The sequence below is a fragment of the Vreelandella arcis genome (assembly GCF_900103865.1).
Taxonomy (GTDB): Bacteria; Pseudomonadota; Gammaproteobacteria; order Pseudomonadales; family Halomonadaceae; genus Vreelandella; species Vreelandella arcis.
In genome coordinates this window covers 57,672-114,476 of record NZ_FNII01000003.1, presented here as the reverse complement: position 1 = coordinate 114,476, position 56,805 = coordinate 57,672, and the positions used below count along the sequence as shown (strand labels likewise).

Annotated in this window: 56 protein-coding genes (2 of these 56 running past the window's edge); 22 read left to right on the top strand and 34 right to left on the bottom strand. The window is 55.7% G+C overall.

Going from position 1 to position 56,805, the window contains the following annotated elements; all coding sequences use genetic code 11:
• On the top strand, positions 1-631 hold the 3' portion of the coding sequence (queG, locus tag BLR97_RS04240) for a tRNA epoxyqueuosine(34) reductase QueG (RefSeq protein WP_089702838.1). 461 nt of this gene lie to the left of the window's left edge; the window shows 631 of its 1,092 coding nt (coding positions 462-1,092); its start codon lies beyond the left edge, outside the window; its stop codon occupies positions 629-631.
• Positions 632-636: 5 nt separating this feature from the next.
• Here queG and orn read toward each other — a convergent pair whose 3' ends face one another.
• Positions 637-1,218 carry an oligoribonuclease gene (gene orn, locus BLR97_RS04235; RefSeq protein ID WP_089702836.1) on the bottom strand — a complete coding sequence of 194 codons (582 nt, stop codon included), beginning with the start codon at positions 1,216-1,218 and terminating at the stop codon, positions 637-639.
• 87 nt (positions 1,219-1,305) lie between these two features.
• Between orn and rsgA the strand changes: the two genes are divergently transcribed.
• Genes rsgA through asd form a run of 3 tightly spaced genes read left to right on the top strand, consistent with a single transcriptional unit; the run spans position 1,306 to position 4,029 of the window.
• Positions 1,306-2,325, top strand: coding sequence for a small ribosomal subunit biogenesis GTPase RsgA (rsgA, locus tag BLR97_RS04230; protein ID WP_089702834.1), 1,020 nt, complete (start codon positions 1,306-1,308; stop codon positions 2,323-2,325).
• A 17-nt stretch (positions 2,326-2,342) separates the two neighbouring features.
• Positions 2,343-3,185, top strand: coding sequence for a sulfurtransferase (locus BLR97_RS04225; RefSeq protein ID WP_089702833.1), 843 nt, complete (start codon positions 2,343-2,345; stop codon positions 3,183-3,185).
• 10 nt (positions 3,186-3,195) lie between these two features.
• A complete protein-coding gene (asd, locus tag BLR97_RS04220; protein WP_089702831.1) occupies positions 3,196-4,029 on the top strand; it encodes an archaetidylserine decarboxylase in 834 nt (277 codons plus the stop codon).
• A gap of 3 nt (positions 4,030-4,032) precedes the next feature.
• Here the strand turns inward: asd and epmA are convergent, their stop codons facing one another.
• Both epmA and efp read right to left on the bottom strand, forming a co-directional pair.
• Entirely contained in the window at positions 4,033-5,013 is a 981-nt protein-coding gene (gene epmA / locus BLR97_RS04215) for an EF-P lysine aminoacylase EpmA (protein WP_089702829.1), read from the bottom strand.
• Between the two features lie 99 nt (positions 5,014-5,112).
• Positions 5,113-5,679, bottom strand: a complete 567-nt coding sequence (efp, locus tag BLR97_RS04210; RefSeq protein ID WP_089702826.1) for an elongation factor P — start codon at positions 5,677-5,679, stop codon at positions 5,113-5,115.
• A 107-nt stretch (positions 5,680-5,786) separates the two neighbouring features.
• On the opposite strand from efp, the gene epmB reads away from it, so the two are divergent.
• The gene (epmB, locus tag BLR97_RS04205) at positions 5,787-6,794 is read left to right on the top strand and encodes an EF-P beta-lysylation protein EpmB (protein ID WP_089702824.1); all 1,008 of its coding nucleotides are present in this window, start codon (positions 5,787-5,789) and stop codon (positions 6,792-6,794) included.
• Between the two features lie 138 nt (positions 6,795-6,932).
• On the opposite strand, the gene BLR97_RS04200 is transcribed toward epmB, so the two are convergent.
• Positions 6,933-7,331 carry a type II toxin-antitoxin system VapC family toxin gene (locus BLR97_RS04200; protein WP_244511204.1) on the bottom strand — a complete coding sequence of 133 codons (399 nt, stop codon included), beginning with the start codon at positions 7,329-7,331 and terminating at the stop codon, positions 6,933-6,935.
• Complete coding sequence (locus BLR97_RS04195) at positions 7,321-7,560, bottom strand: type II toxin-antitoxin system Phd/YefM family antitoxin (protein WP_089702820.1); 240 nt, start codon at positions 7,558-7,560, stop codon at positions 7,321-7,323. Before BLR97_RS04195 ends, BLR97_RS04200 begins: the two co-directional genes overlap by 11 nt.
• A gap of 296 nt (positions 7,561-7,856) precedes the next feature.
• Here BLR97_RS04195 and BLR97_RS04190 point away from each other — a divergent pair, with 296 nt between their 5' ends.
• Positions 7,857-8,222, top strand: coding sequence for a hypothetical protein (locus tag BLR97_RS04190; protein WP_089702818.1), 366 nt, complete (start codon positions 7,857-7,859; stop codon positions 8,220-8,222).
• Between the two features lie 10 nt (positions 8,223-8,232).
• Complete coding sequence (locus tag BLR97_RS04185) at positions 8,233-10,236, top strand: pyrroloquinoline quinone-dependent dehydrogenase (RefSeq protein WP_089702816.1); 2,004 nt, start codon at positions 8,233-8,235, stop codon at positions 10,234-10,236.
• Between the two features lie 86 nt (positions 10,237-10,322).
• Here BLR97_RS04185 and BLR97_RS04180 read toward each other — a convergent pair whose 3' ends face one another.
• The 4 genes from BLR97_RS04180 to BLR97_RS04170 form a co-directional block, all read right to left on the bottom strand.
• Positions 10,323-11,441, bottom strand: a complete 1,119-nt coding sequence (locus BLR97_RS04180) for a hypothetical protein (RefSeq protein WP_089702814.1) — start codon at positions 11,439-11,441, stop codon at positions 10,323-10,325.
• A 33-nt stretch (positions 11,442-11,474) separates the two neighbouring features.
• Complete coding sequence (gene leuA / locus BLR97_RS04175; protein WP_089702811.1) at positions 11,475-13,181, bottom strand: 2-isopropylmalate synthase; 1,707 nt, start codon at positions 13,179-13,181, stop codon at positions 11,475-11,477.
• Complete coding sequence (locus BLR97_RS19540; protein WP_139172895.1) at positions 13,178-13,369, bottom strand: hypothetical protein; 192 nt, start codon at positions 13,367-13,369, stop codon at positions 13,178-13,180. Before BLR97_RS19540 ends, leuA begins: the two co-directional genes overlap by 4 nt.
• 135 nt (positions 13,370-13,504) lie before the next feature.
• Positions 13,505-14,374: an ion transporter gene (locus tag BLR97_RS04170; RefSeq protein WP_089702809.1), complete on the bottom strand. Its 870-nt coding sequence runs from the start codon at positions 14,372-14,374 to the stop codon at positions 13,505-13,507.
• Positions 14,375-14,536: 162 nt separating this feature from the next.
• Here BLR97_RS04170 and BLR97_RS04165 point away from each other — a divergent pair, with 162 nt between their 5' ends.
• Genes BLR97_RS04165 through BLR97_RS04135 form a run of 7 tightly spaced genes read left to right on the top strand, consistent with a single transcriptional unit; the run spans position 14,537 to position 21,247 of the window.
• On the top strand, positions 14,537-17,374 hold the full coding sequence (locus BLR97_RS04165) for a monovalent cation/H+ antiporter subunit A (RefSeq protein ID WP_089702807.1): 2,838 nt from the start codon (positions 14,537-14,539) through the stop codon (positions 17,372-17,374).
• Positions 17,374-17,706 (top strand): Na+/H+ antiporter subunit C, encoded by a 333-nt coding sequence (locus BLR97_RS04160; protein ID WP_089702805.1) that lies wholly within the window; start codon positions 17,374-17,376, stop codon positions 17,704-17,706. Before BLR97_RS04165 ends, BLR97_RS04160 begins: the two co-directional genes overlap by 1 nt.
• Complete coding sequence (locus tag BLR97_RS04155) at positions 17,703-19,214, top strand: monovalent cation/H+ antiporter subunit D (RefSeq protein WP_089702803.1); 1,512 nt, start codon at positions 17,703-17,705, stop codon at positions 19,212-19,214. The genes BLR97_RS04160 and BLR97_RS04155 overlap by 4 nt, the downstream gene beginning before the upstream one ends.
• A complete protein-coding gene (locus BLR97_RS04150) occupies positions 19,211-19,708 on the top strand; it encodes a Na+/H+ antiporter subunit E (protein ID WP_089702801.1) in 498 nt (165 codons plus the stop codon). Before BLR97_RS04155 ends, BLR97_RS04150 begins: the two co-directional genes overlap by 4 nt.
• Positions 19,702-19,971, top strand: a complete 270-nt coding sequence (locus tag BLR97_RS04145) for a K+/H+ antiporter subunit F (RefSeq protein ID WP_089702799.1) — start codon at positions 19,702-19,704, stop codon at positions 19,969-19,971. Before BLR97_RS04150 ends, BLR97_RS04145 begins: the two co-directional genes overlap by 7 nt.
• A gap of 37 nt (positions 19,972-20,008) precedes the next feature.
• On the top strand, positions 20,009-20,395 hold the full coding sequence (locus BLR97_RS04140) for a Na+/H+ antiporter subunit G (RefSeq protein ID WP_089702797.1): 387 nt from the start codon (positions 20,009-20,011) through the stop codon (positions 20,393-20,395).
• A gap of 21 nt (positions 20,396-20,416) precedes the next feature.
• Entirely contained in the window at positions 20,417-21,247 is an 831-nt protein-coding gene (locus BLR97_RS04135) for a DUF6694 family lipoprotein (protein WP_340147934.1), read from the top strand.
• 23 nt (positions 21,248-21,270) lie between these two features.
• On the opposite strand, the gene serB is transcribed toward BLR97_RS04135, so the two are convergent.
• From serB to pgi, 4 genes are all read right to left on the bottom strand, one after another.
• On the bottom strand, positions 21,271-22,476 hold the full coding sequence (gene serB / locus BLR97_RS04130; protein WP_089702795.1) for a phosphoserine phosphatase SerB: 1,206 nt from the start codon (positions 22,474-22,476) through the stop codon (positions 21,271-21,273).
• A 3-nt stretch (positions 22,477-22,479) separates the two neighbouring features.
• Positions 22,480-24,732 (bottom strand): DNA topoisomerase IV subunit A, encoded by a 2,253-nt coding sequence (parC, locus tag BLR97_RS04125; protein ID WP_089702793.1) that lies wholly within the window; start codon positions 24,730-24,732, stop codon positions 22,480-22,482.
• A 6-nt stretch (positions 24,733-24,738) separates the two neighbouring features.
• The gene (gene parE, locus BLR97_RS04120; protein WP_089702792.1) at positions 24,739-26,634 is read right to left on the bottom strand and encodes a DNA topoisomerase IV subunit B; all 1,896 of its coding nucleotides are present in this window, start codon (positions 26,632-26,634) and stop codon (positions 24,739-24,741) included.
• A gap of 187 nt (positions 26,635-26,821) precedes the next feature.
• Positions 26,822-28,516 (bottom strand): glucose-6-phosphate isomerase, encoded by a 1,695-nt coding sequence (gene pgi, locus BLR97_RS04115; RefSeq protein WP_089702789.1) that lies wholly within the window; start codon positions 28,514-28,516, stop codon positions 26,822-26,824.
• Between the two features lie 129 nt (positions 28,517-28,645).
• Here pgi and cmoA point away from each other — a divergent pair, with 129 nt between their 5' ends.
• On the top strand, positions 28,646-29,389 hold the full coding sequence (cmoA, locus tag BLR97_RS04110; protein ID WP_089702787.1) for a carboxy-S-adenosyl-L-methionine synthase CmoA: 744 nt from the start codon (positions 28,646-28,648) through the stop codon (positions 29,387-29,389).
• A 2-nt stretch (positions 29,390-29,391) separates the two neighbouring features.
• Complete coding sequence (cmoB, locus tag BLR97_RS04105) at positions 29,392-30,402, top strand: tRNA 5-methoxyuridine(34)/uridine 5-oxyacetic acid(34) synthase CmoB (protein WP_089702785.1); 1,011 nt, start codon at positions 29,392-29,394, stop codon at positions 30,400-30,402.
• 1 nt (position 30,403) lies between these two features.
• Here the strand turns inward: cmoB and BLR97_RS04100 are convergent, their stop codons facing one another.
• The 4 genes from BLR97_RS04100 to BLR97_RS04085 form a co-directional block, all read right to left on the bottom strand.
• Positions 30,404-31,078: a zinc metallopeptidase gene (locus BLR97_RS04100; protein WP_089702783.1), complete on the bottom strand. Its 675-nt coding sequence runs from the start codon at positions 31,076-31,078 to the stop codon at positions 30,404-30,406.
• 81 nt (positions 31,079-31,159) lie between these two features.
• Positions 31,160-32,230: an App1 family protein gene (locus tag BLR97_RS04095; RefSeq protein WP_244511202.1), complete on the bottom strand. Its 1,071-nt coding sequence runs from the start codon at positions 32,228-32,230 to the stop codon at positions 31,160-31,162.
• Between the two features lie 62 nt (positions 32,231-32,292).
• Complete coding sequence (locus tag BLR97_RS04090) at positions 32,293-32,856, bottom strand: type 1 glutamine amidotransferase domain-containing protein (RefSeq protein ID WP_089702779.1); 564 nt, start codon at positions 32,854-32,856, stop codon at positions 32,293-32,295.
• 98 nt (positions 32,857-32,954) lie between these two features.
• Positions 32,955-33,842 (bottom strand): helix-turn-helix transcriptional regulator, encoded by an 888-nt coding sequence (locus BLR97_RS04085; protein ID WP_089702777.1) that lies wholly within the window; start codon positions 33,840-33,842, stop codon positions 32,955-32,957.
• A gap of 130 nt (positions 33,843-33,972) precedes the next feature.
• On the opposite strand from BLR97_RS04085, the gene BLR97_RS04080 reads away from it, so the two are divergent.
• The 3 genes from BLR97_RS04080 to BLR97_RS04070 are packed head-to-tail and all read left to right on the top strand — an operon-like array spanning position 33,973 to position 36,241.
• Positions 33,973-34,677, top strand: a complete 705-nt coding sequence (locus tag BLR97_RS04080; RefSeq protein WP_089702775.1) for an ABC transporter permease — start codon at positions 33,973-33,975, stop codon at positions 34,675-34,677.
• Complete coding sequence (locus BLR97_RS04075) at positions 34,674-35,396, top strand: ATP-binding cassette domain-containing protein (protein WP_089702772.1); 723 nt, start codon at positions 34,674-34,676, stop codon at positions 35,394-35,396. Before BLR97_RS04080 ends, BLR97_RS04075 begins: the two co-directional genes overlap by 4 nt.
• Positions 35,397-35,431: 35 nt before the next feature.
• Positions 35,432-36,241, top strand: a complete 810-nt coding sequence (locus tag BLR97_RS04070; protein ID WP_089702770.1) for an ABC transporter substrate-binding protein — start codon at positions 35,432-35,434, stop codon at positions 36,239-36,241.
• A 117-nt stretch (positions 36,242-36,358) separates the two neighbouring features.
• On the opposite strand, the gene cysN is transcribed toward BLR97_RS04070, so the two are convergent.
• The 6 genes from cysN to BLR97_RS04040 all read right to left on the bottom strand — a co-directional run bounded on the left by cysN (position 36,359) and on the right by BLR97_RS04040 (position 41,494).
• On the bottom strand, positions 36,359-37,795 hold the full coding sequence (cysN, locus tag BLR97_RS04065) for a sulfate adenylyltransferase subunit CysN (protein WP_089702768.1): 1,437 nt from the start codon (positions 37,793-37,795) through the stop codon (positions 36,359-36,361).
• Positions 37,795-38,757: a sulfate adenylyltransferase subunit CysD gene (gene cysD, locus BLR97_RS04060; protein ID WP_089702766.1), complete on the bottom strand. Its 963-nt coding sequence runs from the start codon at positions 38,755-38,757 to the stop codon at positions 37,795-37,797. Before cysD ends, cysN begins: the two co-directional genes overlap by 1 nt.
• Before the next feature lie 160 nt (positions 38,758-38,917).
• Positions 38,918-39,652, bottom strand: a complete 735-nt coding sequence (locus tag BLR97_RS04055) for a metallophosphoesterase (RefSeq protein ID WP_089702764.1) — start codon at positions 39,650-39,652, stop codon at positions 38,918-38,920.
• Positions 39,652-40,098 carry a DUF1249 domain-containing protein gene (locus BLR97_RS04050; RefSeq protein WP_089702762.1) on the bottom strand — a complete coding sequence of 149 codons (447 nt, stop codon included), beginning with the start codon at positions 40,096-40,098 and terminating at the stop codon, positions 39,652-39,654. Before BLR97_RS04050 ends, BLR97_RS04055 begins: the two co-directional genes overlap by 1 nt.
• A 2-nt stretch (positions 40,099-40,100) precedes the next feature.
• On the bottom strand, positions 40,101-40,775 hold the full coding sequence (locus BLR97_RS04045) for an NUDIX domain-containing protein (protein WP_089702760.1): 675 nt from the start codon (positions 40,773-40,775) through the stop codon (positions 40,101-40,103).
• Positions 40,776-40,849: 74 nt separating this feature from the next.
• Entirely contained in the window at positions 40,850-41,494 is a 645-nt protein-coding gene (locus BLR97_RS04040) for a TRAP transporter TatT component family protein (protein WP_089702758.1), read from the bottom strand.
• 163 nt (positions 41,495-41,657) lie between these two features.
• Here BLR97_RS04040 and greB point away from each other — a divergent pair, with 163 nt between their 5' ends.
• Positions 41,658-42,188, top strand: coding sequence for a transcription elongation factor GreB (gene greB / locus BLR97_RS04035; protein WP_089702756.1), 531 nt, complete (start codon positions 41,658-41,660; stop codon positions 42,186-42,188).
• A 333-nt stretch (positions 42,189-42,521) separates the two neighbouring features.
• Entirely contained in the window at positions 42,522-42,602 is an 81-nt protein-coding gene (locus BLR97_RS20145; protein WP_422821905.1) for a hypothetical protein, read from the top strand.
• 63 nt (positions 42,603-42,665) lie between these two features.
• On the opposite strand, the gene BLR97_RS04020 is transcribed toward BLR97_RS20145, so the two are convergent.
• The 11 genes from BLR97_RS04020 to BLR97_RS03970 form a co-directional block, all read right to left on the bottom strand.
• Positions 42,666-43,997 carry a lactonase family protein gene (locus tag BLR97_RS04020; protein WP_089702753.1) on the bottom strand — a complete coding sequence of 444 codons (1,332 nt, stop codon included), beginning with the start codon at positions 43,995-43,997 and terminating at the stop codon, positions 42,666-42,668.
• Between the two features lie 91 nt (positions 43,998-44,088).
• Positions 44,089-45,264 carry a mannonate dehydratase gene (gene uxuA / locus BLR97_RS04015; protein ID WP_089702751.1) on the bottom strand — a complete coding sequence of 392 codons (1,176 nt, stop codon included), beginning with the start codon at positions 45,262-45,264 and terminating at the stop codon, positions 44,089-44,091.
• 15 nt (positions 45,265-45,279) lie between these two features.
• The gene (locus tag BLR97_RS04010) at positions 45,280-46,749 is read right to left on the bottom strand and encodes a mannitol dehydrogenase family protein (protein WP_089702749.1); all 1,470 of its coding nucleotides are present in this window, start codon (positions 46,747-46,749) and stop codon (positions 45,280-45,282) included.
• Positions 46,750-46,751: 2 nt separating this feature from the next.
• Positions 46,752-48,035 carry a TRAP transporter large permease gene (locus BLR97_RS04005; RefSeq protein ID WP_089702747.1) on the bottom strand — a complete coding sequence of 428 codons (1,284 nt, stop codon included), beginning with the start codon at positions 48,033-48,035 and terminating at the stop codon, positions 46,752-46,754.
• Positions 48,036-48,037: 2 nt separating this feature from the next.
• Positions 48,038-48,616 (bottom strand): TRAP transporter small permease, encoded by a 579-nt coding sequence (locus tag BLR97_RS04000; RefSeq protein WP_089702745.1) that lies wholly within the window; start codon positions 48,614-48,616, stop codon positions 48,038-48,040.
• A gap of 102 nt (positions 48,617-48,718) precedes the next feature.
• Positions 48,719-49,687, bottom strand: a complete 969-nt coding sequence (locus tag BLR97_RS03995; RefSeq protein ID WP_089702743.1) for a TRAP transporter substrate-binding protein — start codon at positions 49,685-49,687, stop codon at positions 48,719-48,721.
• Positions 49,688-49,750: 63 nt separating this feature from the next.
• Positions 49,751-50,773 carry a Zn-dependent oxidoreductase gene (locus BLR97_RS03990; RefSeq protein WP_089702742.1) on the bottom strand — a complete coding sequence of 341 codons (1,023 nt, stop codon included), beginning with the start codon at positions 50,771-50,773 and terminating at the stop codon, positions 49,751-49,753.
• A 14-nt stretch (positions 50,774-50,787) separates the two neighbouring features.
• On the bottom strand, positions 50,788-51,999 hold the full coding sequence (gene manD, locus BLR97_RS03985) for a D-mannonate dehydratase ManD (protein ID WP_089702739.1): 1,212 nt from the start codon (positions 51,997-51,999) through the stop codon (positions 50,788-50,790).
• Positions 51,996-52,751 (bottom strand): GntR family transcriptional regulator, encoded by a 756-nt coding sequence (locus tag BLR97_RS03980; RefSeq protein ID WP_089702738.1) that lies wholly within the window; start codon positions 52,749-52,751, stop codon positions 51,996-51,998. The genes manD and BLR97_RS03980 overlap by 4 nt, the downstream gene beginning before the upstream one ends.
• A gap of 170 nt (positions 52,752-52,921) precedes the next feature.
• A complete protein-coding gene (locus tag BLR97_RS03975; protein ID WP_089702736.1) occupies positions 52,922-53,926 on the bottom strand; it encodes a methyltransferase in 1,005 nt (334 codons plus the stop codon).
• Entirely contained in the window at positions 53,923-54,732 is an 810-nt protein-coding gene (locus BLR97_RS03970) for a methyltransferase domain-containing protein (RefSeq protein ID WP_089702733.1), read from the bottom strand. The genes BLR97_RS03975 and BLR97_RS03970 overlap by 4 nt, the downstream gene beginning before the upstream one ends.
• Positions 54,733-55,034: 302 nt before the next feature.
• Here BLR97_RS03970 and BLR97_RS03965 point away from each other — a divergent pair, with 302 nt between their 5' ends.
• Positions 55,035-56,805 carry the 5' portion of a cation-transporting P-type ATPase gene (locus BLR97_RS03965; RefSeq protein WP_089702731.1) on the top strand. Its footprint extends 995 nt past the window's final position, so only the first 1,771 of its 2,766 coding nucleotides appear in the window; the start codon lies at positions 55,035-55,037; the stop codon falls past the right edge of the window.

Below are 56,805 nucleotides of genomic sequence, written 5' to 3'. Positions count from 1 at the left end.
TGGCTGGTTTGGCAAAAACGCCATGCTGCTCAACCCCAAAGCGGGCTCACTGTTTTTCCTGGGCGAGCTTTACACCGATTTACCCTTGCCCGTCGATGCACCGTTTGAAGAAGAACACTGCGGTAGCTGCAGCGCGTGCCGTACCGCCTGCCCGACCGGCGCCATCGTCGATGACAAAGTGATCGACTCGCGCAAGTGCATCTCTTACCTGACAATTGAGCTACACGGCGCCATTCCCACGGAATATCGCCGCGCCATGGGCAACCGGATATACGGCTGTGACGACTGCCAGCTAGTGTGCCCTTTCACCCGCTTTACCCGCGTCACCCAGGAAGAGGATTTCGCGCCCCGCCACGACCTCGACCGCGCGTCGCTTATCCGCCTATTTGCCTGGGGGGAAGAGGAATTTCTCGCCAAAACGGCGGGCAGTCCCATCCGGCGTATTGGCTACGAGCGCTGGCTACGCAATATCGCCGTAGGCCTGGGCAACGCGCCCTGGAGCGAGGCTCTGGAGGCCGCGCTCTGGTCACGGCGGGCCTACCCAAGCGCCCTGGTGCGCGAACACGTTGCCTGGGCGCTTGAGGAACAGCGCCTTAAGCGCGCGACGCGTATTGCCACTGATGTGTCTTAACCATTTTATTCTTCTTCGTCGCTCTGCGTCTCAAGGCGTAAGAACGTATTGCGATAATGGGCAAGCTCAGCAATCGACTCTTTTATGTCGTCCATCGCCAAGTGCACATTTTGCTTTTTGAACCCCGCCAGTGCGCCCGGGTTCCAACGCTTGGCCAGCTCTTTGACGCTTGAAACATCCAGATTGCGATAGTGGAAGAATGCCCACAGCGCTGGCATTTCGCGCTCTAGAAAACGCCGATCCTGGTGGATGCTGTTACCGCACATCGGTGACGAGCCCGGCACAACGTACTGGCGCAGAAAGTCCAGGGTCTGCTGTTCAGCCCCGGCGACGCCTACATCGCTGGCTTTAACCCGCGCCACCAGGCCCGATTCGCCGTGGGTCTTCTGATTCCATTCATCCATGCTGGCCAACAGGCTCTCAGGCTGTTTAACCGCGATCACCGGCCCTTCGGCCACCACGTTCAAGTGAGCGTCGGTGATCAAGGTAGCCACTTCGATAATGCGCTCCTTGTTAGGATCCAACCCGGTCATTTCCAAGTCAATCCAAACCAGTAAGTCATCACGCGGTTCGACATGTTCGCTCATAGTGCTCTCCAATATAGTGGGTAGATCAAGTTACCCAGCAGCGGTTAACAGGTACAATGCAACCATTGTACCGAGCATCGGGTGGTCATGAGCAAACGTAAATTAAGCCGCCAGCAACGTTGGCGGGTCGAAAAGGTCCAGGCAGAGCGCGCGCAGCGTGCTGAAAAGCGTGATGTACAGGACGCCGAAAAGCTAGCCGCTGGCGAGTACGGTGCCGAACAGCCCGGCCGTGTGATGGCGCATTTTGGACGTACCCTAGAAGTACGCAACGCCGACGGCATGCCCGTGCGCTGCCACTTGCGCGCCAATTTAGACGGTTTGGTAACCGGCGACCGGGTCATTTGGCGGGCAGGCCAGGACGGCTCCGGCGTGGTCGTGGCCCGCGAGGAACGCGACAGCGTCTTAAAACGCCCAGACTCAAGGGGCTTGCTCAAACCAGTGGCCGCCAATATCGATCAGTTGCTAATCGTATTCGCCGCCGAACCCGCGCCCCACCCCAACTTGATCGATCGCTACTTGGTGGCAGCTGAAGCCACCGACATCGCGCCTGTATTAGTACTCAACAAAACCGATCTACTTCCGGAAGGTGGCGGCGAACTAGGCACGTTATTAGAACGCTACCACGCGTTGGGCTACCCCGTTATACGCACCACCACAGCAAGCGATGCCGGCCTTGATGCGTTACGCCAACAGTTAGAGGGGCGCACGTCGGTATTTGTCGGCCAGAGCGGCGTCGGCAAATCATCGCTCATCGACCTGCTGCTTCCTGATGAAACCCTGCGCATTGGTGCGTTGTCGGAAGACTCACGCAAAGGCACCCACACAACGACCACAGCGCGGCTCTATGCCATGCGCAGTGACGAAGTAACCAACGGTGAATTAATTGACTCCCCGGGGATTCGTGAGTTTGGCCTGATTCATCTTGATGAGCAGGACGTCACCGACGGCTTTATCGAATTTCGCCCGTTTATCGGTCACTGCCGTTTTCGCGACTGTCGCCACCGCAACGAACCCGGTTGTGCTTTACTCAATGCCGTCGAGACAGGCAAGATTCATCAACAACGATTTGCCAGCTATCGCCGCATTCTCGATAGCCTTGAGGCTTAATTGATAAGGAGTCGCCCATGAGTACCGAGAGTCACTCGTCTGAAACCAACGTGCTGCCCTTGATTGTTGAGCCTGAGCAACTTCAAGCGCGCCTGGACGACCCTCAACTGCTGATTATCGATGTACCGGTCAACCCTGACAGCTACCGTCAGGGCCATGTGCCGGGGGCCATCTTCCTCGATTTTCGCCACCTGATGCGCGGCGAAGGGCCTGTGCCGAGCGACGTACCCAGCGTCGAGGCGCTGTCGCGGTTATTCAGCACCCTGGGCCTCACCCGTGATACGCATGTGGTGGCCTACGATGACGAGGGCGGCGGCTGGGCGGCGCGCCTGCTGTGGACGCTCGATCTCATCGGCCACTACCGCTACTCCTACCTCAACGGCGGCATTCATGCCTGGCGCGACGCTGGTCTTAACCAAAGCACCGACCCTTCGGCCCCGGCGCCCAGCGACTACCAGGCAGAGATTCTCAATCCCCAAGCATTAATTACCTGCGACGAGATCAAACAGAAACTCGACGATAAAGCATTTGCCGTCTGGGATGCGCGCTCCCAAGCCGAGTACGACGGTGAAAAAGGTAACAACAAGCATCTGGGACATATTCCAGGCGCGGTCAATATGGACTGGGTCAATGCCATGGATCGAGACCGCGCGTTACGCATTCGCGATTACGCCGAGCTAGTCACCGAGCTTGACGCACTGGGTCTAACCCCCGACATGGAAATTGCCACTCATTGCCAAAGCCATCATCGCAGCAGTTTTACCTGGCTGGTTGGCAAGGCGCTGGGCTTTAATATGCGCGGTTACGCAGGCTCCTGGGGTGAATGGGGCAACCGCGACGACACACCGATTGAGAAGTGAAGCCATCACAGTGACAGTTTCCCAACAAGCGTTCTCCCTACTCCAGTACCCGCTGCCGCATCATGCGCTGTCTCGGCTGACGGGTATGTTCGCCCAGTGTGACAACCCCTGGGTAAAAAACACCCTAATTAACGCCTTCATTAAGCGCTTCGACGTGGACATGAGTCAGGCGTTGGAGCCTGACCCTAGCGTTTACGCCACCTTTAACGACTTCTTTACCCGCGCCTTGCAAGCAGATGCGCGCCCGCTAGGCGAAGGCCTGCTTAGCCCAGCCGATGGCACGCTTTCCCAATACGGGCGCTTGCAGGCTGGCCAACTGGTGCAAGCAAAAGGCCACACCTACTCCGCGCAAACCCTACTGGGTGGCAATACGGCACTGGCAGAAGAGTTTCTCGGCGGCAGTTTCGCCACCGTTTACCTCTCGCCACGTGACTATCACCGAGTGCATATGCCGGTGACCGGTACGCTGCGCGAGATGATTTATGTACCAGGGCGCCTGTTCTCGGTTAATCAGGCCACCGCCAACTATGTGCCAGGCCTGTTTGCCCGAAACGAGCGTTTGGTATGTATTTTTGATACTCCATATGGGCCAATGGCGATGGTGCTGGTCGGCGCAATGATTGTCGCGGCCATTGAAACCGTCTGGTCGGGCCAGGTGACGCCGCTTTCGAACCAGCCCCAGCGTATGCAGTTTGGCCAACCCGTAACGCTAGAAAGAGGCGCAGAAATGGGCCGTTTCAAGCTCGGTTCCACCGTGGTGATGTGCTTTGCCAAGCCGGTTAATTTTAACGCTCTTGCTGTTAATACCATGGTGCAAATGGGCCAGACGCTGGGCGATGTTTAATCGCTAGCAATTAGGCGTAGAGAACGTCAGCACGTCTTCCAGGCGTGCCTTGCCTAGCGCCAGCTGAATCAAGCGATCGATGCCCAATGCCACCCCAGCACCTTCAGGCAGCCCGTGTTCAAGGGCCGCCAACAGGGACACATCAACATCCACTTCTGGCAAGCCTATCTGCCGTCGTTCGGCGTTATCTTCCGTGAAGCGCGCGCGCTGCTCGGCGGCATCGGTTAACTCATCGTAGCCATTCGCAAGCTCAACGCCGTCCAAATAAAGCTCAAAGCGCGACGCGACCCACTCACCGTCAGTATCCTGATGACGACGCGCCAGCGCTGCCTGACTCGCCGGATAATCGACCACCACGCTTAATTCGTTTCGCCCTAGCTGGGGCTCAATCACCATGCTCATCAACAAGTCCAGACAGGTATCGCGACCTTCGTTGGCCAGGGCATGGGCCGACATTTGGCCACGTTCTGCCGCCAGCCTGCGCAGCATTTCAAGCGAGGCCGTAAACGGATCGACCGTTAAATAAGTATGAAACAGCGCCCGATAACGATAATGCACCACCGGGCCCGCAAAACTGGGCAGAATATTGGCAACCAAGGTGGTTGTTTCATCAATCAACTGCGCCATGGTAAAGCCTGGGCGGTACCACTCCAGCATGGTGAATTCGATGTTGTGCCTTACACCCACTTCGCCGTCGCGGAAGCTTTTAGCCAATTGAAAAATCGGCCCGCTGCCCGCCGCCAGCAAGCGCTTCATATGAAACTCCGGCGAGGTTTGCAACCACAGCCGACGTCGGCCACTCGCGGTGCGTGCCAAGGTAGACAAAGAAACGAGATGCACATCGGTACTACCGCCCTGGCCCAGCACTGGCGTTTCCACCTCCAGCACGCCTCGCTCGGTAAAAAACGCCCGCACTCTTGCTAGCAAATGTGCTCGCTCCCGAAGCGTCTCGATATCCGCTGTTGGCTGCCAGTTAGTGGTCATTGGCATCTCCTTAACGTCATAAAGCCACGCAGAGTCATGGCGTGGCTTTATAAGACATAGGCGGTGGCACTTGCTTAGCGCTTGGCGTTCAAATAACGCTTAGGCCCGTGACACGTACTCGCCAGAACGTGTATCAACTTTCAACACTTCGCCCTGGTTAATAAATAGCGGTACGCGAACCACCGCACCGGACGACAACGTTGCAGGCTTAGAGCCGCCTTGCGCGGTATCGCCTTTTAAACCAGGATCCGTTTCAATGACTTCCAGCTCAATAAAGTTCGGCGGCGCCACATGGATAGCGTTATCGTTCCACAAGGTAACGGTATAAGGAACCTGCTCTTTGAGCCATTTTTCCGTATCGCCCAACGCCTTCTTTTCCACCGCATACTGCTCGAAGGAACCGTCGGTTTTCATGAAGTACCACATCTGGCCATCGTTATAGAGATATTCCATCTCCAACTCCATGACGTCGGCACCCTCTAACGAATCCCCCGATTTAAAGGTACGCTCCCCGACACGCCCGGTCATCAGGTTACGCAACTTGACGCGGTTAAAGGCTTGGCCTTTGCCCGGCTTCACCAGGTCGTTCTCGATGATGCTGCAAGGATCGCCATCGAGCATTACTTTCAAACCGCCCTTGAATTCGTTGGTAGAATAGTTCGCCATATTGCCTCTCAATGATGCATTTCAGTCGCGTGACCAGCGAAGCACCGCTTCGCCGCTCATGATTGTGGTTAAATAAGTCCGCGCATGATAACCCGAAGGAGGGCTTTTTGCAGGAGAACATCATTATCGCTCAACCCCATACGCCGTCTTGGCAGCAACAGCTCTCACAGGCGATTCGCGACCCCGCCGCTCTTTGCCAGCGCCTGGGGCTGGGTGATACGTGGCTTCCGGGCGCTCGCAACGGGCATCAGCTATTTGAGATTTGCGTGCCCGAGCCTTACTTATCGCGCATGACACCAGGCGACCCTAACGACCCGCTGCTACGCCAGGTATTACCCCTTAATGCTGAAGCCCAAACCCCCGCGGGTTACGTGGCCGATCCCCTTGCAGAAGCCGACCATCAGCCTGCCAAAGGGCTCATTCACAAGTACGCTGGTCGCGTGTTGCTCATCGCCAGCCCTGCCTGTGCGATCAACTGCCGCTACTGTTTTCGTCGTCATTTTCCCTACAGCGATAACTCACCTTCAAGGGCCCAGTGGCAAGAAACGCTGGATTATCTGCGCGCCGACACCACTATCCACGAAGTTATCCTTTCCGGTGGCGACCCGCTCGCCGCCAGCGACCGCCAGTTGACATGGCTGGTCGAGCAGCTAGACAACATTCCTCACCTTAAGCGGCTACGCATTCATACCCGCTTGCCGGTGGTGATCCCCGACCGCGTTGATGACACGGTTCTCGGATGGCTGGGATCAACCCGCCTACAAAAAGTCGTCGTGCTGCATGTCAATCACGCTAACGAGATAGACCAAGCGGTGGTCGATGCCTGTGCACGCCTTAAACAGATCGGGGCAACGCTACTTAACCAGAGCGTATTGTTGCGCAATGTGAACGATAGAGTCACGACCCTGGCCGCCCTTTCTGAACGACTTTTCGAGGCGGGGATTCTTCCCTACTACTTGCATGTCTTAGACCCCGTTCAAGGCGCCGCGCACTTTGATGTGCCGGATGAAGAAGCACGAGAGCTAGTTGCTGAGCTACGCAATCACTTACCGGGGTTCTTAATGCCGCGCCTGGTGCGGGAAATTCCTGGCGAAGGAAGTAAAACGCCGTTGTAGGGAATGCCACGTCGATGCTAATCAGGGGCTTGAGCAAGTAGCACCAGCTTGTCTTGGGCCCGCATGGCGCTGAACTTAACCTACCGCCTCTCCCTGAACGGATAGCTAAAGCTGCCTTACAACTACATCCTTAGGTTCTTATATCCGCCTAATTGGCCCAGCGTACTGAGCCACCCATTCATCCGCCGTCAACAGCAAAAACCCCTCGGCTTCTGCCTGGGCCACCAAAATTCGATCAAAGGGATCTTTGTGAATGCTGGGTAAATGTGCAACGTTCAGTGTATGCAATGAACTAATAGGAAGTTCTAAATAGCCATTATCCACCAACCCTCGGCGCAACAGATATGGGTCAACGTGGAAATCAGGACGTTGCAGGCTGTTTTTGATCACCACTTCCCAGATGCTGGCGGCGCTAAAATAGAGCCTATTGTTATCATCGTTGATCAGGGCTAGTGCATCAGCAGAGAGCTTCTCCGGCTCTGCCGCCGCCCAAAGCAAAATATGCGTATCCAGAAGGAGATTCACATCAGCCTCCAAACATCTTGGCTATTTCCTCCTGACCCATCCGATCAAATTCATTGGGTACTTGAAACTGCCCTGCCAGGAAACCCAGACGCTTATGCTGGCCAGCAGCGGGGCTGTCAATGGCCGTCACGCGCGCCATCGGCTTACCTGCTTTGGCAATGATAAACCCCTCGCCTTCGGCAGCCCGCGCAACTAACTGCGACAAGCGCGTTTTGGCTTCATGAATGTTGATAGCTTCCATATCGAGCCTCTTTGGCAACACGACTTAGCAATACAGCTTTTAAAAGATACAGCTTTAAAAGATACAGCTTACAAAAGCTAAGACTTAGTCTAATAAACTTAGTTTAGTCGAGACAAGCGCTTTTTCAATGTCTGCCATTCACTGACAAAGCCGCGCTGCGCGTTTTCACGCTTGATTAAATCGCGGCGCTAAGGTCGAAAAAGTTTCGTTCTCTGCTACCGTTATAGAGCTAATCATTTTCTCATTAGGCTTTCGTCTTACTGTTATGCCAATATTTTCAAGGAGGAAATAATGTTATGTCGACATTACGCTCGTCTCGACTGGGCGCTATCGTGCTGCTAATAGCTTCGCTTGCCGGGCTGGCTATCGCTCTCTACGCCTACTTCACGCCATTGACCGGGGTCACAGGGACACTTGGTGCACTTGTGGCCACTGTGGCCTGTCTCGCCCTTGTGGTAATGGCACTGCTTCTCGCTGTCATAAAAAGTCGTGGTGCTTCCATCGCACTACGGGTACTTATTCTGCTGGGTCTCGCCGGTACGTTTCTCGCTGGGCTGCTTCTGCATCAGTGGTGGATTGGCGTCGCGATGGTTGTCGGTCTAATAGGCCTGATTATCGATATGCTTCGCCCATCATCACAAGTCCATCCCACCCAAGCCTGAGGAGCCGCCTATGCCGACTTTTATATCCGCCGCACAACGCTTGGGCACGCTCTCCGCCCTGGCACTTTGTCTCACGCCCATGCCGCTGCTGGCCCAGGATCAGCCAGATGAGCAGGAGAACACCGAGCAGGAAGAAGCGACTGACGCCGCCCCCATTCCGCTGGTGCCTGGAGAACCCACCTGGGATAGTTTTCACGGCCAGCTCAACGCCCAGAAATATAGCCCGCTCGATCAGATCAATGCCGACAACGTCGGCGAACTGGAGAAAGTTTGGGAAGTCCACACCGGTGATGTCGCGGATGGTTCGGGCGAATTACCCGCAACCGTTTGGTCCGCGACCCCAGTGTTTGCCAACGATACCCTGTATATCGGCACGCCGTTCTATCGGATCCTCGCCCTTGACCCTGCCAGTGGTGAAGAAAAGTGGAGTTTCGATACCCAATCTTCTCTTGAAGCCCTGACCCAGCCCGCCTTAAAGAATCGTGGTGTCGCCTACTGGGAAGCGGACGATCCGGTAGACGGCGAAGCCTGCCAGAAAATCGTTTATATGGGCACCATGGATGCACAGCTGTTTGCAGTCGACGCCGATAGCGGCGAACCGTGCACAAGCTTTGCCAATAACGGCGTGCTCGACGTTAACCAGTGGAATGATACCCATGACAAGTGGCCGTTGTCGCTGCTGCAGCCACCGACAGTCGTCGGTGATCGCTTGATCCTTGGCTGGGCGGGGATGGATTGGGCTTATGAGCAAGCTCCCCCCGGTTCCGTGTTTGCCCTTAATGCCCGTACCGGCGAACTCGAATGGACTTTCCAGGCACTGCCCGATGAGATACGCGAGCAAAGCGGTACCGCCAATGTTTGGACGCATATGTCCGCCGACGAAGAGCGGGGCTTGGTTTATCTGCCGGTCTCTTCCCCCTCGCCGAACTTCTGGGGTGGCAATCGCACCGAAGAGGTGCCATTGGCAACCTCAACGACTGCCCTAGATATCGAGACCGGCGATGTCGTCTGGTCACGGCAGTGGGTTCATCATGATATCTGGGACTACGATACTGTTGCCGCTCCCACCCTGATGGATATCACGGTGGACGGCGAGGAGGTACCTGCACTGCTCCAAGCAACCAAGATGGGCTTTCTGTTCGTGGTTAATCGCGAAACCGGTGAAGACATCTGGCCAATTGAAGAACGTCCGGTACCCAGTGGCGACGGCAGCGTCGACGGCGAAGTTTACGCCCCAACCCAACCCTTCCCCACCAAACCGGCGCCGCTGCTTGATCAGTCTGAAAAACCCAATGTCTGGGCACTGGCCGATGCCGTGGGTTTCGGTGAATGCTCGGCGCTGTGGGAGGATTTGAGCTACGAAGGCATGTACACCCCACCCACCACCCAAGGCGAAGGGGCACTTGGCTACCCAATCACCGCCGGGGGCGTACAGTGGGGCGGCGTAGCGTTTGATCCTGAAAGCCAAACTGCCATAGTGAACACCTCTCATATTGTCCAGTACCTGAAGCTCTATAATCGCGAGGCCTATGAAGAGGCGGATAGCGGTTCGGGCAACGAAAGCGGCTTTGCGCCCCAAGAAGGCGCCCCTTACGGGATACGCCTTGAAATCGCTCAGAACTGGCTCGGTATGCCCTGTTGGGAACCACCCTTCGGTGAGCTTGTCGCGCTCGACATGACCTCCGGCGACGTGAAATGGCGTCGACCAGTGGGAGCATCGCAGCAGTATGGCTTCTTCATGCCCGAAAGCTGGGGTTCGCCTACCATCGGTGGCCCGGCAGTGACGGCTGGCGGTATTGTATTCATTGGCGCCTCCATGGACGCCAAGGTACGCGCTTACTCCCTTGAAACCGGCGAGGAGCTGTGGGAAGACCAGCTCGAGGCGCCCTCGGTATCAAACCCTGCGGTCTATGAGTACAACGGTCGCGAATATGTTGCCTTTATTGGTGGTGGCAACACTATCCTAAAAGCTCAGGTCGGCGATCAAATCGCGGTCTATGCCCTGCCGGAATAAACGTCGCAATTAGTAATCAGGTAACAAATAGGGCGGCCTTAAAGGCCGCCCTATTTGCGTTACTGGTGATTGTAAAAACCACTCTTTTAACCAATCTCACCGGCTCTGCTCTTGGCACGTTCGGTTAACGTCTTGTTAGCGGCTTTAAAGCACAACTGCATCAACGGCACCAGTAACCACAACAGCGGCAACAGTAGCCAGCGATAAACAAAACGCGTCATGATCAATAGCGGCAATAATACGATCAGCCAAATTAGAAACTGGCCAACCCATACCGGCCAGCCAAGCCAGGTAGAGAGGTTGGCGCCCAGCGCACTCACCAAGCTGGGATGGCGCACGACCACATAGGCGGTGCCCGCTACCACGGCAACTTTGGCCATCCGAGGCAAGGCCGCAAAACGCCCACCACTCACTAGTACGCCATGGCGCAAACCAGTACGGGCGCCCTGTACTTCCACGCTACCTACCCGGGCGGCACGGGCGGCCCTGCCTGCCCGCAGCACTTTGACGGTGCTGGCCATCACGAGCAGATCGACACCGGCCCAGCCTAGATCGGCGGCGCCAATGTCGTCGCCCCGCCGCCACTGGCTTTCCAAATCGCGTAAACCACTGGTGAAGAAATCGCCTACGCCAGCGACCACTCGTTCACCTTGCAGCCACTCCACCTCGCCTTGGTCACTGACCACAAACTGGTTGAGCAGCGCGTGGCCATTGGCATCTAGCAGAGCGATCCCCATCTGCCCGCGGCGGTAAGGGGTGAACGCCGCATTGGTGTCGGCATTTTCTTCGCTCCACCAACGGCTAATCTCCTGATAACGCTCGTCAATCCAATGTTGCGCCCGAAGCGTGGCCACATCGTGGGTGCGAAAGTAGCTGATAGGGAGTACGGCGTCGGCGCCATAGCGCACCAGCACCTGCTGAAATTCGGGTAATAGGCCGTATTCCAGCAACACCTCGCGAGCCACATCGCCGTAACGCAAAATCGCCAGCGAGGCGCTCATCCATAGCGCCTGATCGGCGGCATAGCTGAGAAAGAGCGCGTTGATCTCAGGCGACGCCTGCTGTAGCGATGGCTCCATAGAGGGCAGCGCCCGCTGGGCTTCCAAACGCACCAATTTGTCCTCGAATGGCTCAGAAGAGGCAGCCGCTGTTAACACAGCGGCTGCCAAAATGGCCATCACCAGCAGGATCAGCGAAACACGCATCGCTTGCTCCTTCTAACCTCAAGCCATGCGTGCCTAGACCAACGTCTCCGCCGTCACGTTCGCTGCAGGCTCTTGATTGGAGTAATGGCGGTTGATGGCGCTCAATACGCCCTTCATCGACGCGCTGGTGATGCTTTCATCGTTGCCAACACCGAATACCGCCTTGCCGTCGATGCGTACTTCTACGTAGGCAATGGCTTCAGCATCGGCCCCCTGCCCGCGGGAATGTTCGTGGTAGTCAATAATTTCCACATCGTGCCCGGCGGCAGCCAGCGCTTTAATGAACGCCGCTAACGGGCCGTTGCCCTCGCCGTTGAGTGTTTGCCGTTGACCGTTTTCCTCGACCACCGCCTCCAGCGACACTTTCGGACTATCGGGCTCTGACGACAGACGATGATTGATCAACGTAAACGGAGCTTGCTGCTCTAAATATTCGTCGGCAAAGGCCTGGTAAATCATCTGGGAGGTGATTTCTTTGCCGGTACGGTCAGCCACTTCCTGCACCACCTGACTAAACTCAATGGAAAGCCGGCGCGGCAGTTCAATGCCGTGCTCCTGCTCCAACAGGTAGGATACGCCGCCTTTACCGGACTGGCTGTTAACACGAATCACCGCTTCGTAGCTGCGTCCTACATCGAGCGGATCGATGGGCAGGTACGGCACATCCCAAACCGCCTCGGGATTAGCGCGACGATCGGTCATACCTTTCTTAATGGCGTCTTGGTGAGAACCTGAGAAGGCCGTAAATACCAAGTCGCCCACATAGGGATGGCGCGGATGCACCGGCAGTTGGTTGCAGTATTCCACTTCGCGCATGACGGGGGTGATATTGGAGAAGTCGAGCTGCGGGTGAACGCCCTGGGTGTACATGTTCATGGCCATGGTGACGATGTCCACGTTACCGGTACGTTCACCGTTACCAAACAGCGTGCCTTCCACGCGGTCTGCCCCGGCCATCAGCGTTAGCTCGGCCGCCGCAACGCCTGTACCACGATCATTGTGCGGGTGAACGCTGACAATCAAGTGATCGCGATTTTTTACATGGCGACAGAACCACTCGATTTGGTCGGCATAATTATTGGGCGTTGCCACTTCAACCGTGGCCGGCAGGTTAACAATCATGCGGTTATCAGACGTTGGCTCAAAGGCCTGCATCACCGCTTCGACAATCTCGACGGCAAAGTCCATCTCGGTGGTGGTGAAAAGCTCCGGCGAGTACTGAAACGTCCAATTGGTTTCCGGGGCGGCTTCCATCTGGGCGCGAATTTGTTTGGTGGCCTCAACCGCGATCTCCACACATTCGCTTTTATCCACGTTAAATACCACACGACGGAACATCGGGTCGGTCGCGTTATACACGTGGACGATGGCATTTTTCGCGCCTTTGAGTGCTTCGAAGGTGCGCTCAATCAAGTGCGGACGCGCTTGGGTCAGCACTTGAATGGTCACGTCCTCGGGGATTTTATCTTGCTCGATCAGCGTGCGGACAAAGTCGAAATCGGTCTGTGAAGCCGAGGGAAACCCCACCTCAATCTGTTTAAAGCCGACTTTCAGCAATATATCGAACAGGCGCTCTTTGCGCTCGTGATCCATCGGGTCAATCAGCGACTGATTACCATCACGCAGGTCAACGCTGCACCAGATCGGCGGCGTTTCAATGCGCTGGCTGGGCCATTGGCGGTCGGGTAAGTCTACTGCGACGAACGGACGATATTTCTTGGCGGGATCAGACAACATCATGACGGCTCTCCTGGGCAAATAGGCTGGTAATGGATGGCTGGATTGACGGCGGGCGTGCCAACGAAAAACGCCCCATTGCCAATACAGGCAATGGGGCGCAAAAAACCATATGTAGCTGCACGCACCATATCAATGGAAGTGCGGCAGCCAAATTGAATTGATTCGATAAATCCAGTGTTGATAACCATGTCTACCTCGCCACTAATGAAACCTAACGACAATGCCAGCGGCACTGCCCGACCCTGATAATTCAGAGACGGGCGATTAGTAGTCGTAGATCTAGCGCAAAGGTATTCATGGATATGTTCATACCCTCTAGAAAATCAGTCTTCACGGGGTTTGTCAACATGTGAAGGCGCATTGCCCGATGTTTGCTCTGTTAAAGCCGCCTCCATTCGGTCTAACTGGCTGCGCATTTCGCTCACCTCGTTGTGCAACGCTTGCATTTCGTCGACTTCGCCCTCGTTGTTTAGCGCGTCAAGGGCGGCACTCTCTTTCTGCATCACATCCAACACGATGCCAATCATCATATTCAGGAAAATAAACGCGGTAAGGAAAATAAACGTCAGGTAGTAAATCCAACTCCACGCATAGACTTCCTGGGTGGCGTAGAGCACGTCGGTCCAGTCTTCAAAGGTGGCAATACGAAACAGTGTGAGCATCGACGTGGAGATGTTGGCCCACAAGAAGCTATCAACGTCGGCAAACAGAAAGCTGCCAACCGCCGCATAGATATAGAAAATAATAAACATCAGCAACACGACGTAGCCCATGCGCGGGATGGACTTCACCAATGCCGAGAGCAGCATTTGCAGCTCAGGAATCATCGAGACCAAACGCAGCACACGGAAAATTCGCAGCAGCCGTGCCAGTAGCACCATCTCAGAATCGTCCATGGGGATCAGGCTGGCGGTGACGATGACGAAATCGAAAATATTCCATCCGCGCTTGAAAAAGCGCACCAGACTGCCTTCAGCGGCCATCCTGATGAGGATCTCCACCAGGAAGAAAACCGTGATCGCCAGATCGAGATATAACAGCCACTGTTCAAAGCGCGACGTTTCTTCTTCGTAGGTTTTGGCACCGATGACCAGCGCCGAGACCACAATAATGGCGATCACGAACGCTTCAAAAAATTTGTTCGAGCGCAGGGTTTCGAAACGCTGCTGCCATGTGTCGAAAGGTTGATTCATAAAGTAAACAGGCTCACTACGTTGGACGGCGCCACTTTATACTAAAACTTCACAACGACACTACAAGTGATATCCTCTTGTTTCATTTGTTGTACCCCCGATGCCTCAGCCGACGCCATTGCGGCTAGCGGGCCTTTTTTATTATTGCGCTGGATGACTCCCATGACACTGCTGTGGATAGCCTTACTGCCTTTACTAGGCGTCTTGGTGCCGGTCCTCAACGCTCAACGCAGCCGCGTTGCCTGCTCGTTGGCAACCGCCATACTGCCGGCCATTGCCCTACTGCTGACCTTGATGCAGATACCGGCGCTGCTCGATGGCGAGACGCTACGTTTCGCCGTCAGCTGGCTGCCGGAGCTAAACCTTGAGTTAGCCCTGCGTCTAGATGGCCTAACGCTACTGTTCAACATCCTGATTATGGGTATTGGGCTGTTGATATTGCTATACGCCCACTATTATCTTGCCAGCGACGAGCCTGTTGGCCGCTTCTACGCATTTTTAATGCTATTCATGGCCTCAATGGTCGGCATTGCGATGTCCGACAACCTGATTCTGCTGTGGCTCTTTTGGGAGCTCACCAGCCTTTCGTCCTTTTTATTGATCGGCTTTTGGTCCCACCAATCGGATGCCCGTAAAGGTGCCCGAATGGCATTAACGGTGACGGGAGCCGGCGGATTAGCCCTTTTGGCAGGGCTACTGTTGCTGGGTGATATGGCCGGCAGCTTCAGCATGGACGACGTATTATCCAGCAGTGAGATAATTGTTGCCGATTCACGCTACCCGCTGATGCTGTGTCTGGTACTTCTCGGCGCCTTTACAAAATCCGCCCAGTTCCCTTTCCATTTTTGGCTTCCCCATGCCATGGCCGCACCAACGCCCGTGTCGGCCTACCTGCACTCAGCCACAATGGTCAAAGCCGGTATTTTTCTTATGGCGCGGCTTCACCCGGCAATTGCCGATAGTGAGCTATGGACTGTCTTAGTATCGCTGGTGGGGACGGCAACGCTGCTTTACGGCGCCTGGTTTGCGTTATTTAAAACCGATTTAAAAGCCATTTTGGCGTTTTCAACGGTCAGCCACCTGGGGCTTATTACCGTGCTGTTGGGTATCGGCAGTCCCATGGCGGTATTGGCGGCCCTGTTTCATATTTTGAACCATGCCGCCTTTAAAGCGGCACTCTTTATGAGCGCGGGTATTATCGACCACGAAACAGGCACCCGGGAATTAAAGCAGCTAGGTGGACTAAGAAAGGCGATGCCGGTCACCGCGCTACTAACCACGCTGGCCGCCGCGGCCATGGCGGGTGTCCCCCTGTTCAACGGTTTCCTCTCCAAAGAAATGTTCTTTACCGAAACCTTAGCAACACCTGTGCTAGGCGGATTGAGCTGGGTACTGCCTGCCTTGGCAACGTTGGGTGGCATTCTGTCCGTCGCATACTCACTGCGCCTTGTTCATGCGGTATTTTTCAAACCCGCTCGCGAGGCACCGCCTAAATCACCTCATGAGCCGCCGCACATGATGCGCTTACCCGTAGAAATGCTCGTCGTGCTCTGCATTGTGGTGGGTTTGCTCCCTGCATTAACGGCAACGCATCTACTCGACCTAGCCAGTCAAGCGGTATTACAACAGCCGTTAGACTTTAAATTAGCGATTTGGCACGGCGTGAACCTGCCGCTGATGATGAGCGTAGCAGCCTTGGTGATCGGCGCTGCTCTCTACTGGCGTCACCCTGAAATGCGCTTTTTCACCCGTCAATTTCCTAGCATTGATGCGCGCCGTGTGTTTGAGCGTTTGATTGTGACGCTGGGCTATCGGGCCGAGCAGTTGCTCGCGATTTTCGAAGGTAATTCATTGCAGCGATACATGACCCTACTGCTGATGTCGGCGTTTTTGATGGGGCTGATAGGCGTTGTCCAAGTGACCGATCTCACCGGCGTTGCAGGTAATCAGCCGATCGACGGTGTGGTGTTGCTGGGCGCGGTAATGCTAATTTTTGGCGGCATCGCCACCGCTGCCACCCATCGCTATCGCTTAATTTCATTGTTAATGCTGTCGATTGTAGGGCTATTCGTTGCCCTCACCTTCGCCCGTTTTTCCGCCCCGGACTTAGCGCTTACCCAGCTTTCCGTGGAAGTGGTCACCATGATCTTACTGATGCTGGCGCTATTTTTCTTACCCCAAAAAACGCCGCAGGAATCCAGCCCGTTGCGCAACGTGCGCGACATAATGTTGGCGGGTTCTCTGGGCTTGGTGGTCGCCAGCCTTAACTATGCGGTCATGACCCGAGAAACGCTGTCGATCTCTAACTTCTTCATCGAGAACAGCAAGCCCGGCGGCGGTGGTTATAACGTAGTGAACGTTATTCTCGTCGACTTCCGCGGCTTCGATACCCTCGGTGAAATTACGGTGCTGGCACTTGCCGGCCTGGCGATCTTTAAGCTCCTGAATCGCTTACGCCTATTTATTCCGCATAGCGACGGCGAGGGCCGCATATGGTCACCAGATCGCTATCCAGCGATTTTGACGTCAATTTCCATGATGCTACTGCCGCTAGCCTTGCTGGTCTCTGCGTTTATTTTCCTACGCGGCCATAATGAGCCGGGCGGCGGCTTTATTGCTGGCTTGATTACCGCAGTTGCGTTGATTCTGCTGTATATGGCGCGTGGCGTGGAATGGGCTCAAGAGCGCTTGAACTTCCCCTTCCAACCCGTAGCGGTTGTCGGCGTCGCAATCGCCACGCTCACCGGGCTTGGCAGTTGGCTGTTTGGCTATCCGTTCCTCACCTCGTCTTTCGGTTATTTCACCCTGCCTGTGATCGGCGAGTTTGAGCTAGCGACGGCGCTGCTCTTCGATCTAGGGGTTTACTTAGCGGTGGTCGGTGCCACGCTAATGATCCTAGCCAACTTAGGTAAGGTCACGACGGCCCATCGACCAGTGACCGAAAAAAACGAAAAAGACTCAGACACGCCTTCCACCCCCTCCAGCAAGGAGCCTCACTAATGGAATTGCTCTACGCTATCACCACCGGGGTGCTCACCGCCTCGGGGCTTTACTTGACGCTGCGGGGGCGTACCTTCCCTGTTGTCGTGGGGTTAACCCTGCTGTCGTACGCCGTCAACCTATTCTTGTTTTCCATGGGCGGGCTCACCACCGATGGCGCGGCGCTAGTCAACGAAGGCGATAACTTCGCCGACCCACTTCCCCAGGCCCTGGTGCTAACCGCGATTGTGATTGGTTTTGCGATGACCGCGTTTGTGGTCATTTTGGCAATGCGTGCCCGAAGTGAAGTCGGCAACGATCATGTGGACGGCAAAAAGGATGACCGAGAATGATCCAGCATCTTATTGTTTTACCTGTCGTTCTTCCGTTAATAGCCGGCATTTTAATGCTCTACCAACGCCATGGGTTGGTTCGCTATAAACGCATTGTCAGCGTGGTTGCAACCTTAGGGCTACTGCTAGTCGCTATTGGACTGGTGAATCAGGCGGCATCGGGTGAGATCACCTATTACGCCCTGGGTGATTGGCAGCCGCCGTTTGGCATTGTGCTCATGCTTGACCGTCTATCAGCGCTTATGGTGCTGGTGACCGCGCTGCTCGCTGTGGGCGCAGTCATCTTTGCCTGTGGCGGTGACGACGAAAAGGGCAGCAACTTTCACGGCTTGTTCCAGTGGCAACTGATGGGGATTAACGGTGCCTTTTTAACGGGTGACTTGTTTAACCTGTTCGTGTTTTTTGAAGTGCTGCTGCTTGCCTCCTACGCCCTCTTGCTCCACGGCGGTGGCAAAGCACGCATTCAGTCCAGCGTTCATTATGTGGTGTTAAACTTAGCAGGCTCGTCGCTTTTCTTGATCGGCGTGGGCATCCTGTATGGGGCAACAGGCACGCTCAACATGGCCGATATGGCCTCTCGCATGTCCGAGCTGCCCGCCGAACGCGAAGGATTAGTGGTCGCCGGTGCGATGATCCTGTTGGTGGTGTTTGGTCTTAAGGCCGCTATTTTACCGTTGTATTTTTGGCTACCCCGAGCCTATGCCGCCGCCCCAGCCCCTGTCGCCGCTTTATTTGCGGTAATGACCAAAGTTGGGATATACGCTATTTTGCGCGTCTATAGCCTGATCTTTGGCGACCAAGCAGGCAATTTGGAAGCCATCGAACAATCCTGGGTATGGTGGCTCTCACTCGCGACCCTGGCCGCCGCTGGTGTAGGCGTGATGGCCGCCCGCGATTTCCGCTTGTTGATTGCCTACTTAGTGCTGATTTCTGTCGGCACGTTGCTGGCTGGCGTGGGCATGCGTAGCCCTGAAGCCACCTCGGCGCTACTCTATTATTTGGCTCACACCACGCTGGTTACCGGCGGCCTCTTCTTATTGGCTGAAATGATCGGCCTACAGCGCGGCAAGCCAGGTACTCGCTTGGTCAAGGGGCGGCCGATGGTGCAAGGCGCTGCATTGGCACTGGCCTTCTTTTTTGGAGCTATTGCCATTGCGGGATTACCCCCTCTCTCGGGCGCGTTCGGTAAGGCACTGATGCTCAACGCTGCAGAAGGCAGCCAGCGGCTTTGGCTGTGGCCACTATTGTTGCTGGCGAGTTTGGCATCGTTGATCGCCCTTTCACGGGCAGGCTCTACCCTGTTCTGGCGAAGCCATCGCGGTAATATCAGCGGCAGTCCACTGCCCCGCTATCAGTGGGTCGGTATGCTGTGGTTACTTAGCTCGTCACTGTTGATGGTCGTGTTTGCAGGCCCTGTGAGTGACTATACCCAGGCCACCGCCGAGCAATTAGCCAATCCAGGCTTGGTAATTGACACGCTTCTACCTGACGCTGGAGACACCCAATGATTCGATCACGCGCTTGGTTACCGACGCCTGTTTTTTCATTGCTGTTGCTCTTCGTGTGGTTATTATTAGCGCGCAGCGTTTCCCCTGGTAATATCGTATTAGGCGGGGCATTGGCCATTTTGATTCCCTTGCTAACTCACCGATTTTGGGATTCACGCCCACGCATTAAAAAGCCGCTAAAATTGCTACGTTTTGTGCTGCGCGTGCTGGGTGACATCATCACCGCCAACTTCGAGGTGGCTTATCTGATCGCCAACCCATGGCGTAAGCTCAATCCCCACTTTATTGAATACCCGCTTATTCTCGAAGACCGCTTTACCATTACGCTGCTCGCCAGCACCATTAGCCTGACCCCAGGCACGGTATCCGCCAACTTGCGTATGGACGGTAAGTCATTACTCATTCATGCCCTCAATGCAAACGACGAAGAAGCGCTGATAAAGCAAATTCGTGAGCGCTATGAGCGCCCGCTCAAGGAGATTTACGAATGCTAGACATTGCACTGTATATCACCCTAGCGCTGGTCGTCGCGGCACTATTAATGAACCTTTATCGACTCACCATTGGCCCCGATTTACCGGATCGTGTACTGGCGCTGGACACCATGTACGTCAACTCCATTGCACTCATTGTGCTGCTAGGACTATGGCTGAATAGCAAGACTTACTTTGAGTCGGCGCTACTGATCGCCATGCTCGGTTTTATCAGCACCGTTGCCGTGTGCAAATACATATTACGCGGAGATATTATCGAATGAGTCCTGTCACTTTTACCGCTAACACACCGGGGTGCTTATGTCGTTCTGGGTAGAGGCACTTATTTCACTGCTGCTGATCGCAGGGGGCCTTTTTGTCTTTGTCGGCTCATTAGGCATGGCGCACCTGCGGGATTTTTATATGCGCTTACATGGCCCCACCAAGGCCACGACGCTGGGCATTGGCTGCATGCTGTCGGCATCAATGGCGTATTTCTGGAGCGTTGACGGGACGCCTGACATTCAAGAACTCCTAATCACCTTGTTTTTGTTTATCACCGCCCCTGTTAGTGCCCACTTGCTCGCGAAGACAGGCCTGCACATGCGCTTAAAGCACATTGATAAAACACAGGGCAAACCGTTTGAACTTCGCCCTGAGGAAGTGGGTAAAAAACCCGTTCCTCACCCCGACAAAGGCCATGGCTAATTACGTTGTTAAGGAAATTGTATGTGGAGCCTGCTCAAGCTATCGGCATTGTCACTGTCGATGATGGTACTCGCGGGGTGCTCAGAGCCCAAAATCGATACCAGCTCGATGCCTGCCGCTGTGGTATCGGTAGAAAAAGTACGCGAATCGCTGCCAACGTATAAACGCGATGAGTTTGATCAAGCCCTGACGATTATGGCGATGTCATCGTTTAACGGTATCGACATTCTCAACCCCCGGCCAATGCACGCTGTGGAAATCGCCGAGTCGGCTAACGCCTATATGCATGGTTTGACTGGTGATGAGGCGATTGAAAAAGCCAATGAAATGCTGCGAAAACGTCGCGCACGGGAGCGGGAACAAGCGCTAGGCATTATCACGCGCTTGGAAGAAAAGCAGGCCAATGCCGAGCACGACCGCAAGCAGCGAGCCCTATTTTCCCTCGATGCTGATTTCTACATGAGTACGAGCCCCTACGGGGCATTAGAGCCGGTAATTGAGCTTGCGGCCACCAACGGTACGGATCAACACATCACACAGCTATCACTCAGAGGTGTCCTCACCAGCCCAGGCCGAAAAACACCGTGGGTGGACGAAGCCTTTTATTACGTGATTCCCGAGGGGTTAGCGCCCGGCGAAAGCGCTGAATGGCGCTTGGCTCCTAACCGATTTGGCCCCTGGGGGAATCGGGATATTCCCGACAACGCCCAACTGGATGTAACGATCGAAGCACTACACGACGCCGAGGGTAACCCACTATGGGATTCACCCCCGCTAACTGAACGCCAGCAAGATAGACTAGAAGACTTGCGCAGTGAGTATGGCGTTATGATCGAGCCTTCAAAAGAATAAAGGAGGCCCTTGCAGCCTCAGCTTTAGTCAACTAAATCAGCCTCGCGATAACCGATTAGGTAAAGCACCGCATCGATGCCAAGGGTTGAAATGGCTTGGCGGGCTTGGGCGCGCACCATGGGTTTGGCGCGAAAGGCGATACCTAAGCCTGCTTTCGCCAGCATTTTTAGATCGTTCGCACCGTCGCCCACGGCGATCGTCTGGTCTAGCGTCAAGCCTTCACGCAGGGCAATTTGTTCCAGCAACTCAGCCTTGCGTTCGGCATCGACTATTGGTTCGCGCACCTCGCCGGTGACAATCCCGTTTTCGATGACCAGCTCGTTGGCGTGAATTTCGTCAAAGCCAAGCTTGTCCTGCAAATACTCGGCAAAATAGGTAAAGCCGCCGGAGAGAATCGCCGTTCGATAGCCTAGACGCTTCAAATTGGCCATCAAGCGTTCCACGCCATCCATCAATGGCAACTCAGCGGCGATGCTGGCCAATACCGCTTCATCGAGCCCGGCCAGTTTACTCATGCGCTCACGGAAGCTTTGCTGGAAATCCAGCTCACCGCGCATGGCCCGCTCGGTGACATCCGCCACTTCATCACCCACGCCGTGACGGCGTGCTAGCTCGTCAATCACTTCTGCTTGGATCAGCGTCGAATCCATGTCGAAGCACACCAAACGGCGATGACGACGCCAAATCGAATCTTCTTGAATGGCAATATCCACGTCGTGCTGGGCACCTAGCGCCAACGCTTTTTCGCGTAGCGCCTCGACATCGGCATCGTCCCCTCGTAACCAGCACTCAACACAGGCTCCTTTGGCGGGCGCATCCCCATCGAGCGGCTCGCGGCCCGAAAGGCGGTGAATTAACTCTACCGTCAAGCCAAACTCAGCGGTTAGTGCGCCAACCTCGGCTAAGATACCCGCCGGCAAGCGAGGTGCCAATAGCGTCAAAATCAATCGGGGCTGACTTGCTTGTTCGCTCCAGCGCTGATAATCATCCGCGCTCACGGCAACGGCTTGCACATCCAACCCTAGCGTATCTCCCGCGTTGCTCAACGCCGCTTCAAGCGCATTGTCGTGCTCAAGCGCCACCAGCGCTTCTAAGGAAAGCATGCCAAAGGTCACACTTTGATTGATATCCAACAGCCGCGCGCCGCTATTCGCCAGGGCCTCTCCCAGGCCGGCCAGTTGACCAGGCCGAGCCACGCCTGTTGCGCGAATCAGATAACGTGTTGCCATGAATTACTCCCCCGCCTCGATCCAATCAACTTTTTGGAAGCCGCGCGGCAACTTGCTTCCCCGGCGACCTCGTTCGCCGCGATAATACGCTAAATCATCAGCTTTTAGAGTTAGCTTGCGCTTACCAGCATGCAGTACCAAGGCGTCGTTATCTTTTATCACCGCGATACTACGCACAAACTCCTCTCGCCGGGCAGCACGCGGCCCCGGGATATCCAGCATCTTATTGCCTTTGCCCTTGGCCATTTCGGGCAGTTGCGACAATGGGAAAAGTAACAAACGTCCTTCGTTGGACACCGACGCCACCCACAACGCTTCTCCATCAGGCACCTCGATAGGCGCCATGACGCTACAGCCTTTGGGCAGGCTAAGTACCGCTTTACCGGCTTTATTTTTACCGGTCAGCGTATCTAGGCGCGCCACAAACCCATAGCCACCATCGCTGGCCAGTACAAAGCGCCGTTCAGGAGGCGCGAGCATCAGCCCGGCCATTTTGGCCCCAGCGACAACGTTAGCACGCCCGGTGACCGGCTCCCCCTGCCCCCGGGCGCTGGGTAGATTATGCGCCGACAACGTATAAGCACGCCCAGTGTCATCCAATAGCACCAGCGGCTGATTGGTTTTACCTTTCGCCGCCAGTTGAAAGCTATCCCCGGCTTTATAGGAGAGCCCCTCAGGGTCAATATCGTGCCCTTTGGCCGCGCGAATCCAGCCTTTATCTGAGACCACCACGGTAATCGGGTCAGCGCCCAACAGCTCAACCTCAGAAAGCGCCTTAGACTCTTCGCGTTCGACCAGCGGTGAGCGGCGCTCATCGCCGTGCTCTTTACCCGCCGCGCGGATCTCTTTTTCGATCAGCGTGGTGAGCTTGGCTTCGCTACCCAGCAGCCCCTCTAAATATTTGCGCTCTTTTTCCAGCTCGTCCTGCTCACCGCGAATTTTCATCTCTTCGAGCTTGGCAAGGTGGCGCAGGCGCAGCTCTAAAATGGCTTCGGCCTGGCGTTCGGAGAGACTAAACGTCGCCATCAGCAAGGCTTTAGGGTCGTCCTCTTCACGAATAATGCGGATTACTTCATCCAGGTCGAGGTAGGCGATCAACAAGCCTTCCAGGATATGCAGGCGATCTTCGACCTTGCCTAGGCGGTGCTCTAAACGACGGCGCACTGTGCTGCGTCGAAACTGTAGCCACTCGCCAAGCATTTCGGGTAGCGGCATGACCCGTGGGCGGCCATCCAGGCCGATCACGTTCATGTTCACCCGCACGTTCTTTTCCAGGTCGGTGGTGGCGAACAGGTGCGCCATCAGCGACTCGACATCCACTCTGCTAGAGCGCGGTTCAATCACCAGCCGGGTGGGTTCCTCGTGAGTCGACTCATCGCGCAGGTCAGCCACCATGGGCAACTTTTTGGCCTGCATCTGCGCGGCAACCTGTTCCAGCACTTTGGCACCGCTCACTTGATACGGTACCGCCGTGATGACGATATTGGCCTCTTCACGGGTATAGCGGGCACGCAGTTTCACCGACCCCCGGCCGGATTCATAAAGCTTCCGCAGATCTTCTTTGGGGGTAATAATTTCCGCATCGGTTGGGAAATCCGGTGCGGGAATAAATTCCATCAGATCGACGGTAGTGGCTTTGGGGTTGCGAAGCAGGTGACACGTGGCGTCGACCACCTCGCTAACATTGTGGGGCGGAATATCAGTGGCCATGCCCACAGCAATACCTGTACCGCCGTTGAGCAGCACATGGGGTAAGCGGGCCGGCAACACCACCGGCTCTTGCATGGTGCCATCGAAGTTGGGTGCCCAATCGACAGTGCCCTGGCCAAGCTCGCTAAGCAGCACTTCGGCAAACTTGGAGAGCTTGGCCTCGGTGTAGCGCATCGCAGCAAACGATTTAGGGTCGTCGGGACTCCCCCAGTTGCCCTGGCCATCCACCAGCGGATAGCGGTAGCTAAACGGCTGGGCCATCAGCACCATGGCTTCGTAGCAGGCGCTATCACCGTGGGGATGGAATTTACCTAGTACATCGCCGACGGTACGCGCCGACTTTTTGTACTTGGCGTTGGCGTTCAGCGCCAGCTCGCGCATGGCGTAAATAATCCGCCGTTGCACGGGTTTCATGCCATCGCCGATATTGGGCAAGGCACGATCGAGAATCACGTACATTGAGTAGTCAAGGTACGCTTTTTCCGTATAGTCGCGCAGGGAGAGACGTTCGACGTCTCCCTCTGCGACTTGAATATCCATGGTCATCGGGGGTTATACCTCAATGTCTGCGAGGTTGCCGTAATCTTCCAGCCATTTTTTGCGGTCGCCGGCGCGTTTTTTGGCCAGCAGCATATCCATCATTTCCAGCGTGCCGTCACCCTCGGTCAGGGTAAGCTGCACCAGGCGGCGGGTCTCGGTAGCCATGGTCGTTTCGCGCAGTTGAAGCGGACTCATTTCACCCAGGCCTTTGAAGCGCTGAACATTCGGTGTGCCGCGTTTGTTGGCCAGTTGCTTGAGGATGGCGGTTTTTTCGCTTTCATCCAGGGCGTAGTGCACCTCTTTACCTAAATCGATGCGGTAGAGCGGCGGCATGGCAACATAAACATGACCAGCATCGACCAAGCTGGGGAAATGTTTGACGAACAGTGCGCAAAGCAGTGTGGCAATGTGCAGACCGTCGGAGTCAGCATCGGCAAGAATGCACACCTTGTGATAGCGCAGTTTTTCCAAATCGGCGCTACCGGGGTCGGCACCAATCGCTACGGCGATATCATGTACTTCCTGGGAACCGTAGATATCGTGGGTTTCCACCTCCCAGGTGTTTAATATCTTACCGCGCAGCGGCATTATCGCCTGAGTCTCCCGGTTGCGCGCCTGCTTGGCGCTACCGCCGGCAGAGTCCCCTTCGACCAAAAACAATTCGCTTTGGGCCGGGTCTTGGCCGGAGCAGTCGGCCAGCTTACCGGGCAACGCAGGTCCCGAGGTTACCTTCTTACGCGCGACTTTCTTGGCTTTTTTCTGGCGGCGCTGGGCGGCGTTAATTACCAGTTCAGCGAGGGCTTCGCCTTGATCAACATGGTGGTTAAGCCACAGCGAGAAGGCGTCTTTCAGCACGCCAGAGACAAATCCGGCGATGGTTCGAGAAGACAGTCGCTCTTTGGTTTGCCCTGCAAACTGGGGATCGAGCATCTTGACCGAGAGGACAAAAGAAGCCCGCTCCCAGAGGTCATCGGCGGTGAGTTTAATCCCCCGCGGCAGCAGGCTACGGTATTCACAAAACTCGCGCAGCGCATCAAGAAGCCCCGAGCGAAAACCGTTAACGTGAGTGCCGCCTTGAGGGGTGGGAATCAGGTTAACGTAGCTTTCCAACAAGGCATCGCCGCCTTCAGGCAACCATTGAATCGCCCAATCAACGCCGTTCTCATCGTCAGTGAAGTGACCGACAAAAGGCGACGGGGGGAGCACTTCATAGCCGTCGGTGGCTTCAACGAGATAGTCACGCAGGCCGTCGGCGAACTCCCATTCGGTTTTGGTACCGTCAGGCTCTACCAGCGTGACGGCAAGCCCTGGGCAAAGTACTGCCTTGGCGCGCAGCAGGTGTTTCAGTTTACCCAGCGCCAGCTTAGGGCTGTCGAAGTAGCTTTCATCCGGCCAAAAACGCACGAGGGTACCGCTTGCCCGTTTAGCGGCTTTGCCTATTTCGTGCAGCTCTTCAACTTTCTGGCCAAACTCGAAAGCCATGGCATGGCGCCCACCATCGCGGGTCACTTCGACGTCCAACCGGCGCGACAGAGCGTTCACCACCGACACGCCCACCCCGTGCAGGCCGCCCGAAAAACGGTAGCTATCAGCGGAAAACTTGCCGCCTGAATGTAGTTTGGTAAAGATCAGTTCAACGCCCGACACACCATGCTCGGGGTGCAGGTCGATGGGCATACCGCGCCCATTATCCTGCACTTCGATCCCGCCGTCGCTATGTAGCACCACTTTAATCGTGGTGGCGTGGCCTGCCAGCGCTTCATCAACGCTGTTATCGATGACTTCCTGAGCAAGGTGGTTGGGGCGAGTGGTGTCGGTATACATACCGGGACGCTTACGTACCGGCTCGAGCCCCGACAGGACTTCGATGGAGCTCGCGCCGTACTGAGAGGCATCAAACTGGGTCATGTAACGTCGGTTCCCTGAAAAATCGTACTTGGCAAAGCCATATTGGATGCTGAAACGAGTGATTGACGGCTTGTAAAGAGGCACAGGATAGCGGAAAAGCAAAAAACTGTATATCTAGCCATGTTTATTGCCAAGGACGCTGGGGATAGGTCGTAGCGTTAGCCCCGCCTCTAATAACGACGGTGCATCACTCCTGCTCCGCCGCCCAAAACGCCTCAATCAGCCTGCGAGTGGACGCATCCATACGCGTCAGATCGCCCTGATGGTCGATGATTTTCTGCGTATCCGTGGCAATCTGTTTGCCTAGTTCAACGCCCCACTGGTCGAACGGATTGATATCCCAAATCACCGCCTGAACAAACACCTTGTGCTCATACAGCGCAATAAGCGAACCCAGCGTTGAAGGGGTTAGCTTGTCCAACAGCACCGTGGTGGAAGGCTGATTGCCTCGGTAGCGCTTGTGCTCTGGGCGTGGGCCATCGTCATCAATGGCATCATCGCCCAGCATCAGCACCCGCGATTGAGCAAAACAGTTAGCCAATGCTAAGCGATGCTGGGCTTTCAAGTGGCGGCGGGTATCCTGATCGTCCACCTCATCATAGCGCTTCAGCGGTGCGATAAAGTCGCATACCACCGGCTGTGTACCCTGGTGGAGCAACTGATAAAACGCATGCTGGGCATTGGGCCCCAACTGCCCCCAGAGCACCGGGCAGGTGGAGTAATTAACCGCCTGGCCCTGACTAGTCACCGACTTACCGTTGGACTCCATCTCGAGCTGTTCCAAGTAAGCAGCAAAATACTCCAAGCGCCCGTCGTAAGGCAAAATCGAGTGAGCGCGAATATCCAGAAAGTTAACGTTCCAGATTCCCGCCAGCCCCAGCAGCACCGGCAAATTATCCGCCAAAGGCGCTTCTTGAAAATGGCGATCCATGGCGTGGGCACCGGCTAACAGTTCGCGGAAATTATCCATTCCAACGACCAACGCAATCGGCAAGCCAATCGTCCCCCACAGCGAGTAGCGCCCGCCGACCCATTCCCAGAACATCAATTGATGATCAGGGGTGATGCCCCACTCGGTCATTTTGTCGGGGCTGGCGGAAACACCGATAAAGTGCTGACGAATAATCAGCTCAGCACTTACCGGCGTGGCGCTAGGCACCTCACCATGCTTCGACAGTCGGCCGATTAGCCAGTCTCGAGCGGTATTGGCGTTAGAGAGTGTGTCGATAGTAGTGAACGACTTTGAGGACAGTACAAACAAGGTGGTTTCAGGATTAAAGCGGGCTAGGTAATCGGCGAGCTGCGAACCGTCCATGGTCGAGGCAAAGTGGACTTCCAGCGGATGAATATCCTCAGGCTGGTAGTCGGCCAGGGCATGAGTAACCATCAACGGCCCGAGATCGGAACCGCCAACGCCGAGGTTGACCACATGTCGGATTGGCTTCCCGGTGGCTCCGCGCCACTGCCCTGCATGCAGCCGCTGCACCAATCGATCCATTTGGGCCAGGCTTTCATGCACGTCAGTGACGACATCGTCGCCTTCCACCTCGAGCGTAGCATCCGCCGGTAAACGCAAGGCGGTGTGCAAGGCCGGGCGGTTTTCGCTGACGTTTACCCGTTTGCCGCTCAACAGCGCCTCAATCGCCCCAGGCACCCCCGCTTCCTCCGCCAGCGCCAGCAAGTGCTCTAAGGTATCGTCATCCCAACGCTGTTTGGAAAGATCTAGCGTCAAACCCGCCACCTGGCGAGTAAAACTCTCCCAGCGTGAAGGCTCGGTACCAAATAGCGTTTTCAAGTGAACGTGCTGCAGCGTTTCAGCGTGATGCTTTAACGTCTGCCAAGCGGGTAACGTATCGGGGGTTGCCCGTGATGATGCAGCCATGTGCCCTCTCCTTTGGCGTCATTCCGTGCAGCAGAAATGTGTTCTAAACAGGTCTGTCCTGGCCAGGCCTGTTCTAGTCAAAGCAGGGCGCGTAAACTACGCAACCTCATTAATAATCCTGGCTTGACCATGAGTGATGCATCTTACCGCGACGCTATCTTTTCGACACCCCTAGACCGGGTGGCAAGGTTCTCCTTTGATGAGCAGGTCGTCGCGTGCTTCCCCGACATGATTCGCCGCTCGGTGCCTGGCTACGGGCAAATCCTCGGCATGTTGAGCTTAATCGCCCAGCGGCATCTGCGCCACGGCGCCCATGTCTACGACCTGGGTTGCTCGCTGGGTGCGTCTGGTCTAGCGCTCGCGGGTGCCCTCCCCGCCGACGCGTTTCGCTACACCGGGGTGGATCTTTCTCCTGCCATGGCCGGGCAGGCACGGCAAACGTTTGCTGAAGAATGCCCCGACCACGCCATGCAAGTGGAAGAAGCCGACATACGCACCCTGGAGTATGCGCCTTCGGGCATGATCATTCTCAACTTTACGCTGCAGTTCTTACCCCCCGCCGACCGCGATGCCTTGTTGGCGCGGCTTTATCAAGCGCTAGAACCCGGCGGCGTACTGATTCTCTCCGAGAAAACCGTCGACGCCGACGAGCGCGATAACGCCTGGCGGGTTGAGCGCTACCACGATTTCAAACGTGCCAACGGCTACAGCGATTTGGAAATCAGCCAGAAGCGCACCGCGCTTGAAAACGTGCTGGTGCCGGACACCCTGGATGCCCTCCATGGCCGCTTAGATCAGGCGGGCTTTCCCCGCTCGATGACCTGGTTCCAGTACCTTAATTTTGCCTCGCTGATTGCGTTTAAGGAGGGTTAAAGGTGGCACCATTACCCAATGATCATCGCGCAATTTATCAGGCATTTTTAGATCAAGCCACGCTGGATGCCTCGCTAACCCCCTGGCTGGCCAAGCTACCCGAGCAGCTAGCTCATGGGCTTGACCGACACCGCCACGGCGATTTATCTGCCTGGGAAAAAGCCGTGGCCAAACTGCCCGCGCTGCCCGACGAGCGTAACGTTCAGCTAGACAGCGACACGGTCAGCGTTGAACTCAGCCTTAGCGATAGCCAGCAGCGCCAGTGCTTTAATCTGCTGAAAAAGCTTGCCCCTTGGCGTAAAGGTCCTTTTCAAATGGGCGGCATTCACATCGACACCGAATGGCACTCCGATTGGAAATGGCAAAGAGTCGCCCCCCACTTAGCACCGCTCAAGTACCGCAAGGTGCTCGATGTAGGCGGTGGTAGCGGCTACCACGCCTGGCGAATGACCGGTGAAGGCGCGGCTTTTGTACTGGTGATTGACCCCTCGCCGCGCTTCTACTGGCAGTTTCAGGCGGTACGCCATTTTGTCGGCGATGCCGATGGCGGAAGAACACAGTTTTTGCCGGTGGGCATCGAAGACGTACCGGAAAACCTGGGCTTTTTCGATACGGTATTTTCCATGGGAGTGCTGTACCACCGCCCCTCGCCGTTTGAGCATTTGCAGCAGTTAAAAGGCGCGCTTGCTCCAGGTGGCGAGTTGGTGCTGGAAACGCTGGTGGTGGAAGGCGACGAGCAAACGGTATTTGTGCCCGGCGAACGTTACGCCGCTATGCCCAATGTCTACTTCTTACCTTCTTCCAAAGCGCTGTGCCACTGGCTTGGCCGCTGCGGCTTTACCAACGTGCGCGTGGTCGATGAAGCGGTCACCACACTTGATGAGCAGCGTTCCACCGAGTGGATGACCTACCAATCGCTTGCGGACTTTCTTGACCCCAATGACCGCACCCGCACCATTGAAGGCTACCCCGCCCCAAGACGGGCGGTGATTTTGGCGGATAAGCCTGCATAAGCTAGCGCCGCAAAATCACCAGCCAGCGCCCCAGGTTCATGACGCTAGCCAGCGATGCCGCTACATAGGTAAACGCGCAGGCAGTGAGCACGTGGCGGGCGCCGCGCATATCGTAGGGCGGCACATACTCTTTTAAAAGCGGCAGTGCTCGGTTGAAGCTGGCGTCAAACTCTACCGGGAGTGTCACCAAGTGCACCATCGCGGCGGTGCCGAAGCTGATCACGGCCATCACGATAACCAACGCCAGTCCGCCCGGTAACCGGGTAAGCAGAAACAGGAACGGGGCTGCCATCATGAGTACCGCCCCCAACTTTTCCGCTTTTTGCGCAACTTTCACTAACCGGCTGCGCGCCAGTAGCGGCGCGTAGCCCTCAAAGTGCTGAATCGCGTGCCCCACTTCGTGGGCGGCGACAGTCACCGCGGTGAGCGAGCGACCATCGTAATGCTCAGGGGTGAGGCGTACACAGCGGTCTTCCGGATCATAGTGGTCGCCAAACTCGGTGCGCTCTACCTTAACGCCGGTTACACCCAGGCGGCGTAACAGGTGCTCGGCCAACTCCGCACCGGTACCCGGGTAATCATCGCGCCCGCGGGCATGGCGCTTGAGCACCCATTTGGCCCAAAGGTTGGGTAAAACAAAGATCGCGAGGGTAGCGATAATCAGCACAACGAACATGGGGACTCCCGAATCGTAAACGTATTGCCATTATCTATTAAACAATGATTTTGACGATACGTGGCGACGAGGAGACGTTAATTAACGTGACTTATTCGTTGGCGCGTCTTGATAGCTTTCCTTCACATCGCGCTTCACGGCCTGCAGCCCACGCGCTGAAATGTAACCTTCTACGTGAGCATGTTCGGCAATCAGCACGCTATCGGCGGCAAGTACCAGTTGGCAATCCGTATCCGCCAGCTGATTGCGCAAATTCTGGATAGCCTGTTCACGGGCGGGGTCGCGGTCAATCCGGCGAATATAAATGGCTTTAATACGCCCAGGATAGTCACGGACAACGTCGCTATAAACCTCGGGGTCATGCTGGCCGCTGTCACCGATTAAGATACACGGCAAGTCATCAAACAGCGTTAACATGCGGTCGATCAGCTCGCGCTTGTGCGCCTCGGCGCGACGTGGCCAAGGATGACGCAAAGAGAGCCCCCATTCTCGCAAAAACAAAATGGGCCCTACCGGAATTCGGTTTAGCTGAAAGAATGTCTCCAGCATTTCATAAATGGCCCAGGGCCCCCGGGACACATACAAAATGGGGCGTTCAGCTTTGTCACTGCCCCCGCGATGCAACGCTTGGTAAAGCGAAGCAACCCCTGGAAACGCGGTACGCCGATGGGGCTTGTGCACAAAAAGGCGATAGAGCATTTTGAGCTTTTCAGCTACGCCAGTGAACATGACCGTATCATCAATATCGCTGATGACTAGCAAATCGGCCTCAGGCGGCGGCACGTAAATTTCCACTTGCGTATTAACCGACCTCTGCCCTTCGGCCTTCACCTTAATGTCAGCAACATGCCAGGAGACATCGATGGGGAGCGCGTGGCTGATAGGCAAGTGAACATCAAAGTAGCCATCACGGTCGGTGGTGACGCACAGTTGGTTGCCGCCTAATACAAGCTCCACTTCTGCATTAGCAAAGCCACGACGAAAAATACGCCGGGCCACGTCAGCGGTATCACGAAAAATGCCGCGTCTAGGAATAGCCCGACCGAGTGCCAATTGGCGGAACACCCGCCCCATAACAAACACTTCGCGCTGTGAACCGTAGCCACGGTAGGGATGTACCATCATCCCACCGCGGCCAAAGTTACGCTTCATGGGTTTAGCATTCACGTGGACAAGCCGCTTTACGAAGCTTGTCCACTGGCGCACTAACCACATCAAGCGTGTTGGCCTGTGTGACGCCCTTCTTGTAACTCTTCCAAGAGCTTAGCGTTGAAGGCATCCAGGTCTTTGGGGGTGCGGCTGGTGACCAAGCCACTATCGACCACGACCGGCTCATCAACCCAATCAACCCCGGCATTGCGTAAATCCTGGGCAACACTCGCCACCGAGGTCATCCGACGGCCGTCCACTACGCCTGCATTAATCAGAATCCACGGCGCATGGCAAATAGCCGCCACCGGTTTGCCCGCCTGAAAGAACGCCTTCACAAAACTCAGCGCTTCTTCGTTGATGCGAAGCGCATCCGGGTTGAACAGGCCACCCGGTAATACCAGGGCGTGGTAGTCGGATTCGTTGACGTCGGCAAGGGCCGCGTCGGCCTCGTAGGTATCGCCCCAGTCGGTTTCGGCCCAGGCACGGATGCCTTTGCCTTCCGGGGTTACTACGTGAACCTCGACGCCATTTTTCTGCAGCGCCGCGCGCGGTACGCTCAGCTCGGATTCCTCAAAGCCGTCAGCGGCCAGGATCGCGACGCGTTTACCATTCAGTGCTTGATTCATCATGCTCTCCATTTCGTGATGATTAGACGTTAACAACGCCTATCAAGTGTGGCACCTGCTGTATAATCGTCAAGCCATGAACCGCGCAACTTGCAGTACTAGGCGTTGTACACCACGTCACCCAGCTGACTAATATCATAGCCGCCTAACGCCTCGGCACGCTGAGCAAAACGGGGTTGTCGGGTAAACGCCAACAATGCCTGCACGCTTGGCTCGAAGTAGCTGCGACGGTGCATCATCACATCAAACTGTTCATCGTAGAGCGGTATAAACCCTAACTGCTGACGACGCGCCGCCGCCTCAACGCCTAACCCCACATCCGCCTCGCCTTGCAACACGCTTAGCGCTAAATCGTCCTCGTTTAGACTCGGATGCGCCACCCAACGTATCGTCGTTTGTGGGATACCGGCTTGCCCAAGCAAATACGTTAGCAGTTGGGCGGCACCGGCGCCGGGCTGGCGATGCGCCACACGCACATTAGGCTGGGTAAGGTCTGCCAGACGGTTAATCCCTAAGGGATTGTCTTGAGGAACTAATAAGCCTTGACGCCGCACAGCCCAGCGCAACACGACCAAATCCCTCACGCCCCCTAAACCCAGCCGCATGGGTTGATTGTAATGACCACTGGCAGGGTCAAGCAGATGCACGCCCGCCACCATGGCACGACTTTCCAATAGGCGACGAACACCGTCACTGCTGCCGTGAAATAAGCTGGCCAAGTCCGAATGGCTCTCACGGATCGCCCATTCCAACAGTGGGTCCTGGCTACCAGCGACCACAGCGGGCGGCGGTTGGCGTTGAGCCTGATCACCTTCCAGGTGGTTGAGCACCCATAAATCTACCTGCTGGCGTGGAAAAAGCAGCTTGCCCGTCACGCGGCTACAGGGGATCTGCCCCTGACGCACCAGGTCGTAGACTTTACGTTCTTTGAGGCGTAAGTAAGCAGCCACTTCGCTAGTAGTTAAATACATCGCGGTCGACGGCATCGGCCACCCTATTGGTTTTAATGCGCATAAAACTGCATGAATTTCAGCATAGGATGCATTTGCGCATTTTTAAGTACATCCTGCCACTACTTTAAACAACAAACTGCTTTCACCATGCTAAACACCGACTATGTCTAGTAGCGATAATGCGTTTTTGACCGCGTTGCAGCTTATTCTGCACATGGATAGCGACCTGTTCTCGATTGTGACGCTTTCACTCCAGGTCTCTTTCGTTGCCGTTGCGCTAGCGGCACTGGCGGGCTTGCCGCTGGGTGCTGCCCTGGCGCTTTGGCGCTTTCCCGGCCGTAACGGCGTGATTATTGTGCTTAACGCGCTAATGGGCTTACCCCCCGTGGTGGCGGGGCTGTGCGTGTATCTACTGCTATCGCGCGCCGGGCCTTTGGGCCAATTGGGCTTACTGTTTAGCCCCACAGCGATGGTGGTGGCGCAATTTGTATTAGTACTGCCTATCATTGCCTCGTTGACACGCCAGCAAGTGGAGGCGTTGCACGACGAATACGCCGAACAGCTACAGTCGCTGGGCTTATCAACGACCAGAATGATACCCACCCTGCTGTGGGACGCGCGGATTGGGCTTGTCACCGTGATGCTCGCGGGCTTTGGCCGCGCTAGCGCTGAAGTCGGCGCGGTAATGATCGTCGGCGGCAATATCGACGGCGTAACGCGCGTGATGACCACCAGCATTGTGCTGGAAACCAGCAAAGGCAACCTGCCGCTGGCCCTTGGGCTAGGCATTATTTTGCTGGCGTTAGTCACGCTGATTAATGCCCTCGCTCACCTAATGGGCGAAACCGCCAAGAGGCGCTTAGGATGAATGCGCCTACGTCTATCCTCGCCCCTATTGCCGACTTGCGCCTTGAGAACGTCAGTTTTCAACACCGTGGGCAATCACTGTTAGCGCCGACCTCGCTGACCCTTTCAGGCTGCCGGCGCACCATCATCATGGGGCCTAACGGTGCTGGTAAAAGCTTGCTAATGCGCTTAGCCCATGGCCTGCTTACGCCAACGAGCGGGCGCGTCCGTTGGCAGGGTTCTGAGCCTGTTCAAGCCATGGTGTTCCAGCGCCCCGTCTTGCTTCGCCGCTCGGCGCTCGACAATCTGACCTACGTTCTGGCCATCCATAAAGTGCCCCGCGCCAGGCGCAAAGCACAAGCCATGCTGGCGCTAGACACCTTTGGTTTAACTGCTCTCGCCCACCGCCCTGCCCGCGTGTTGTCGGGAGGCGAACAGCAACGGCTGGCCCTGGCCCGTGCCTGGTTGCTTAACCCAGCCGTACTGTTTTTGGATGAAGCTACCTCATCCCTAGACCCTGCGGCCATTAAAGCCGTCGAAGACGCTGTAATGACATTCCACGCCAGCGGCACCCGCATAGTGATGACCACCCACGATTTGCATCAGGCCAAACGCTTGGCTGATGACGTGGTGTTTTTACATAACGGACAATTGCTTGAGCACAGCCCCGCCGACACGTTTTTCTCCGCGCCTTGCTCTTCACAGGGCCGCGCGTTTATCCAGGGTGAGCTGATTTGGTAGCCCTGATATTGCTCGCTGTAAGAAGGAACCGTGATATGAAGAAGATCGCAGTAGTCACCAGCTTAAGCCTGCTAAGCCTAACGTGGGGAGGCCTGGCGCTGGCCGATGACGACTACATCACCCTGGCGTCGACCACTTCTACCGAAAACTCAGGGCTGTTTGATGCCATCATTCCTCAATTTACCGACAAGACCGACATTGATGTGCGTGTCGTTGCGGTAGGCACCGGCCAAGCTTTTGAAACCGCCCGGCGCGGTGATGCCGATAGCCTGCTGGTTCATGACACCGCAGGCGAAGAGCAGTTTGTCGCGGATGGTTACGCCACCGAACGCCTGGACGTCATGTACAACGACTTCGTGATCGTGGGGCCAAGCGATGACCCGGCAGGCATTAGCAATAGCGACACAGTAAACGAGGCGTTTTCGAGTATCGCCGAAAGTGAGTCGCCCTTTGCGTCTCGCGGCGATGACAGCGGCACCAACCGTGCCGAGCTGCGGTTATGGGAAGACGCGGGCGTTACCCCGCAAGGGGAATGGTACCGCGAGCTAGGCAGCGGCATGGGGCCAACGCTAAACACTGCGGCGGGCATGCACGCCTACACCCTCACCGACCGCGCTACCTGGGTCGCTTTTGACAACCCGCAGGACTTAACGCTGCTGTTTGAAGGCGACGATGCCCTGTTTAATCAATACGGCAGCCTGCTGCTCTCGGCAGAGCGCCACCCTCACTTAAAGCATGATCTCGCCGCCCAGTGGCACGAATGGCTAGTCTCTGAAGAAGGCCAGCAAGCGATTGCCGATTATCGATTAAATGGCCAGCAGCTGTTTTTCCCTAACGCCCAATAACCTACCGAACAGTGACCCACTAAAAAGCCCCTTTGGCACGCTGCCAAAGGGGCTTTTATCTCACGACCTTTCTAACTCACCACTTTCCTATCCCACCTTACTGATACCTAGTGACGGTTACAGTAGTTGGCGAATATCCTTGGCTTCCCAGTGAGGAAAGTGTTTGCGCACTAAAGCATTAAGGTCGCGTTCAAACGCAGCCCAGTCGGTTGTTGTTTGACCGCCGTCTGAGGCATTGGCGACGCCACGGATCATGCCCGCGCCCACGGTGACGTTGGTCAGCCGGTCGATAATGATAAAGCTGCCCGTACCTGGGCTGGTACGGTAATCATCAACCGGGATAGCCGCCGTCAGTTCTACTTCGCAACGGGCAATGGCGTTTAAGCTCAACGAGTCAGTGGCGTGTTTTTCAAGCGTGTTCACATCGATCTGATAGTCAATGGCGCTGACTTGGCCCGAGAGATCCCGCGTGGCGAGTTTGAAATCGTATAACTTGCCCGGCGCTAGCGCGTCCTCATGCATCCAGACGATATCCGCCGTAAAGGCGTTGGACAGCGGCAATTCATCGTCAGCACTGACGAGCCAATCGCCGCGAGAGATATCGATTTCATCGTCCAGCGTGACGGTAATCGCCTGGCCTGGATAGGCCGCGCTTAGATCGCCGTCAAAAGTGACGACGCGTGCCACCCGCGACGTTTTACCCGACGGTAGTACTTTAACGCCTTGCCCAGGGCGCAGCACACCCGCGGCCAAAGTGCCGCAATAGCCGCGAAAGTCCAGGTTAGGCCGATTCACATACTGAACCGGCAAACGCAGATCGGTGAGGTTCTGGTCGTACGTCACCTCGACGCTTTCCAGCAACTCAATCAGCGTTTTGCCTTCGTAGCCCGCCGTAAAGTACCAGGGGGTATGCTCGCTAGGATTCACCACGTTGTCGCCGTCAAGCGCCGACATTGGCACAAAGCGAATATCCGGCGCTTTAAGATTGGTAGCGAAGGCCCGATACTCCTCAACGATCTCGTTGAAACGCTGCTCTGAGAAGTCGACCAGATCCATCTTGTTCACCGCGATAACCAGGTGCTGAATACCCAGCAAATCGGCAATAAAACTGTGGCGACGGGTTTGCGTCTGCACGCCATAGCGGGCGTCAATCAAAATGACCGCTAAGCTAGCGGTAGATGCCCCCGTGGCCATGTTGCGGGTGTACTGCTCGTGCCCTGGCGTATCGGCAATGATGAACTTGCGCTTGTCGGTAGAGAAAAACCGATAAGCCACATCAATGGTAATGCCCTGCTCACGCTCCGACTGCAAGCCATCCACCAACAGCGCCAAATCAACGCTATCCCCCGTCGTGCCACTGGTTTTGGATGCTTGGGTGATCGCCGCCAACTGGTCCTCGAAGATCATCTTGGAGTCGTGAAGCATCCGGCCAATCAGCGTTGACTTGCCGTCATCGACGCTGCCGCAGGTGATAAAGCGCAGCAGGTCTTTGTTTTCGTGCTCGTGCAGGTATTGCTCGATGTTGTCGGCAATCAAATTCGATTGGTGTGCCATTAGAAGTACCCCTCGCGCTTTTTACGCTCCATGGAGCCGGCCTGGTCGTGGTCGATGGCGCGGCCGCTGCGTTCGCTGGTTTTGGTCAGCAGCATTTCCTGAATGATTTCCGGCAGCGTGGCGGCGGTGGATTCCACCGCGCCGGTGAGCGGGTAACAACCCAGGGTTCTAAAACGCACCGATTTCTCTTCCGGCTCTTCACCCGGCTCGAGTGGCAAACGATCGTCGTCGACCATGATCTGCATACCGTCGCGCTCAACGATCGGCCGCTTGGCGGAGAAATACAGTGGCACAATGGGGATCGATTCAAGGTAGATGTACTGCCAGATATCCAGCTCGGTCCAGTTGGAAAGCGGGAACACGCGGATCGATTCGCCTTTATTAACCTTGGCGTTGTAGATATTCCACAGCTCCGGGCGCTGGCTCTTGGGATCCCAGCGGTGGTATTTATCGCGGAAGGAGTACACCCGTTCCTTGGCGCGGGAGGCTTCTTCGTCTCGGCGCGCACCGCCAAAGGCGGCGTCAAACCCGTATTTGTCCAGCGCCTGCTTGAGCGCCTGGGTTTTCATGATATCAGTGTACTTGGCACTGCCATGATCAAACGGGTTGATGTTCGCCGCGCGACCTTCTTCGTTGGTGTGAACGAGTAGCTCCATGCCAGCTTCCTGCGCCATGCGGTTACGGAACTCGATCATCTCCCGGAACTTCCAGGTAGTGTCCACGTGCAGCAGCGGGAAAGGCGGGGTACCAGGGTAAAACGCTTTGCGCGCCAGATGCAGCATCACCGAAGAGTCTTTACCGATGGAGTACATCATCACCGGGTTGGAGAACTCGGCGGCAACTTCGCGGATAATATGGATCGATTCCGCTTCGAGTTGTTTTAAGTGCGTCATGCGGGCGGCACTTGGCGCACTTGGCACCTCAGGCCGCGATGCAGCTGAGAGCGTGGAAAACTGGGACATGGCCGACTACCTCACAAAAACAAACGTGTGGCACTACGCAAAGAACGCTGAGCGCCAGAATGTGGGTAGGGTAACGTCTTGAAGGTAATAACCCAAAAGAATTAATAACTATCTTTTTATGCCTTTACTACCTATCAGGGTCAAAAGCCGCCATGGGAGGCTATACCGACACGCGCTCGATCCAGGTTTCCCACTGCTGATCCATAAGTTCAACAATGCGATAACCTGGGCGCGATGCCTCATCAACCATAAAATGCGCCGCACCGGGCATAAATTGATCAGAAATCGCCGGGCAACCATACACCGCCACGGCGTGCTCTCCTGCCGCATGACGCTGGGCATAGGCTTGATGGGCATGGCCAAACAAGATGACCTTGACCTGCGGAAAAGCGCTTACGACTTGCCAAAACGCCTCGCGGTCTTGCAGACCAATGGCATCCATCCAAGCTGCGCCGACATCCACGGGGGGGTGATGCATTACGATCACAGTGGGTCGGTCATCTGCTTCCAACTGAGTGGCGAGCGTGGCTAACGCCTCTGGCCCTAGCTCGCCATAAGGTTCTCCCTCGACGGGTGTGTGAAGCAGCAGCAGGCGCCAAGCCGACAGATCCACCTCGTCGATCAACGGGCGCTCGTCTTGCATGAGCGTGGGTTGGTCGTGATTGCCAGCCAGCCAGGCCCATGGGCACGTCAGCTGTGACATTGCCTCAATGGCTAGCGCATACGACGCCGCCGTTTCGTCCTGGCTGACATCACCGCTGAACACTACGAAATCCGGCCGCTCAGCGCTGACCGCTTCCAGCACTCGCTGCAAATGCACCCAGGGGACACCAGCGCGCGAGCGCGCTTGCTTATCCGCGTACAGATGAGCATCGGTAATTTGCACCAGTCGCATCAGGGTAACTCCGGCACGTCAACGGTATGCCCATGGGCGAGTCCGTGGGCTAGCCATTCGCCAAGAAAGCGGTTCAGTTGGAGCTTTTCATCGGGCTGATGCATACGCGCATTAGGATAGCGATAGCGCCCTTTAAAGTGACGCTCGCGCTGAAAGTCGGTGACTTCGGCCATGCGCACGTCGTGGTAAAGGTGCACACGCATGCGCGGGCCTTTCCACAATGTATCCATAGGGCTGCTTTGGGCCACTTCCACCATGGTGGTGTAAGGGGCGTGCTGCAAAATCGTCAGGTGTAAATCGCCGAAATCCTGATCATCGCCGCGCAGGGCAATGTCGAGACGCTGACCGCTCTCCAAGTCGCCTATCAGGCGAACCAAGCGTAAGTAGTTAGCGCTGCACTCGGCTTGGAGCGTCTTCAAATCAGTGACATAAGCCATTTTCGCCATGATCACTCCTCGTCGGTTTCGCCTTGGGTGGGCACTGGATGAGAGGCGGCGCGTAATGAGGCCCGTTGGCCTGCTAGCCAATGCAATCCAATTAGACACATGGCGTTGTCGAGTCGTCCCTGGCTCAAGAGTTCCCACGCCTTGGGAAATGACACCACATGAACGCGAATATCTTCGTGCTCTTCGTCGAGGCCATGAATGCCGCCCAGCCCTTGTGTATCAATCAAACCACAAAATAGCGTCACGCGTTCGTTACAGGCACCGGGGCTAGGATAGTAAGTGTGCAGCTTGGTGAGCTGACCCACACGACAGCCCGCCTCTTCAAGGGCTTCACGGCGGGCCACGTCTTCCAGCGACTCGCCCTGCTCAGCCAGGCCGGCCACAAGCTCGAGTTTCCAAGGCGTCAGCGGGTCGTCGACGGCACCCGCGCGAAACTGCTCGACCAGCACAAGGGCATCGTGCTCGGGGTCATAAAGCAGCACGCCCACAGCATCAAAGCGGTGGTGAACTTCACGGCGCATAACCTCACTCCACCCGCCTTCGAAGAGCCGATGGCGAAGCTCCAAGGCCTCAAGCCGGAAAAAACCCTGGTGTAACGTTTCGCGTTTGATTAGCTCAACATCCTGGCGGCCTAATGGCGGCGGGCTGAGCAAAGACGTGCTGGTGCTGGATGCCATACGGCGCTCCCAGTGGTAACAATCGTCCTATTATCAATGCTGGCCACTGGGAATGCCAATTTACCGGGAGGATGTTAAAGCGCGCGAAGCATTACCTCAGCATCATGACGCAATGCTTCGTCGGAGGTCTGGCGATCCTCACGCGCGGTGCCATTGACGGCACGCTGGGCATGTTCACGGGCCGCCTCGAGTCTGCCTTCTTCCTGCAAAAATGCCGCATAGTAATAGTTTACGTCGATCCCGTCAGGACGAATTTCCAACGCTCGTTGAAACATGGCGTCCGCCGTGTCGCTATCACCAAAGCTTATCAGCCCGCCGGGCACGCGATCGTATAGTGCGCCTAGCGTCACATAGGCCGAGCCGTTATTGCCTTCAGGATCAATTTCAACGGCGCGCTCGAGCGTATTGCGGGCTTCTTTGGCATCGCCTAACGCACCGAGCCCACCACGTTCCCGGGCGTAAGCTGCCAACACCACGCCCTTCCAAACCAATACCTCGGCTTGGTCGCTATGCTGTTCCGCTAGTTGGTTCACTTCGTCTACTAAGCCGTTAAGCGCTTCTTCCCGCTGACTTTTAGGGAGGTCAGTGACGGTATGCTCCCAACGATTCTTAAGCGAAAACAGCTCGCGCTCATAGGCCGCGGCATTAAACGATGCTAGCGCCAGCGTGCTACTAAGCGCGGTCAGGGCGAGCAAACGCATCAGATTGGGGTGAGCCATTATCAACTCCTTGGATTGTTGTTGTCCGATAAATGCATGTGGGTAAAGTGAGCCACACAGACAATGTAACGAACGTTTGAATGAATCACCAGCCGGAAATCATTTACACGGCTTTTGGCAAATCACGTAAACTAGATACCGCATCATAAAATGGGAGTTGGCAATGAAAGGCCGCAACATGACCCGCTGGCGCGACCCGGCAAAAGATCCGCGTCAGGAACCCAAAAGCAACCTGATTACCGCCGAGGGCGCAGCACGCCTTCGGGGTATTTTAGATCATCTCGCACGGGTAAAACGCCCGCAAATTTCGGCAAAAGTGGGCGAAGCGGCCGCCCAAGGCGACCGCAGTGAAAACGCTGATTACACCTACAACAAGAAAGAACTGAATCGCGTCATTGCGCGGATTACCTATCTGACGAAACGTCTGGACGAATTGCAGATCGTTGATCGCCTGCCCGCCGACACCAGCAAAGTTTTTTTTGGCGCATTTGTTAGCCTGGAAGATGAAAACGGTGAGCAGGTACATATTAGGATTGTTGGCCATGACGAAATCGACACCAAAAAACGCTGGATCAGTATCGATGCGCCCATGGCCAAGGCGCTGCTAGGCAAACAAGTGGGTGATGAAGCCAAAGTGCTCACGCCTAACGGTGATACGTTTTATACCATCACCGCCATTGACTATCGCGCCTAATTCTAAAATGCTGGGTTCTTAAAGACCTAGTCTTCAAGTGCGTAGTCCAACGTGGTGACCAAGCGTACGCGTTTGGATTGCGGCGTGTAGCTATCCAAGTCTTCAATGGAAAAGTAACCCTGGGTCGCTTGGCGTATGCTGCCGACCCACTGCCTGAATCTTCAGCAAACTGCTGCGCCGCATTGCGAGCATCAGCCGTCGCCTCGGCAATCATTTCCGGTTTGATGGCCTCAGGCCCGGTAAACAGGAACTCGGTACGGTATTCGTAACTAGGCGATAGCAGCACGCCTTCCAACTGGCCGCTCGGGCACGCCTGAGGACTTAGCGGGCGCGGTGGTATTTTTATGCTCCGACGCTGCCCGCTACGTACATGGCCACACCCTGGCCGTGGGCGGGGGTAGGTTCGCCCGTTAAAAGCTTAGCCAGTAACAACGCGATAGCGTCCCTTCTCGCTAGAGCGTTACGCACTGAACCACCTCAACTTCGCACAAAGGAGCCAAACGCGAAGTCGACCGGAACCGGGCTATCGATAATATGGAGGGGTCCTTCGAGTTGCCCGTCATCCGACTTAATTCGAAAGACTACAATAGTGTCCGAGTTCTGGTTGCCTACGTAAAGAAAAGTGCCTGAAGGCTCGATGTTCATGCCTCGCGGAATCTGGCCTTGGCTCTGGACCCAGCCTGCAGAAGTCAACTTCCCGGAACCGGGGTCAACCTCGAACATGGCGACGCTATCCATCCCTCGATTAGTGGCGTAGAGCCAACGCCCGCTCGGATGAATTCTGATTTCTGCCGTCGTATTCGTACCCGTTGGCACTTCACCTGGATTATCGGGATTGAATGATGGGCGGGTGTAAGCGGTATCTTGCGGCAACGTCGAGATCGACTGAAGCCAGACGAATGCTCCCCTTCGGGGGTTGAAATCGAACACGTCGATGGTGGACGAAAGTTCGTTGATGACATATGCCCGATTGTCATCAGGGTGGAACACTAAATGGCGACAGCCGCTGCCGGATGGCACGTTGGCATAGGGAACAGGCCCCGGCACTAACTTTCCAGTGGCTGGATCGAGTTCCCAAGCAAGAATCGAATCACCGCCAAGATCCACACCAAAAACATGCTCAGCCCCAGGGTTGGACAGCATCATGTGAGCATGTGGACCTTCCTGACGAACTGGGTCTGGCCCACTTCCATTACCTGACGCCTGATACTGATCGCTCATGGGCTCAATATCACCATCATCGCCAAGCGGAAAGACAGAAAAGGTACCAGTACCGTAGTTGGCCGCAAATAGATAGTCACCTGAGGGGTGGACGGCGCAATGACAGGGCCAGGAGCCTGCTGTAGAGCGAGTATTGATCAACGTCAGGTGCCCACTACGCTCATCAATTCTGTAGGCACTGACACGCCCTAGCGGCGCTCCCTTGTCATCCACGCCAAGCTCGTTGACACAGTATAGATAGCGCTTCGAGGGTGCCACTGCCAAGAACGACGGATTGTCGTCCCTTACCGTCTGGACGTGGCTCAGGTTACCGGTTTCAAGATTCATCTTGTAGACATAGATGCCTTCGGCCTCACTTGGGACAACGCCACCGGGTGCCGTGTTGGGTGACGAGTAAGTGCCGACATACAGGTACTGACCACTCGCCAGCGAATCCGTCGGGCCCGAGTTCTGTGCGAAGGCGCTTTGAGCCGTTGCTGCCCAGGCTGCGCTCGCACCTATGGCCTGCAAAAACGAGCGCCTGGAAAGCCCGGTGTTGCTTTTTGGGATACTCGAGCTTTGTTGTTCTAAATCTTTTTGTACTTTCATCTCGATGACTCCATTGAATAGCGACCAGACACCATCTTTCACTAGCCGCAAGTTTTATAGGGAAAGCCATTTCACCAAGCCGTGGCCGCCCCTACGTAGATAAGCGACGAATCGCAGCTTCAACCCCCCGCAATTCAGCCAAGCCTCGCATGCGCCCGTATAGCGGGTAGCCCGGTGCCGTATTGCGCTGTTGATCATCAAGCAGTTGGTGGCCATGATCCGGGCGCAGCGGTAAGCGCGCCCCGCCCTCGCGTTCACGCCGACGCTCTTCATTTACCAGGGCATGTATCACTCCCACCATATCCACATCACCCGCCAGGTGAGACGCCTCGTAGAAAGAGAGGGCATCCGCTTCGCGCTTTGTGGCACGCAGATGGATAAAGTGAATATGCGGGGCAAAGTGGCGAGTCATAGCCACCAAATCATTATCTTCACGAACGCCGTAAGAGCCCGTGCAAAGCGTCAAGCCATTGGCTGGGCTGGGTACGCGATTAACAATCCACTGGGCATCCTCGTGAGTCGAGACAACTCGGGGCAGCCCCAGCAGCGGCCGGGGCGGGTCATCCGGGTGGATGCCCATACGGATGCCCACCTCTTCTGCCACCGGAATCACTGCCTGCAGAAAGTAGCCAAGGTTTTCTCGCAGCCGAGCGGCATCAATATCAGCGTACTCTTCCAATACAGCGCGAAACTGCTCAAGGGTGTAGTGCTCTTCGGCACCCGGTAGCCCAGCGATCAGTGTATTGACTAATTTGTCGCGCCCTGCGCTATCTAACGCGTCCAGATAGCGGCGTGCCTGGGCTTTCTCCTCGGCGCTGTACTCTTTATCAGCCTCTGGCCGCTGAAGCAGATAAAGATCAAAGGCGGCAAACGCCACCTGATCAAAGCGTAGGGCCAAAGCGCCATCGGGCAGTTCATAGGTCAGGTCGGTACGCGTCCAATCCAGCACTGGCATAAAGTTGTAGCAAACGGTGTCGATACCGCAGTCCGCCAGGTTGCGCAGTGTCTGGCAGTAGGTTGCAATCAGTGCATCTCGCTCGGGCAGGCCCTTCTTGATTGACTCATGCACCGGCACGCTTTCCACAACCGACCAGCGTAACCCGGCCGCCTCGATCATCTCTTTGCGCTCACGAATAGCAGCGACTGACCACACTTGGTCATTGGGTACATCATGCAGGGCCGTGACAATACCTGTTGCGCCGGTCTGGCGAATTTCGTCCAGGCGTATGGCATCCTGCGGGCCAAACCAGCGCCACGTATGCTCCATGGTGATCTCCTTTTGTTATCTGCTTTCAAGTGCTGAGAGCGCCCCATCCAAGCCATCTTGGGTCAACGTCTGATACGCGGTCAGCACGGACTGGGCAAACGACTTATCTGCGGCCAGTTCCTTGGGTACCACATCATCCATGGCTAAAAAGGCCGCTACCAATCCAGCGCTATCTGCCCCATGCGCGTGATGTAACGCCTTGAAACGCTTGGCTAGCGGGTCATCCACGGGGTATTGATTGCCTTGCAGGTCTTCGCCGGCGGTATAACGAATCCAGGCGGCCATGCCCAGCGCCACGCACGGCGATGACTGCCCGGCGTTAATGCGCTTCAACGCGCCGGAGAGCCAGCGCTGGGGAAGTTTCTGGCTACCATCCATGGCAATTTGTTGCAGGCGATGGCGCAGGCTGTCGTTAGCAAAACGGTTCAATAGCGAGTCAGCATAGGCTTCCAAGTCGATCCCTTCGGGCATCTCAAGCGTCGGCGCCGCCTCTTCGAGCATATAGCGACGCAACAGCGCCCGGAGTTCGGCGTAATTAATACCGTCAACAACCGTCTCGATACCTGCCACTGCACCCAGATAGGCAAGCAGCGAATGACTGCCGTTCAGCATGCGTAGCTTCATGGTTTCAAACGGCGCCACATCGGCGACCATCTCGACGCCCTCGGCTTCCCAGTCCGGCCGCCCTAGTGGAAAGTCGTCTTCTACCACCCACTGAGTGAATGCTTCGCACACCACGGCGTTTGGATCGGCAACTCCCAGTGCCGCTAAACGCTCAAAGTCAGCGTCCGTCATCGCGGGCACAATGCGATCCACCATGCTGCAGGGAAACGCCACTTCATTGGCGATCCAGCGAGCCAGTGCGGGGTCACGCTGCTCGGCCAGTTGCACTACCGCTTGGCGTGTACGCTTGCCGTTATCGGGCATGTTGTCGCAAGAAAGCACGGTGAAGGGGGCGATGCCTGCTTCGCGCCGCCGAGATAGCGTTTCTACCAATAGCCCTGGCGCGGTGCGTGGCTGCTGTGGCGATGCCATATCGCTGGCGATCATCGGGTCGTCGTCTCTTAACTCTCCGCTGGCGGGGTTTAGAAAGTACCCTTTCTCAGTGACGGTCAACGTCACGATTCGCGTATCGGCGGATGCCAACCGCGCCAGTAAAGCATCACGGTCGCGGCCCCAGTTACCCGCACGATCCTGACCAGTGAATAGCGTCTCCTCGATCACACCTATTTCACGCAGCGTGAGGGTGTCGCTGTCAGCGTACTCGGCTACCTGATAGCGGTAGTCAGCATCGCGCAGGCTATCTACCAAGCCAATGCTAGATCGGAGGTTGGCGCTGCATACGCCCCACTGAAGGTCGCCAGTGCGCTGACGGTAACGCTCTAAATACACCGCTTGATGGGCACGATGAAAGGCGCCCAGGCCCAGATGAACGACTCCGATCTGGCCGCTTTTGGATGAGGCTTCAATACGCTGTAAAGCCATCGTTAATTACTCCCCATCAATAAGTTGGGTAGCCAAAGTGAAATAGCTGGAACGTAAGTTACCAATAACAGCACCGCTAAGTTACATAGTAAAAATGGCACGATGGCTCTTGCGACCGTCAACATCGGCAGTTTACCAATCCCCGCCACTACGAAGAGGCACACCCCAACCGGTGGCGTGGTAAGGCCAATCATCAAGTTCAATACCGCGATGACCGCAAAATGAACCGGATCGACACCGACGCCAGTGGCTACCCCCACCAATGCCGGGAAAAGAATGATCAGCGCGGCGATGGTTTCCATAAACGCGCCAACGAATAGCAAGATGAGATTAAGTATGAGTAAAACTATCAGTGGGTTATCACTGATGGAGAGGATAAGCGCGGCAATCATCTGAGGGATCTGTTCACTGGTGAGTATCCAGCCGAACAAATTCGCCAGACCTACCATCAGCAGCAGTGCCGAAGAGGTCAATACAGTGTCAGATAAAATTGCCGGAAGCTTTTTCCACGACAACCCTTTATAGACATACATACCAACCACTAAGGCATAAAGGCTGGCAACGATGGATGCCTCCGTGGGTGTAAAAAAACCACCAATGATGCCGTAGAGAATAATCACGGTCATCAAGAGCGCCCAGAAAGCTGTTTTCGCTTCACGCAGCAGTTGAAGGAAAGATACCCGCTTTTCTTTTGGGTAGCCGCGACGAACGGCCAGGATATACACCGTAATCATCATGGCGAGCCCCAGCAACAAGCCGGGAATAGCCCCTGCCAGGAACATGCGGCCTACCGAAATACCGCTGAGTGAACCGGCAATAATCATCGGCACACTGGGCGGTATAATCGGCCCAACGGTTGACGATGCGGCGGTCACTGCAGCAGCAAACGGTTTGTCATAACCTGAGCGCGCCATACCTGGAATCATGACCGAACCGATGCTGGCTGAGTCGGCAACCGCCGTGCCGGAGATACCGCCAAAAATCATCGACCCCGCCACGTTGGCCAAGCCAAGCCCACCACGAATATGGCCCAACAACGCATTGGAGAAACGCACGATATGTTCGGTGATATTGCCCACGTTCATTAGATTGCCTGCCAGCACAAAGCCTGGAATACAGAGCAGCACAAACGTATCGATACCCGCATACATACGCTGCGGTACAATGGTTAGTGAAATGCCTTCAAGCAGAAGATAAGAGAGCGAGGCTAACCCCAGCGAAAACGCGATGGGCATCCCAACCAAGAGCAGAATCAAGAAAACGCTAAAGAGGATAATAACTTCCATGCTTACGACTCCTGAAGGGAGGCAGAGGAGCGACACATTGCGATAATTCCCTCAAGGCATCCCAGTAAGCTGTACACCAGGAGTAGCCCAAAGGTGACAACCGTTGAGAAAAAGATATACAGCATGGGAACATGAAGCGTTGGCGAGGTCTGCCATGTGCCGTTTTGCGCATATTGCCAAGCGTAAGGCAGCACCAAAAAGGCAAACAGGCCAATCAACAAGCAAATCAGCACTTGGAAAGCCGCTTGCATACGCGGCCCCAATAGGTGATGAAAAAGCTCAACACTGATATTGCGGTTCTGTCGCAATACCACGCCGACCGATAGCGCCACCATATAAACAAACAGGTAGCGGGAAAGTTCTTCGGTCCACGCAATGGAAAACGGTAAAAATAACCGCGAACAAATTTGTAGGAGTACCGTGGCAGCAATAGCGACAAGTGCCACAACGGCCAAGGTCAAAAAGCAAGTATCAACCCAACCAATCACGCGCCCAATGGGGCCTTGTAGCTTAGGCACCGCCGACAGTGAATCCAGACTCTCTAACGCTTCCTGTTCAAGCGCTTTTTGATCCGAGTGCATAAACGTATCCTCATGGATAGGCTGCTTTTGCAATGAGGAAATGGACTGGCGCAATGCCAGCCCACCTCAATTAGCAATTCACTAGTGTCCTTACCTGCAACCTTACAAGTCTTGGATAGTGTCGAAGAGTTCGCGCTGTTCTTCAGTTAAGGCCTCTAGCACGGCGGGACGCGCCTTCTCAGCAAAGGCCTCAACATCGGCGTCTACAAATTCCATGCCACGCTCCTGTAGCGCTTGCTCAAGGCGTGCCTGATCCTCAGTAAACAGTTCAGCTTCATACGCTTGCATGGTCTGGGCCGCATCGCGAACCACTTGCTGGAGCTCTTCAGGCATACTTTCCAACTGATTACGCCCAATCACCACATAGATCCAACTGCGCACATGCCCGGTCATGTTGACGTAGTCCTGCACTTCATTGAAGCTGGCGCTCTCAATCAGACTAAGCGGGTTTTCCTGGCCCTCCAGGGTGTTTTGCTGAAGCGCGGTGAACACTTCGCTAAAGGCCATTGGCGTGGGGCGTGCGCCCAGAGCTTGCCATGTATCGACGAACAGCGGCACGTTAGGCACACGCAGGCGCAGGCCATCCAGCTCATCAGGCGTGCGGATAGGACGATTAGAAGTCAGTTGACGTGGGCCACGCTCAAACCACGCCAGGGGAACCAAGTCGGTGCGCTCGGTGATTTGCGCTTCAATCTCAGCGCCGACCTCACCGTTTACCGCGGCATGCAAATGTTCGGAGTCGCGGAAAGCATAAGGTACCGCCATCATCGCGGCTTTCGGCGCCCAATTCTGCAAGCTTTCTCCGGTGATCGTCATATCCGCCGTACCCAACTGGATACTGTTGATCACGTCCATTTCATTGCCGAGTTGCTCGTTAGGATAGAGTTGCACCTCAATCTGTCCGTCGGAATTCGCTTCCACTTCCTCTTTAAACTTTTCGGCGGCCTGGTGCCAAATATTCTGCTCATTCGCTAAATGGCCAAACTGCAACGTATAGTCCGCCGCCATGAGTGAATGACTGCTTAAAATGGCAGCCCCAAGAACCGCACTGGATAGTAGTTGTTTAATCATTTTTCTCTCCTGCACACTGGTGTTGTAGGTTGTTAATGACGCGCGAGTTGGCGTGGTTAGCCTTTAAGCACTGATTTGAATCAGCACTTTTCGGGCCTCTTCTGGTCGGTGATCAAGCATGTCGATAGCACTTGGCATGTCATTGAGTGGCAGCCGATGGCTCACCAACGCCAATGGATCCAACTGGCCACTTGCCATTAGCTCAAGCACCTCCGGAAATTTGCGATTATTAAGCCGTGACCCCACCAGGGTCAGCTCCTTCTTAATGACTTCTAGCTGCACGAGTTCACTTGGCTGAACGCTAAAGCCCAGTAAACCAATCCGTCCGGCTGGGGACGCCAAGCGCAGCATTTGAGGTAAAAGCGCTGGCACGCAGGCCGCATCCGCAATCAGTGGCACGCCTTCACCTTGGGTCAAGGCAAGCACTTCTTGTTCGATATCCTGCTCGCGGCTATTGAACACGTGTGTCGCTCCGAGCTGGTTTGCTGCTTCCAATCGCTCGTTAATCACATCCGTCACGATGACGTCTTCGATGCCCTTGGCCAGGGCCATCTGCAGGATCGTCAGGCCAATCACCCCGGCGCCCAGAACCATTAGCCGGTCACCAGGATGCGGCTGCATACGATCCAGCACGTTAGCCGCAATGGTGTAAGGCTCTACCAAGGCAGCAGCGTCTAACCCGATATGATCAGGCAGGTGGTGAACGTTAGCGGCAGGAACGGCGACAGACTCCTCAAAACCACCGTTGCGATGCACGCCGATGACTTCAAGCGAACTGCACACGTTAGGGCGGCCAATCCGACAGGGGTAGCACTCACCACAGCTGATAACGGGGTCGATGCACACGCGATCCCCAACGGCGACGTTTTGCACGCCATCACCTACCGCCTCCACTACCCCGGCAAACTCATGGCCGGTGATGCGAGGAAAACGTACAAAGGCGTTATCGCCATGGATAATATGCATGTCTGAGCCACAGATGCCGGCAAAGGCTACGCGGACAAGCACTTCTTCAGCAGCAGCGGTTGGCACATCAATATCGGCTACCTGGTAGTCGTGAGGCGCTTTAACCTGGAATGCTTTCATTGACGTAAATCTCCTTACCAATGCCATAGAGTGCCGTCTTCCAACCGATTCACCGGCAGGCTGGCACGCTTATAGGGATATTGTTTGGCTAGCTTTTCGTCGATATCAACGCCGTGCCCTGGCTTTTCGCCGACGATGAAGTGACCATCTTCAAAGCGATAATCGTGGGGGAAGACTTCGTCAGTTGCGCTGGAATGCGGCATGTATTCCTGAATACCAAAATTGGGTACCCAGGTATCAAAATGAATCGCCGCACCCAGGCAAACCGGTGATAGATCCGTTGGCCCATGGAAGCCGGTACGCACGTGATAAAGCCCGGCTAAATCGGCGATTCGGCGCACGTGGGTAATCCCCCCGGCATGCGTCAGGGTGGCGCGAATATAGTCGATCCATTGGTTTTCAATCAGCGCTTTGGCATCAAACAGGCTGTTAAAGACTTCGCCCACGGCCAAAGGTGTGGTGGTGTGTTGGCGAATAAGGCCAAACGCTTCCTGGTTTTCAGCCGGTACGCAGTCCTCAAGCCAGAATAGATGGTAGGGCTCAACCTCTTTGCCCAAACGGGCAGCTTCAATAGGCGTCAGACGGTGGTGAACATCGTGTAGAACATGCAAATCATCGCCAAATCGTTCCCTTACCGCGGCAAACAGTTTAGGTACGTGGTTTAAGTATTTGCTGGTGCTCCAAACATGCTCATCAGGCAAATCAGAATCGGCTGGCTCGTAGGGCTCGCCATCTTTTTTGGCGACACCGTAGATACTGGCAATACCTGGCACCCCTGCTTGCACACGTACTGCTTTATAACCTTCATCGACATGGCGGGCGACTTCTTCCAGGCAGGCTTCAATATCGCGTCCCGTTGCATGACCATACACCATCACCCGATCACGACTCTTACCACCTAACAATTGGTACAACGGCATGCCCGCAAGCTTTGCTTTAATATCCCAAAGCGCCATGTCTACGGCAGCAATCGCGCTCATGGTGACGGGGCCACGCCGCCAGTAAGCGCCGCGGTAAAGGTAGTGCCAGATATCTTCGATACGCTGAGGGTCGCGCCCGATTAGTGTCGGAATTACGTGCTCCTCCAGATACGCCACCACAGCCATTTCACGACCATTGAGCGTTGCATCGCCAATGCCGTACTCACCCTGGTCGGTCACAATCTTCAGCGTCACGAAATTGCGCCCCGGCGAGGTCACAATGGTGTAAGCCCGCTCGATCTTCATTGTATCGCTCCCTCCATCAGTGGTTGGTTTTCTTGTGATTCGAAGCGTTGATTTTCTTCAAACATTGCGGGGAAACGACGAACCAGGTCGGGCATAGAAACCAGAATCTCACGCAAGTGGATACACATTGCCTCTTCAGCTTGCTGGACGTTACGCGCCTCAATGGCATCGACGATGCTGGTATGTTGATCAATCAGCCGTGATAGTGGGGTGCTCTCAGGCACACTGAGATAGCGAACTCGGTCGAGCTGCGCCCGAACTTCTTCAATGACTTTCCAGGCAGCCTGCTGTTTTACTCCAAGCGAAAGTGTTCGATGAAAGGCTTCGTCAAGGCGGTAAAACCGATCATTATCATTAGGCTCTATACAGCGACGCTGGCGTGCTAACAAATCATGTAGCTCTGTCAGTATTGCTGGTTCAACCCCCTTTTCAGCCGCCAGCTTTACGACCGCTACCTCGACCGCTTCGCGCACAAAGCGCGCTTCCAGTACCGCCCGCTGAGATATTTTCACCACATAAGTACCACGCTGGGGCTTCACCTCCACCAGCCCAGCCTCAGAAAGTCTTATGAAAGCCTCCCGCACCGGCTGGCGGCTAACCGAAAACGTCTCAGCAATCTCCTTTTCCGATAACGCCTGACCCGGTGCCAGCACCATCTGAATAATCGACTGCCTCAGCACCTGAAATAGCCGCTGGCGAACCGAGTCTCCATCGTGGGTTTCCTGCCATAGCGTTTCTAGTGTCGTGTGCATAACTGCTGATCCTAAGAGAGGAGCCTGTGACACATGGCCAACAATGCTGATATGACTAGTATGGTAGTTAGGTTAGAATAAAAAAAAGATCGTATCTTCTAGTCTTTAGTCGTAACAAAAATATGATTAGCTAGCTAAGAACTTATATCCTTATAAAAGACAACTCACCATCAACGCGCTGGTTTATTCGCGCCGTAAACCTTAAAGCGGCGGTTATCCGCCAGGGTTTGAACGTCCTGAAAAGCGCGTTGTAAGTGGTCGGGATAGGGCAAAAAGCCATTGGCTACGATCACCAGACGCCCCGCTGCGCTTAGATGCTCAGGTGCCTCGTTGATCAAGCGCTGGCTGGGGCCGTAGCTGATATCGCGCTCTTTATGGAAGGGTGGATTGCTGATAATCCAGTCAAACTGCTCGCTTTCAAGGGCACTGAACACATCACTGCTGACAACACGGCCCGCTAGCCCATTGGCGGCTAATGTGCGTTTGCAAGCTTCGACGGCAAAAGCGCTGACGTCCACCGCGGTAACATGGTGACCACGCTGGGCTAACCAGGCGCTGATAATGCCGTCGCCACAGCCCATATCCAGCACCTTAAGCGGCTTTTTGGGTAGGCTGTCGTCAATGCTTTCCAACAGTAACAACGTGCCTTCATCGACTTTACCGTGACCAAAAACGCCGGGATGACTGGCCAGCGTTAAGCCTAATGCCTCGAATGTCTGCCAAGCACTATCGCTTGCCGAATCTAGCGCTACCGTCTGTGTGGCAAAGAGCGAACAGCGCCGGGCGTTATCGCGTTTATCGCAAGGCATGCCCAACTCTTCCAGCATTTTGGGAACTCTTTTGATGCCCCCTTGGTGCTCACCCACAACCTCTAACGGCGTCCCGCTGGGCAACTGCTCACATAACCACTTCAGCCACCAAATACCCAACTGATGAGCTTTCGGCCAAAACAGTACAATCTTTTTCCCCTGTAAGTCGCCATCAGCCAGTTCAAAAGGCGTTCGGGATTGCTTGCCTTTCGCCTGCCATTCACGCAGTGCGTCACAATCACCACTTACCACTCCCGCCGATTGATCAATCAGCCAGCTATCGATTGGCGGGCCAACCACCCACAACCCTGTAACGTTATCTTTTTGGCGCTCTAACAGCTGGCACGCTGGGGTTTGGGCACTCATTCAGAGGTCTCCGGTTTGGTGAGGGTATACAGCAGATATCGGCCCAGTCGCCAGTGCGGATCTTGGCGACAGTACTGTTTCTCGAGCGTCAGCAGTGTTTCACGCTCAGCCTCGTTGGCCGGCGGATGGAACAGGTAATCCTGAAAGACACGAATGCCCGCCACCGCCTCAATTGTTAGGTGATTGTCCGCGCTCCACTGCACCACTTGACGGTGGGTTACCGGCGAAATAGGTGTTAATCGCTGCCGCCTGCCCTGCCCTTCTAACCGGTCGCTCAGGACTTTTTCCAAGTTACCCTTCATGGCATTGGAAAAACGCAACGCATCACGATTAAACACCATCAAGCTCAATTGCCCACCGGGGGCGAGCAGCGCGGCTAATGACGCCATTGCCGCCCGCGGGTCGCCCAGCCATTCCAGCACTGCGTGGCAGGTAATCAGCGACCAAGGGCCGGTAAGCTCACAGTTAAGTCGCTGAAGCGGGGCCTGAACATAGGTAATGGATTCTGGCGGCAACTCGGTAGACTCCGCGTGCCATGCTTGGGCGTAATTGAGCATATCGGCTGACGGCTCTGTCAAAGTGACGTCATGCCCGCGCTGAGCAAACCACGCGGCTTGCTGGCCCAACCCGCCGCCAACGTCCAATACTGGCTGCTGTGATAAATCCAGCATTTGCGGGAGCAGATAGTCGAGCATCGCCAAACGCAATTCGCCCCGCGGCGCTTGATATAGCGAGCGCGAGAATTTATCGGCCAGGCCATCAAAATAACGATCACCCACCTCAGTTAGTTCTTCAATTCGTTGCATTACTAGGGGCCAATTGCCGTCAATGAGCGATAGTTTACCTTGCTTGGATCGACCTTTGTGCCAAAACGAACACCATGAATTAAATTAGATTTCCAGCTAACCTCAGTTCATGAAGATCTCAACATGGAAAATCTGGATTCGTTTAATGACAGCATCTTAAAGCCGCCGTGGAACGATACCCCAGCCTAAAAGCCATTATAAGCTCAATAAGTTATTGCGACATTATGCTCTGCATCAATGCCTTGCTTGATGCTGCTGTTTAAAATCTGGCCATCCCACGCCCAGGTTACGCCGGAGAAAAAATGACCACCCCCAACCGCATCAAGAACATCGCTTGGCATGCCCTGGCGGTGGATGAGGCACTGACAAGTCTCGACAGCACCACAGAGGGGCTCGATGCCCGTGAAGCCGAGCACCGCCTGGCCACTCACGGCCTCAACCAGCTCAAGCAGGCTCAGGCACGCCCGTGGTGGCAACGCCTCCTGGTGCAGTTCAATAACATCCTGATGTTAGTGCTGATCATGGCGTCCATCGCCAGCCTGGGGTTAGGTCATACCCTCGACGCCGTGGTGATCTTCGGTGTAGTACTGATTATCGCCCTGATCGGTTTCATCCAGGAGGGCAAAGCTGAGAAAGCACTGGAAAGCATCCGCCAGATGCTGTCGCCCCAGGCCGAGGTGCTTCGCGACCGCAAGCGCCAGACAATTCCCGCCGAGGAACTGGTACCGGGCGACATCGTGCTGGTGGAAAGCGGCGACCGGGTGCCAGCAGACCTACGCCTACTAGAGGCGCGACGTTTTCGCAGCGATGAGGCCTCACTGACCGGAGAGTCAACCCCGGTCGATAAGCAAACCGGAGCGGTCGCTGAAGATGCCGACCTGGGCGACCGCTCCAGCATGGCGTATGCCAGTACTATTGTGGTTCAGGGCAATGCGCGCGGGTTAGTGGTAGAGACCGCGGCGCGCACCGAGATCGGGCGTATCTCCGAAATGCTGCGCGGTGTCGAGCAGCTCAAGACACCGCTGCTACGCCAGATCGATCGCGCTGGCCAAATACTAGCTTTCTTCATTCTCGCGGCCGCGGTGCTCACAGGTGCCTTCGGCGTGCTAGTGCACGGCCAGCCACTGGTCGACATGTTCATGGCCGCTGTGGGTCTGGCAGTGGCCGCTATTCCCGAGGGCATGCCTGCCATCGTCACTATTGGGCTGGCCCTTGGCGTACAGGCCATGGCACGCCGCAATGCCATCATCCGTCACCTACCTGCGGTAGAAACGCTGGGCTCCATTTCTACGATCTTCTCCGACAAGACCGGCACCCTAACCCGCAACGAGATGACCGCCGAGACAATCTGGCTACCCGAAGGGGCGATACACATCGAAGGCACCGGCTTTGCCCCTACAGGTAGTTTCTATTGGCTAAAGGACGGCGAGCCGGAGACCACTGCGCTTGACCTGGACGAGGTTCACGCCCTTCGTCACTTCCTCAAAACCGGCGTGCTTTGCAATGACGCTGAGCTTGCCAAGGAGGAAGGCCGCTGGCAGATCCAGGGCGACCCGACCGAAGGGGCTCTGGTGGTCGCCGCTGCCAAGGCAGGGCTAGACGCACGCACACTTCGAAGCAACCACTCGCGACATGATGCTATTCCCTTCGAGTCCGAGCGCAAGTACATGGCCACTCTTCATGAAGAGGACGGCGAACGTATGCTGATGGTCAAGGGCGCTCCAGATCGTCTACTGGAGATGTGCCAGCGAGTGCGCGTTCATGGGCAGGATAGCGAACTGGATAGAGAGCTCTGGGAAGAGCGTATTCAGGAACTCTCATCCCGCGGCCTGCGGGTGCTAGCACTAGCCGAAAAGCCGATCCACGATATTCACGAGCTAGAAGACGAGCACGCCGAAGAGGGACTGACGCTACTAGGCCTAGTGGGGTTGCTCGATCCGCCTCGAGAGGAGGCCATCGAGTCGGTGAAGGAATGCCTCGCCGCGGGCATCCGCCCGGTGATGATCACCGGCGACCATGCAGTAACGGCACTGGCCATCGCCAAACAACTGGGCTTTGCCCACACTGAGCGCG

What these genes read in the sequence shown, in the direction of transcription:
- cmoA (WP_089702787.1), top strand. Translation starts at nt 28,646, where the DNA reads ATGAGTGATGCATCTTACCGCGACGCTATCTTTTCGACACCCCTAGAC.
- BLR97_RS04010 (WP_089702749.1), bottom strand. Translation starts at nt 46,749, where the DNA reads ATGGCTTTACAGCGTATTGAAGCCTCATCCAAAAGCGGCCAGATCGGA.
- BLR97_RS04190 (WP_089702818.1), top strand. Translation starts at nt 7,857, where the DNA reads ATGTCGACATTACGCTCGTCTCGACTGGGCGCTATCGTGCTGCTAATA.
- BLR97_RS04165 (WP_089702807.1), top strand. Translation starts at nt 14,537, where the DNA reads ATGACACTGCTGTGGATAGCCTTACTGCCTTTACTAGGCGTCTTGGTG.
- BLR97_RS04090 (WP_089702779.1), bottom strand. Translation starts at nt 32,856, where the DNA reads ATGAATCAAGCACTGAATGGTAAACGCGTCGCGATCCTGGCCGCTGAC.
- manD (WP_089702739.1), bottom strand. Translation starts at nt 51,999, where the DNA reads ATGAAGATCGAGCGGGCTTACACCATTGTGACCTCGCCGGGGCGCAAT.
- BLR97_RS04160 (WP_089702805.1), top strand. Translation starts at nt 17,374, where the DNA reads ATGGAATTGCTCTACGCTATCACCACCGGGGTGCTCACCGCCTCGGGG.
- BLR97_RS04020 (WP_089702753.1), bottom strand. Translation starts at nt 43,997, where the DNA reads ATGAAAGTACAAAAAGATTTAGAACAACAAAGCTCGAGTATCCCAAAA.
- parC (WP_089702793.1), bottom strand. Translation starts at nt 24,732, where the DNA reads ATGACCATGGATATTCAAGTCGCAGAGGGAGACGTCGAACGTCTCTCC.
- BLR97_RS03990 (WP_089702742.1), bottom strand. Translation starts at nt 50,773, where the DNA reads ATGAAAGCATTCCAGGTTAAAGCGCCTCACGACTACCAGGTAGCCGAT.
- BLR97_RS04135 (WP_340147934.1), top strand. Translation starts at nt 20,417, where the DNA reads ATGTGGAGCCTGCTCAAGCTATCGGCATTGTCACTGTCGATGATGGTA.
- BLR97_RS04095 (WP_244511202.1), bottom strand. Translation starts at nt 32,230, where the DNA reads ATGAAGCGTAACTTTGGCCGCGGTGGGATGATGGTACATCCCTACCGT.
- cysD (WP_089702766.1), bottom strand. Translation starts at nt 38,757, where the DNA reads ATGTCCCAGTTTTCCACGCTCTCAGCTGCATCGCGGCCTGAGGTGCCA.
- BLR97_RS04050 (WP_089702762.1), bottom strand. Translation starts at nt 40,098, where the DNA reads ATGGCGAAAATGGCTTATGTCACTGATTTGAAGACGCTCCAAGCCGAG.
- BLR97_RS03995 (WP_089702743.1), bottom strand. Translation starts at nt 49,687, where the DNA reads ATGATTAAACAACTACTATCCAGTGCGGTTCTTGGGGCTGCCATTTTA.
- pgi (WP_089702789.1), bottom strand. Translation starts at nt 28,516, where the DNA reads ATGGCTGCATCATCACGGGCAACCCCCGATACGTTACCCGCTTGGCAG.
- efp (WP_089702826.1), bottom strand. Translation starts at nt 5,679, where the DNA reads ATGGCGAACTATTCTACCAACGAATTCAAGGGCGGTTTGAAAGTAATG.
- parE (WP_089702792.1), bottom strand. Translation starts at nt 26,634, where the DNA reads ATGACCCAGTTTGATGCCTCTCAGTACGGCGCGAGCTCCATCGAAGTC.
- uxuA (WP_089702751.1), bottom strand. Translation starts at nt 45,264, where the DNA reads ATGGAGCATACGTGGCGCTGGTTTGGCCCGCAGGATGCCATACGCCTG.
- serB (WP_089702795.1), bottom strand. Translation starts at nt 22,476, where the DNA reads ATGGCAACACGTTATCTGATTCGCGCAACAGGCGTGGCTCGGCCTGGT.
- BLR97_RS04150 (WP_089702801.1), top strand. Translation starts at nt 19,211, where the DNA reads ATGATTCGATCACGCGCTTGGTTACCGACGCCTGTTTTTTCATTGCTG.
- BLR97_RS04005 (WP_089702747.1), bottom strand. Translation starts at nt 48,035, where the DNA reads ATGGAAGTTATTATCCTCTTTAGCGTTTTCTTGATTCTGCTCTTGGTT.
- BLR97_RS04000 (WP_089702745.1), bottom strand. Translation starts at nt 48,616, where the DNA reads ATGCACTCGGATCAAAAAGCGCTTGAACAGGAAGCGTTAGAGAGTCTG.
- BLR97_RS04170 (WP_089702809.1), bottom strand. Translation starts at nt 14,374, where the DNA reads ATGAATCAACCTTTCGACACATGGCAGCAGCGTTTCGAAACCCTGCGC.
- greB (WP_089702756.1), top strand. Translation starts at nt 41,658, where the DNA reads ATGAAAGGCCGCAACATGACCCGCTGGCGCGACCCGGCAAAAGATCCG.
- BLR97_RS04140 (WP_089702797.1), top strand. Translation starts at nt 20,009, where the DNA reads ATGTCGTTCTGGGTAGAGGCACTTATTTCACTGCTGCTGATCGCAGGG.
- BLR97_RS04185 (WP_089702816.1), top strand. Translation starts at nt 8,233, where the DNA reads ATGCCGACTTTTATATCCGCCGCACAACGCTTGGGCACGCTCTCCGCC.
- BLR97_RS04085 (WP_089702777.1), bottom strand. Translation starts at nt 33,842, where the DNA reads ATGCCGTCGACCGCGATGTATTTAACTACTAGCGAAGTGGCTGCTTAC.
- BLR97_RS04145 (WP_089702799.1), top strand. Translation starts at nt 19,702, where the DNA reads ATGCTAGACATTGCACTGTATATCACCCTAGCGCTGGTCGTCGCGGCA.
- BLR97_RS04195 (WP_089702820.1), bottom strand. Translation starts at nt 7,560, where the DNA reads ATGGAAGCTATCAACATTCATGAAGCCAAAACGCGCTTGTCGCAGTTA.
- cysN (WP_089702768.1), bottom strand. Translation starts at nt 37,795, where the DNA reads ATGGCACACCAATCGAATTTGATTGCCGACAACATCGAGCAATACCTG.
- BLR97_RS03970 (WP_089702733.1), bottom strand. Translation starts at nt 54,732, where the DNA reads ATGCAACGAATTGAAGAACTAACTGAGGTGGGTGATCGTTATTTTGAT.
- epmA (WP_089702829.1), bottom strand. Translation starts at nt 5,013, where the DNA reads ATGACCACTAACTGGCAGCCAACAGCGGATATCGAGACGCTTCGGGAG.
- BLR97_RS04045 (WP_089702760.1), bottom strand. Translation starts at nt 40,775, where the DNA reads ATGGCATCCAGCACCAGCACGTCTTTGCTCAGCCCGCCGCCATTAGGC.
- BLR97_RS03975 (WP_089702736.1), bottom strand. Translation starts at nt 53,926, where the DNA reads ATGAGTGCCCAAACCCCAGCGTGCCAGCTGTTAGAGCGCCAAAAAGAT.
- BLR97_RS03980 (WP_089702738.1), bottom strand. Translation starts at nt 52,751, where the DNA reads ATGCACACGACACTAGAAACGCTATGGCAGGAAACCCACGATGGAGAC.
- BLR97_RS04070 (WP_089702770.1), top strand. Translation starts at nt 35,432, where the DNA reads ATGAAGAAGATCGCAGTAGTCACCAGCTTAAGCCTGCTAAGCCTAACG.
- BLR97_RS04155 (WP_089702803.1), top strand. Translation starts at nt 17,703, where the DNA reads ATGATCCAGCATCTTATTGTTTTACCTGTCGTTCTTCCGTTAATAGCC.
- BLR97_RS04100 (WP_089702783.1), bottom strand. Translation starts at nt 31,078, where the DNA reads ATGTTCGTTGTGCTGATTATCGCTACCCTCGCGATCTTTGTTTTACCC.
- BLR97_RS04180 (WP_089702814.1), bottom strand. Translation starts at nt 11,441, where the DNA reads ATGCGTGTTTCGCTGATCCTGCTGGTGATGGCCATTTTGGCAGCCGCT.
- BLR97_RS04075 (WP_089702772.1), top strand. Translation starts at nt 34,674, where the DNA reads ATGAATGCGCCTACGTCTATCCTCGCCCCTATTGCCGACTTGCGCCTT.
- BLR97_RS04055 (WP_089702764.1), bottom strand. Translation starts at nt 39,652, where the DNA reads ATGCGACTGGTGCAAATTACCGATGCTCATCTGTACGCGGATAAGCAA.
- BLR97_RS04225 (WP_089702833.1), top strand. Translation starts at nt 2,343, where the DNA reads ATGAGTACCGAGAGTCACTCGTCTGAAACCAACGTGCTGCCCTTGATT.
- leuA (WP_089702811.1), bottom strand. Translation starts at nt 13,181, where the DNA reads ATGATGTTGTCTGATCCCGCCAAGAAATATCGTCCGTTCGTCGCAGTA.
- BLR97_RS04040 (WP_089702758.1), bottom strand. Translation starts at nt 41,494, where the DNA reads ATGGCTCACCCCAATCTGATGCGTTTGCTCGCCCTGACCGCGCTTAGT.
- BLR97_RS19540 (WP_139172895.1), bottom strand. Translation starts at nt 13,369, where the DNA reads ATGGTTATCAACACTGGATTTATCGAATCAATTCAATTTGGCTGCCGC.
- rsgA (WP_089702834.1), top strand. Translation starts at nt 1,306, where the DNA reads ATGAGCAAACGTAAATTAAGCCGCCAGCAACGTTGGCGGGTCGAAAAG.
- orn (WP_089702836.1), bottom strand. Translation starts at nt 1,218, where the DNA reads ATGAGCGAACATGTCGAACCGCGTGATGACTTACTGGTTTGGATTGAC.
- BLR97_RS04080 (WP_089702775.1), top strand. Translation starts at nt 33,973, where the DNA reads ATGTCTAGTAGCGATAATGCGTTTTTGACCGCGTTGCAGCTTATTCTG.